Raw genomic sequence first — 55360 nt, forward strand, 5'->3', positions numbered from 1 at the left:
CGAGGACAGCAGGCGGGCAAGTCCCCTCGAAGGCACCCGAAGGGCCAGTCAGGGCAAGGGCCACACCCGCTGTCCTCACGCACCAACCCACCATCACCAGGCCGGTACCGCCAGCCTCACAGTCAGGCCAGGACGTCGGCCACGGCGGTGACCGGCAGCCCGTGGGCGGCCGCGACCGCGCCGCTGGTCAGCACGCCCGCGTAGGTGTTGAGTCCCTCGGCCAGGGCGGCGTCGGCACGCAGCGCACCGAGGGTGCCGAGGTCGGCCAGCCGCAGCACGTGGGGCAGCGTCACGTTGGTCAGCGCGCGGGTGGACGTCTCCGGGACCGCGCCCGGCATGTTGGCCACGCAGTAGTAGACGGTGTCGTGGACGCGGAAGACGGGGTCGGCGTGCGTGGTGGGCCGCGAACCCTCGAAGCAGCCGCCCTGGTCGATGGCGATGTCGACGAGCACGGCCCCGGGCCGCATCCTCGCGACCACGTCGTCGGTGACGAGCTCGGGCGCCTTGGCACCGGGGATGAGCACGGCCCCGACGACGAGGTCGGCCGCCAGCAGCTCGCGCTCCAGGTCGTAGGCGGTGGAATAGGCCGTGCGGACCCGGCCGTGGTACTCGGCGTCGATCGACTTCAGCTTCTCGACGTCCACGTCGGCGACGACGACGTCCGCGTGCAGTCCGACGGCCATCGCGGTGGCGTTGCGACCGGCCACGCCCGCACCGATGACGAGCACGCGCGCGGGCGGCGTTCCGGGCACCCCACCCATCAGGACGCCGCGGCCACCGACCGGGCGCATCAGCTGGTAGGCGCCGACCTGGGTGGCGAGCCGGCCCGCGACCTCGCTCATCGGGGCGAGCAACGGGAGGCGGCCGTCGGCGGTGCGGACGGTCTCGTAGGCGACCGCCGTGGTGCCGGCGTCGAGCAGCGCCCGGGTGCAGGGCTCGGAGGCGGCGAGGTGCAGGTAGGTGAACAGCGTCATGTCGGGCCGCAGGTGGTGGTACTCCGACTCGACCGGTTCCTTGACCTTGAGCAGGAGGTCGGCGGCCGCCCAGACCTCGGCGGCGCCGGTGAGGATCTGCGCGCCGGCGGCCTTGTAGTCGGCGTCGGTGATCGAGGACCCGGCCCCGGCGTCCTGCTCCACGACGACCTCGTGGCCGCGGCCGACGAGCTCGTGGACCCCGGCGGGCGTCAGCGCCACCCGGAACTCGTTGTCCTTGACCTCACGGGGAACGGCAATTCTCACAGTGGCCTCCCGATGGGATGGGTCCGACGCGACGCCGGGACACCAGGATGAACTTCGTTCGATCCTGTGTCATGGTGGTCGAAGAAAATTCTGCAGGAGACGAGATGGATGAGGTAACACCGAAATCGACGGTCGGACGGGTGCCGCCACCGAAGGATGTTCGGCCCCCGCTCGACGAGGTCGACCGCACGCTGCTGCGCGCCCTCGAACGCGACGCGCGCATCCCCAACAACGCGCTCGCCGAACTCGCCGGCATCGCCGCGTCCACATGCCTGACCCGCGTCAGAGCGCTGCGCGACCGCGGCGTCATCCGCGGCTACCACGCCGACGTCGACCCCGCCGCCGTCGGGCACCCGCTGCAGGCGATGATCTCGGTCCGGCTCCAGAGCGACGCCCGCAGCAACCTCGCCGCCTTCGTCGACCGGGTCGGACGGCTCGCCGAGGTGCGCGACGTCTACTTCCTGGCCGGCGACGACGACTACATGCTGCGTGTCGCGACAGCAGACCCGGCGGCGCTGCGCGACTTCGTGATGACCCTCAACACCCACCCCGACATCGCAGGCACCCGCACGAGCCTGATCTTCGAGCACATCCGGCCACCACAGACGCACTGACCGCCCGCACAGCGCGGGGACCGCTCAGCCCGAGACGACCGACCGGTCGAGGTCGGGCTCCAGGTAGATCACCCGCGCCTCCGGGACCGCGGCACGCACGCGCGCCTCGGCCGCGTCGATCGCCGTCGCGACCTGCTCCACCTGCATACCCGGGGTGAGCGCGATCTTCGCCGCGACGAGCATCTCCTCCGGGCCCAGGTACTGGGTGCGGATGTGGATGACCCGCACGACGTCGTCGCCGCTCTCGATGCACTCCGTGATCGTGGACAGCACCGGCGCCACCGCACCCTCACCGATCAGCAGGCTCTTCATCTCGATGATCAGGATGATCGCGATGACGCCCAGCAACGCGCCGATGCAGAGCGTGCCGATCGAGTCCCACACCGGGTCGCCGGTGAGCACCGTCAGCCCGACACCGAACAGCGCCAGCACCAGACCGATCAGGGCGCCGAAGTCCTCCAGCAGCACGACGGGCAGCTCCGGCACCTTCGACTGGCGGATGAAGCCCCACCACGTGCTCGACCCCTTGAGCGGGCGCGACTCGTGGATCGCGGTGCGGAACGAGAAGCCCTCCAGCACGATCGCGACCAGGAGGATGATCACCGCGACCAGCGGCGTGGTCAGCCCCTCGGGGTGCTGCAGCTTGTGGATGCCCTCGTAGAGGGCGAACACCGAGCCCAGCGTGAACAGCAGCAGCGCGACGATGAAGGAGTAGAAGTAGCGGTCCCGCCCGTAGCCGAACGGGTGCTCCGCCGTGGCCGCACGCTTCGCACGGTTGCCGCCGAACAACAGCAGGCCCTGGTTCGACGTGTCCGCGACCGAGTGCACGGCCTCGGCCAGCATCGACGACGACCCCGTGACCACGAACCCGATGAACTTCGCGACCGCGATCCCCGCGTTGGCGAGCAACGCCGCGATGATCGCCCTGGTTCCACCGTTCGCCGACAACGCCGCTCCTCGGGGCTCGTCCGCCGCCGGGGTCCCGGCGCGGTGCGAACCCTAGCGAAACACCTCGACCGGCCTCACGGTCAGGACAGCCCGTCGGTCGTGAGGAAGAGCTGGGTGCCCGGCGTCGCCGAGTCGACGACGACCCCCCGGTCCGACGCCGGCAGGAACACCGCGGTACCCGGGCCGAGCTTCAGCACCGACGCCTCGCACCGCACCAGCGCCGCCCCCGACGTCCCCATCAGGATGCGAGGACCGCCGTCGGGAACCTCGACCGAGGCCTGCGGACCGTCGGCGACGAAACGGCGCAACCGGAACTCCACCGCCGGGGTGTCGTAGGCAACCCAGCCATTGTCGTCGTTCCAGTCGCAGACCGGCGGCGGCGCCGCCTCGAAGTCGAGCACCCGCAGCAGCTCCGGGACGTCGACGTGCTTGGGGGTGAGCCCGCCGCGCAGCACGTTGTCGGAGTTGGCCATGACCTCGATACCCGCACCCGACATGTAGGCGTGCAGGTTGCCGGCGGGCAGGTACAGGGCCTCACCCGGCTGCAGCACGATGTGGTTGAGCAGCATCGCGGCCAGCACCCCGGCGTCGCCGGGATAGCGCTCCGACAGCTCCAGGACCACCCGCGCCTCCGCGCACCACTCGCCGCTCCCCGCCGCGAGCCGCACCGCGCCCTCCTGGGCGGCCGGGACGAGGTCGTCGAGAACCGACTGGGGCAACGTGATCCACGTCGTGAACAGGGCGCGCAGGCCGTCGGGGCCGGGCTGGGCGGCCAGCAGCTCCACGTACGCGGCCAGGGCCTGCACGTCGAGCGCATGCAGGAACCGGACCGACGCCTCGGCCTCCCGGAACCCGACGAGCGCGTCGAACTCGGTGAGCGCGCAGATCAGCTCCGGCTTGTGGTTCGGGTCGCGGTAGTTGCGCTCCGGCGCGTCGGGCGCGACGCCCAGCGCGTTCTCCCGCGCGAACCCGGCGGCGGCCTGCTCCGCGCTCGGATGGGCCTGCAGGCTCAGCGGCTCGTCCGCGGCGAGGACCTTCAGCAGGAACGGGAGCCGCCCACCCCACCGCTCGGCCCGGTCCGCACCCAGGGCGCGGTCGGGATCGGCGTCGATGAGCTCGATGAGGGACTCCGCCGTGACGTCGTCGCGCACGACGTGCGACGGATCGGCCGGGTGCGCACCGAGCCACAGCTCGGCCTGCGGGTGCGGCGAAGGCGACGGACGCCCGAGCAGCTCCGCGATCACCGTGCGGGAACCCCAGGCGTAGGGCCGCACCGGGTTGTCCAGCAACTCCACGGTTGTCGTGCTCCTCGTTCGGGCCGGTCGGCCCGGTCGCGGGGGCCTGTCGTCAGGCCGGTTCGATGGTACGGGTCGCCAGTCCGAGATACACGGCGGCGATGTCCAGCCGGGCGGCGAGCACGCCCGCCCGGAGCAGTACCGCGTCCGGGGTACCGCGCACGATCTCCTCGACGGGATGCAGCACGTCGGCGACCGGCCACGGCCGCCCGGTGCGGCGCAGCAGCACCTGGCCGGGCTCGTCCTCGCCCGTGGCGAGCAGCATCAACCGGGGCGCCGGCGCCGACGGCGCCGGATCGTCGAACGGATCGTGGAACACGTCGCGCTCCGCACCACCCGACTCCAGCGCCCGGCGCAGCCCCGACAGCGTCGCGGCCCGCCCGACGTCGTCGGCGTGGGCGACGATCCCCGCGTGCGTGGCCAGCGACGCGGCACCGTGCGCGGCGACCGCCGCCGCGACGGCGTCGACGCCCCACAGCAGCGGCGTGTGGTCGGCCAGCCGCAGGGCCAGCGACTTCGCCGGGTTCATGAACGGCTCGTGGCCGGGCTGGTTGCGCTCGGCCTCGGCGTCGAGCGCGTCGGCAAGGGTGTCGAGACGGACGTCGAAACCGCCGCCGAGCAGGCCCAGCGCACCGGTGACGGCCAGGCCGACCGCCAACGCCCGCGGCAGGTCCAGTCCCGGCGGCACCGGAATCCGGGGCTCGACGAGCCGCGCCCGCCCCGCCCCCGCCGCGGCGACCGGACCGTCGCCCGGCGCCGACAGCACGACCTCGCTGCCGCGGCGGACCGCGGACCCGACGGAGTCGGCGAGCTCGCCGTCGGTCGCGTCGCCGGTGTGGACGACCACGACGTCGAGCGGGCCCGTCCACAGCGGGACGGTGTCGCTGACGACGACCGGGACCGGGCACGCCGGCCCCAGCATCGCGGCGACCAGCGGCGCCGCGGTGGCCGACGCGCCGGGGCGGCGGACCAGGACCAGCGCCCGCGGCCGTTGCCCCACGAGGTCGGCCACGCCGGCCTCCCCGACGCTCAGCGCGGCCGAACGGACCTGCGCACCCGCGGTGGCGGCGGCACGCAGCACGCCCCCGGTGTCGACGGCCGCGAGCGCCGCCGCGTCGAGCAGCAGGGTGTCGTCGAGCACCGGCTCACCCGTCGCCACGTGAACCGGCCCCGCCGGGCGCCGTGTCGGCCGCCGGGATCGCCTCGTCGAGCAGGAGTACCGGGATCCCGTCGACGACGGGGAACCGGCGGCCGCACGAGGTGCAGGTGAGCACCTCCGCATCGGGGTCGCCCGGGGCACCGACCCGCAGCGGGGCGTGGTCCTCCGACGGGCACGCCAGGATGTCGAGCAGCTGGGGGTCGAGCTCGATGGCCACGGTCCTCCTCTTTCCTGCATCGGGTCGCAGCGGCGGGCGTCCCCACCCGCGATGCTGCCAGCCCGGGCGGGTCCGCGCCGGGTCCGTCCGGGTACCGGACCGACCACCTGCGGATCGGTGTGTGCGGTGTCTGTGTGGTGTCGACGGCCGCAGGGACTCAGGCCCGCACGATCGCCAGGACCTCGTCGCGCAGCGCGGCGACGGCCGCGTCGTCGGCGGCCTCCACGTTGAGCCGCAGCAGGGGCTCGGTGTTGGAGGCGCGCAGGTTGAACCACGACCCGTCGGCGAGGGCGACGGTGAGGCCGTCCAGCTCGTCGAACCGGGTGCCGGCGCGCGCGCCGAACACCTCGCGGACCGCGGCGACCCGCCCGGCCTGGTCGGCCACCGTCGAGTTGATCTCGCCGGAGGCGGCGTAGCGCTCGTAGCCGGCCATCAACGCCGACAACGGGCCGTCCTGCTCCGCGAGCGCCGCCAGGACGTGCAGCCCGGCGAGCATCCCGGAGTCGGCCCGCCAGAAGTCGCGGAAGTAGTAGTGCGCCGAGTGCTCACCGCCGAACACCGCGCCCGTCTCGGCCATCGTCTGCTTGATGAACGAGTGCCCCACCCGGGTGCGGACGGCCGTACCGCCCAGCTCCGCGACGATCTCGGAGACCGCGCGGGAGGTGATGAGGTTGTGGATGACCGTGTCCCCCGGCGACTTCGCCAGCTCACGCGCCGCGACCAGCGCCGTGATGGCGCTGGGACTCACCGGCTCGCCGCGCTCGTCGACCGCGAAGCAGCGGTCGGCGTCGCCGTCGAAGGCCAGCCCGATGTCGGCACCCTCGGCGACCACGGCCTTCTGCAGGTCGACCAGGTTGGCCGGATCGAGCGGGTTCGCCTCGTGGTTGGGGAAGTTCCCGTCGAGCTCGAAGTACAGCGGGACGACCGCGAACGGCAGCGGCGCGAACACGGCCGGCACGGTGAACCCGCCCATGCCGTTGCCCGCGTCGACGACGATCTTCAACGGCCGCGCGCCCGACAGGTCGACCAGCCCGCGCAGGTGCGCCGCGTAACCCTCGAGCAGGTCACGCTGCTCGACGCGGCCCCCGCCGGGACCCGCCGGCACCCCGGCCTCGACGGCCTCGCGCAGAGCGACCAGGCCGGTGTCCTGCCCGATCGGGGTGGCGCCCGCCCGGCACAGCTTGATCCCGTTGTACCTCGCAGGGTTGTGGCTCGCGGTGAACATCGCGCCCGGCACGTCGAGCGTGCCCGCGGCGAAGTACAGCATGTCGGTGCTGGCCAGGCCGATGTCGACGACGTCGAGCCCCTGCCCGGTCACACCCTCGGCGAACGCGGCCGCGAGCGCGGGCGACGAGTCGCGCATGTCGCGCCCCACGACGACCGACCGCGCGCCCTCGGCGCCGACGAGCCGGGCCAGTGCGGCGCCGATCGCGCGCACCGTCTCCGCGTCGAGCTGCTCGCCCACGACACCGCGGATGTCGTAGGCCTTGACGATCGAGGACAGGTCGGACACGCACGGAACCCTATCGGGGGCCACCGACAGCCCTCCGGCGGTGCGGTCCGCTCAGCCCTCGCCGGAGCCCGGCAGGACCCGCAGGTGGCCGCGACGGCCGGTACCACCCTGGGCCGGTACCGGCGGCGACGGGTCGAGCGGGCGGTCGGCACGCCCGGCCTCGCGCACGGCCTCGGCCAGCGCCGTCAGGTCGTCGGCGGTCGGCTGCGGCGGGGCGAACTCGCCCTCGAACCGGACGACCTCCCAGCCCCGTGGGGCCGTGAGCCGGTGCGCGTGCGCCGTGCACAGGTCGTACGAGTGCGGCTCCGCCTGCGTGGCCAACGGGCCCACCACAGCGGTCGAATCCGCATACACATAGGTGAGCGTGGCCACCGCGAGCTCGGTGCACCCGGTCCGCGAACACCTCCGCACACTCAGCACATCCGCGACGATAGCGCCTGCGGCCCGCGACTCCCCACTGCGACGCGCGGCGAGACCGGGTGGGTGGTGCAGCCGTAAGATTCCGTGGGTGACCACCGCGCGCCGCACCCTGCGCCGCTCGCCCCGCCGGCGTGACCGCCGGGGCCGCGGCCTGCGCGGCCTGCTCTACCCGCCGACGTTGCCCGCCTCCCGCACCCGCGCAGAGAAGTTCGACCAGCTGGTCCTGGAGGCGCTCGAGCCCATCGAACTGCGCTGGGGCCCCGAGCTCGCCGAGCTCGACCTGGCCGTCGACGAGGTCCCCGAGGTGGAGGAGACCTCACCCGACGAGGTCGTCTGGGCCACAGGTGTCCTCGCCGACGTGGGGGTGCCGCTCGCGCAGCTCGTTCCCGCGGGTGTCGACCACCGCGGCCTGCCCTCGCGCGCCCGCATCGTCATCTACCGCAGGCCGCTGGAGGCCCGCGCCCGCGGCGGGGCCGACCTGGCCGACCTGCTGCACGAGGTCCTCGTCGAGCAGGTCGCGGAGTACCTCAACATCGAGCCCGACGCCGTCGACGGCGGGGCCGAGTAACCGCGCCTCCCGCCGCGCCGAACGGCGGGCGGTCCCTCGGGCGGGCACCACGCCCCGCCGAGCGTGTCACCGGCGTCCGCCCGACACGCTGACGACACGTCCCCGCCCCACACCGCCGCCGAGCCCTCATCCCGGCGGGGCGACAACCCGGCCTCCGCCGTAGCCGGCGAGCGTGCTGCGAGGGTCACCGCAGCGCGCTGAGAACACGGCCGGCCCCACGATGCCCACCGAGCGCGTCACGAGCGTCGCCCCCACGCGCTGAGGACACGGCCGGCGGCCGGCCCGGCGAGCGCATCACCAGCGCTCCATCCCGCGCACTCACAACACGGCCGACCCCGCCAAGTCCGACGAGCGCATCACCAGCGCTCCGCCCCGCGCACTCACGACACGGCCGACCCTGCCAAACCCGGCGAGCGTGGCACCAGCGCTCCATCCCGCGCGCTGACGACACGGCCGGCCGACCCGACCCGACCCGACCCGACCCGACCCGACCCGACCCGACGAGGGTGTTGTCAGGGTCGGCGTGGCGCACCGACGACACGGCCGCCGCAGCAGCCCGGCGCTCCGAGGGGTCGCCGCGATCTTGACCGATCGGACTCTTGGGCGCCGCCGTCAGGGCGACATGCACACCGACACGCCGTCACGCTCCGTGAGGTCCCTGCACCCACGGGCGACACTCACGCGAACGGACCTTGCGGCTGGGCGTGACGACAGTCCCGGACGCGACACGCCCGGAGCGCGCCGACACGCCGACGCACGTCCGGTCCTCGGCGGTCGTCGGGCTCCGGACGAGACCCTCGCAGCGTCCGGACACGACGGCCGGCCTCGTCGGCCCCGACGGCGACAGGCCGGGCACCACCCCGTGCTCCGGGCACGTCGACGACGTCCACGCAGCCCGACGGGCACCACCTGCGCCGCAGCGCCGCAACCGGCACCGAACGGTCCAGGTGCAGACAGATCTAGCCCGGTGTCCTGTTCGGACGTTGCGCTCCGAGCCCGACCGTCCTGTATGGACGGCCGTCCTCGGCCTCCCGGCTGCTCCGCGCGGACCCCCCGGTCCTTTGCGGCGCAACCAGTTCTCGCCGCGGTCAGACCGCGGCGCGCCGGAGTCGTCGACGTTCCCGCTCGGACAGGCCGCCCCAGATCCCGAACCGCTCGTCCTGCGCGAGTGCGTACTCCAGGCACTCGGCCCGGACCTCGCACCCGGCACAGATCCGTTTGGCCTCCCGGGTCGATCCACCCTTCTCCGGGAAGAACGCCTCGGGATCGGTCTGGGCGCAGAGCGCCTTTTCCTGCCAGTCCGGTTCCGCGTCGGCTTCGGAGAGGACGTCGATGTAGACGACGTCCCCCCCAGGAGCCGCCGTGTCCACGAACTCGACCCCGACCAACTGAAGTGTGTCACTGATCACGTTCACTCGCCCACCTCTCCCCGCGCCCCGGCGAATGACACCGGCGTAAGTACATCGCTGTGGCTCGGTCCTTGGCAAGTTGGGGCGGCCGTCCGGGTGACGCGTTCCACCCCTTCGGTCGCCCGTTCGGCAGACTGGTCAAGTGTCAGGCGTGTCCAACCGATTGAGTCCATGGTTCTTGCTGCTGCTCGGGGTGTCCGTCGTCGGCGGCGTCGTCGCGGCCCTCGCCGGAGCCGTTCCGCTGCAACCGCACTCCTCCGTGGCGCTGACCACGGGAATCGTGCTGCTCGTCCTCGGCGGCTGGACCGTGTCGCTGTGCCTGCACGAGTTCGGGCACGCCCTCGTCGCCTACCGTGCCGGTGACGTCACCGTCCGCGACAAGGGGTACCTGACGCTCGACATCCGTCGCTACACCGACGTCGGGCTCTCGTTCGTGCTGCCGATCCTGTTCCTGCTGATCGGGGGCATCCCGCTGCCGGGCGGCGCCGTGTGGATCAACCACGGCCTCGTCCGTTCCCGGGCCGCGCGCAGCCTGATCTCGCTGGCCGGTCCGGCGACGAACCTGGTGCTGGGCGCGCTGCTCACCCTCGCCGTGGCGAACATCTCGATGCCCTACGGCCTCGTCATCGGGCTGTCGGCACTGGCGCTCATCCAGGTGCTGGCCTTCGTGCTCAACATCCTGCCGATCCCGGGTCTCGACGGGTTCGGCGTGCTCGAGCCGTACCTGCCGCCGGGTGCCCGGCAGGTCGCCGCGAAGGTCCGGCCGTGGGCACCGCTCGTGCTGTTCGTCGTGCTGATCTCGTTCAGCCAGGCACAGCAGGTGTTCTTCGCCATCTCCTCGTGGATCTTCGACGGCATCGGCGGCAGCGACGCCGCGGCCGCCTACGGCTACACCGAGCTGCTGTTCTGGCGCTGACGCACGTCGAGCAGCGCCGCGGCCGCGACCATCTCGGCGACGGTGTCACTGTCCGAGGGCACGGCGTCGACCGGCCACCACCGCAGGTCGAGCGACTCGTCGGAGATGCGCGGCTGGGCACCCTCCGGTGCGCGGACGAGGTAGCGCACGTCGAGATGACGGGTCGGCACCCCGAGCGAGCAGGTCACGGGGTGGACGTCGATGTGCAGCGGGTGCTCGGAGATCGTGAGCCCGTCGATTCCGGACTCCTCGGTGGCCTCCCGCAGGGCCGCGGCACGCAGCGACCCGTCGCCGGGTTCGCAGTGCCCGCCCAGCTGGACCCAGCGGTGGAGCCGGCGATGCAAGGTGAGCAGGGTGTGCGCGCCGCTCGCGTCGAGCACCAGCGCCGACGCCGTGAGGTGCCCGGGAACGCAGGACCGGTCGCACGCGTCGTCGGGGCGGGCGTCGAGGAACGCCAGCAGCGCGTGCCGCAGCGCCTCCTGCCCGCTCTTCCCGGGAGTCCATGCCTGCAGCTCGGTGGCCGCGGCGGCGGGGGCTACCACTCGACCAGCCCCGCCGCCGGGTCGCGCGGTGGGCGGGGTGTGAGCGGCTCGTCGGGCACGCCGACGGCGACGGCACCGAGCGGCTGCCAGTCGTCGGGGAGGTCCAGCACCGCGCGGACGGTGTCGCCCGCGAAGATCGTCGACCCCACCCAGCACGACGCCAGGCCCTCGGCGGCGAGCGCGACCAGCAGCGACTGCACGGCCGCGCCGCCGGCGACGGTGAACATGTCACGCTCGGCCGCGGTGCGGACCGGGTCGGGGTAGGGCTGCGCGCCGTCGCCCGTGCGGAAGGCGAGCACCAGCTCGGGGGCGCGGCGCAGCAGGTCGCCGCGGGCGAGGCGGCGGGCCACCTCGTCGGCGGGGCGGGCGTCGGCCTCCAGGTCGGCCTGCCAGCGGTCGCGCATCGCGTCGAGCAGCGCGGTGCGCCGCCCGGGATCGCGGACCCAGCCGAAGCGGAACGGCGAGGAATGGTGGGGTGCCGGGGCGGTGAGCGCGACGCCGACGGCGCGGCGCAGGGCGTCGGCGTCGACCGGGTCGGGGGCGAAGCTGCGCGAGCTGCGGCGCAGCAGGACAGCCTCGCCGCGGCCCTGCGCGAGCGCCTCCTCGGTGCCGAGGCTGAACAGGTCGTCGTCGAGGCCACGGACGAGGTCGCGGGCGCCGGAGCCGTCGTCGACGGGCCGCATGCCGCGGACCACCGCGACCGGCTGCCCCCCGAGCTTGCCCTTCGCGAGGTCCGCCGCGGCGGCGACCTCGTCGGCGATCGCGACCTCGGTGACGACGAGCTCGTTGCCCTCGGCGTCGGTCGCACCGCCGTAGCTGTGCAGCACGGCGAGCCCGGCCGAGCCGATCGCGACGTCGGTCTGCCCGACCCGCCAGGTGCGGCCCATCGTGTCGGTGACGACGACGGCGACGTCGACACCCAGCGCCGCTGCGAGGCCCGCACGCAGCCGCTGGGCGCTGGCGTCGGGGTCGACCGGGAGCAGGGCCAGCTCGTCGCGACGGACGTTGGACGCGTCGATGCCGGCCGCCGCCTGCACGAGGCCGAGCTTGCTCGCCACGATCAGGGTGCGGCCCCGGCGGGCGACGACACGCTCGGTCTCCTCGTCGACGAGGCGGCGGCGCAGCGCGTCGCGCTCCTCCGGGTCCTGCGGTGCGGTGACGAGCCTGCCCTCGGCCTTGGACACGATCTTGCTGGTGACGACGACGACGTCGCCGTCGGCGAGCCAGGGCGCGGCCCCCGCGATCGCGGCGGCCACGTCGTCGCCGGGGCGGAACTCCGGCAGCCCACGGACCGGGCGGACGGTGATCCCGTCGGGTGCGGCGTGGTCGCCGGGAGCCTCAGCCACCCTGGACCCCGGCCAGCTCGAACGCCGCCCGGACCATCGCCGCGGTGGCCTCGACGTCGGTCATCATCAGCGGGACCTCGCGGACCTGCGCCCCGGGCAGCTCGTGCCCGTCGCCCGGGGCCACCAGCCAGCCGTCGAGCAGGCCGCCCGTGCCGCGCCCGCCGTAGTGCGCGCCGACGCCGGCCGCCGAGGTCTCGACCCCGATCGTGGTCAGGCACGCGTCGGCCATCCCGCGCACCGGCGCGCCCCCGACGATCGGGGAGACACCGACGATCTTCGCCGGCGTCGCGACCAGGGCCTGCGCCATGCCGGGGACGCCGATCACGGTGCCGATGCTCACCACCGGGTTGGACGGTGCGACGAGGACGACGTCGGACGACTCCAGCGCGTCGCGGACCTCGGGCAGTACCCGGGCCTCCTCCGCGCCGACGGATGCGAACCGGTGCGCCGCGGGCTTGGCCTGGTGACGCACCCACCACTCCTGGAAGTGCACCGCGACCTGCGGCGGCGCGTCCGGGGCGGCGGCGTCGGGGTTGTCGATGACGACGTGCGTCTCCACCCGGTCGTCGGAGACCGGCAGCAGCCGCACCCCCGGCCGCCAGCGGTGGCACAGCGCCTCGGTGACCTGGGACAGCGGGTACCCGGCGCGCAACATCCGGGTGCGGACGAGGTGCGTGGCGATGTCGCGGTCGCCGAGGGAGAACCAGTCGGGGTCGGCGCCGTAGGCGGCGAGCTCCTCCCCGACCGTCCACGACTCGCCGGCCCGCCCCCACCCGCGCTCGGTGTCTATCCCGCCGCCGAGGGTGTACATGCACGTGTCGAGATCGGGGCAGACCCGCAGGCCGTGCAGCCAGATGTCGTCGCCCACGTTGACGACGGCGGTGACCTCGTGCGGCGCGTCGTCGGGGCCCGGACCGACGGCGGGCAGGCCCAGCGCAGCCTTCACCCCGAGCAGGAACCGGGCGCCCCCGACCCCTCCGACCAGCACGGTGACCTTCACGCGACGACCTTCACGCGACTCTCCTCGCGACGTTCACCCCGAGACCCTACGTCGAGGCACCGACAGTCACGACGGGAGCGCGGCGGTGACGGCCGCGACCACCTCGTCGGACCCGGGCTCGGTACGCGGCCGGAACCGGGCGACGACCGAGCCGTCGGGGGCGAGCAGGAACTTCTCGAAGTTCCACTGCACGTCGCCCGCCTCCCCCGACGCGTCGGGGTGCTCGGTGAGCCGCTGGTAGAGCGGGTGCCGGCCGGGGCCGTTGACCTCGATCTTCTCCGTCAGCGGGAAGCTCACGCCGTAGGTGGTGGAGCAGAAGGTCGCGATCTCCTCCGCCGAGCCCGGCTCCTGGCCGCCGAACTGGTTGCACGGCACGCCCAGCACGGTGAGGCCGCGGTCGCCGAAGCGTTCCTGCAGCTCCTCCAGGGCGGTGTACTGCGGCGTCAGGCCGCAGCGCGAGGCGACGTTGACGACCAGCACGGTCCGTCCGGTCAGGTCGGGGAGGGCGCCGCCGTCGAGAGCGGCGATGTCGGCGTCGAGAACGGGAGCCATGATCAGCACGCTACGCCGCGGCGGACCCTCACATCGCGCGGTAGTCGCGCGGGGAGAACCGCGGGCCGAACCGGGGCCGGCGGAACCCCGACAGCTCGACGTAGCGGACGGCCCGGTGCCGTTGCGGCGCATAGGGCGCGAGCACCTCGAGCATCCCCGCGTCGTCGAGGGGGCGGCCGACGAGCGCCCAGCCCACGACCGTCGGGATGTGGAAGTCGCCGAAGCTCACGGCGTCCGCGTCGCCCCAGGCGCGCTGCGCGATCTCCGCAGCCGTCCACACCCCGATCCCCGGGACGCGGCGCAGCAGGATGCGGCCCTCCTCGCCGCCCAGCTCGGCCGCGGCCTCCAGCCGGTGCGCGACCGCCGCCGCGGCGAGGATCGCCCGCCGCCGCGCCGAGTCGACCCCTGCGCGGTGCCACTCCCAGTCGGGGATCGCGCGGGTCTGCGCGGGTGTCGGCGGCACCCGCATCCCCTCCGGCACCGGCCCGGGGGCCGGCTCCCCGAACCGTCGGCACAACTCCCGCCACGACCGGCGCGCCTCGGTCCCGGTGACCTTCTGCTCGAGCACGGCCGGGAACAGCTGGTCCCACACGCGGCCCGTCGCGCCCAGCCGCAGTCCCTGCAGCCGGCGCGCGGCGTCGGCGATCAGCGGGTGGTGGGCGACGAACGAGTCCGGGTCGTCGCCCGCGCCGAGCAGCTGCGGGAGCCGGTCGACGCTCCACACCGCCCCGGGGCCCCAGGCCGCCGCGACGACCGTGCCGTCGGCCCGCCGCGACAGCCGCAGCGTGGCCGCGCCGTCCGGGGTCGTGCCGGTGCGCCAGACCGCGGCGCCGTCGGCCGCCGAGTGCCACGTGGGATCACCCCGGCCGCGGCGCAGCGGCGCCAGGACCCCCGTCAGATCGAGACGGAAGTCGGGACGCCACTCGCGCTCGACCGGGCCCGTCACTACACGTCCGGGGAGAACCGCACACCGCGCGGCGGCAGGACCACGCCCGGCCACACCCGCAGGCCGCCGCGCAGCTCGCACAGCTCGCCGACGACCACGTCGTCGCCGAGCACGCCGTCGGCGACGACCGCCCCGGCCGCCACCCGCGCGTTGCGGCCGACCACCGAGTTCTCGACGACCGCGCCCTCGGCGACGACCGCCCCGTCGTAGAGCATGCTGCCCACGACCCGCGCCCCCGCCCCCACGACGGCGCCCCTGCCGACGACGGTGCCGCCCGCGACGTGCGCATCGCCCGCGATCTCGGCCCCCGCGAGGGCCAGCAGGTCACCCGTGGGGCCGGGCAGCGCCGCCGACGGCGCGATGCCGCGGACCAGGTCGGCCGAGCCCTGCACCAGGTCGGCGGGGGTGCCCATGTCGCGCCAGTAGGCATCGTCGACGTGGCCCGACACCCGTGCCCCCGCGGCCAGCAGCCCCGGGAACGTCTCGCGCTCCACCGACACCGGCCGGCCCGCCGGAATGCCTTCCAGCACCTCGCGGCGGAAGACGTAGCAGCCGGCGTTGATCTGGTCGGTCGGCGGCTCGGGCGTCTTCTCCAGGAACTCCAGGACCCGGCTGTCCTCGTCGGTCGGGACACAGCCGTATGCCCGCGGATCAGGCACCCGGACCAGGTGCAGCGTCACGTCGGCCTTCGTCTCGCGGTGGGTGCCGACGACCGCGCGCAGGTCGGTCCCGCACAGCACGTCACCGTTGAACACCAGGATCTCGTCGGCGGTGAGGTGCCCGGCGACGTTGCGGATCCCCCCGCCGGTGCCGAGCGGTTCGGTCTCCACGACGTAGGTGAGGTCGAGGCCCAGCGCGTCGCCGTCGCCGAAGTGCTCCTCGAAGGTCTGCGCGAGGTACGACGTGCCCAGCACCACCCGGCGCACCCCGGCCGCCCGGATCCGCGACAGCAGGTGGGCGAGGAACGGCACCCCGGCCGTCGGCAGCATCGGCTTCGGCGCCGACAGGGTCAGCGGCCGCAGCCGGGTGCCCTGGCCCCCGACCAGCACCACGGCCTCGACGTCGTGCAGCACGGTCTGTCGTCTCCCTCGTCACTCACACAGCTCGCCCGGGGCGGTCACGTCGCCGGAACCCCGGGCGCGCGGCCCGACCACCCGGCGGGCGGCGAGCACCGCGCCGGCGACGGCCCGCGTCGCGCCGCGCGTGCGGGCGCGGACCAGCCGCCGGGCCCCGGCGTGGCGTTCCTGCGCCGACTCCGGGATGTCCCCCACAGCGTCCCGCACCGCCTCCGCGGCCGGCACGGCGACCCGGAGCCAGCCCGCCGCGTCGAGCCGGTCGGCGAGGTCGAGGTCGGCGTACGGCACCGGCAGCCGAGCGTCCCAGCCGCCGGTGGAGTCCAGCGCGGCGCGCCGCATCAGCGCGGCGGGCCCGGGGACGGCGGCGTCGCCGCCGCCCGCCACGAGTCGGGAGAGCAGCCGGTCACCGGGGGCGGCCGGGACGGTCGTGCCACGCAGCCGCGGCACCAGCGCACCGGCACGTGGGGTGGCCCGGGCGGCGGCCAGGAGCACCTCGACGGCCCCCTCGTCCCACACGATCCCGGGTTCGCTGACCAGCACGAACTCGACGTCGCCGGCGACGGCGGCGACCGCGCGGTTCACGGCGGCGGGCCGGCCCAGGCGCTCGCCCAGGTCGAGCGCGGTGACGCCGGGGGTGACGGGCGGCGGCGGATCGCCGGCGACGTGGACGACGGTCTTCGCCGGCCCGATCGAGTCGATGCATCGCTGTACCTGATCGGCAGGCGCGTGACCGGCGATCACGACGGCACAGCCCGGCAACCCCGCGTCCACGCGCCCGACCCTAACCGGCGCTCCCGGCGATCCGCCCACCGTGACGCCCGCGGCGGCGGGACGGTCGGTTCTCGTCGACGCCCGCGGCGGTGGGACGGTCAGTCGTCGTCGGGGTCGTCGCCGTCCAGCTCGGCGAGCGCGGCGGCGGCGGCGCGGTCGCCCGACGACGCCCCGGCGACGAGCTGGTCGCGACCCTCCGCGACGCGGCCGTCCTCGACCAGGAACACCCCCAGCGCTGCGGACGCGCCCGGCTCGCGGTGGCGGACCGCCTCGCGCAGCTCGTGTTCGGCGTGCGACCGGTCGGCGCGGGTGGCGAGCAGGAAGGTCGCGTAGGCGACGTGCGCGCGCAGGGCACCGAGCTCGTCGGCGAGGCGGTAGAGCTGCTCGGCCTCCGCGTCGCGGCGGGCGGCGGCCCGGGCGTCGGCGAGCGCGACGACGGTGTCGGGTCGCGACGTGTCGTAGTAGCGCTCGGCGGCGGCGACGGCGGGGACGAGCTCGTCGGCGTCGAGGAGGAAGGAGACGAGGTTGTCGGCGGCCTGGCCGTCGCCGTGGTCGGCGGCACGGACGAGGACCTGCACGGCCTCGGCGTCGCGGCCCATGTCGCGCAACAGGATTCCGAGGTCGTTGGCGGCTGCCGACTCCCCGTTGGCGATCGCGAGCCGCAGCGCCTCCTCGGCGCCGTCGCGGTCCCCGGTCTCGGCGAGTGCGACGCCGAGCCTGCCGGCGAACCGCACGTACCCGCGGGCGACGAGCAGGCTCAGCCATTCGGCGGCGGCGTGGAAGCTGCCGCTGTCGAGGTAGGCGTCGGCGAGCACGTCGGGTGACGACGGCTCCCCCGCGGCGACGGCCTGGCGCAGCACCTCGACGGCGTCGAGGGCCAGGTCGCGGCGGAGCAGGTCGCGGCCGCGCTCGGTGAGCGGTTCGGCGATGCGCTGCGGCAGCCGGGGCGGGCCGGGCACCGGCCCGGCTGCGGCCGGTGCGCCGCCGGGGGGCCCGACGGTGTCGACGCCGTCGACCGCGTCGGTGGCCCCGGCCATCCCCAGGGCGGGGTCGGGCAGGCCGGCGTCGGTCGGCCCGGCGGCGGGTGTGGTGTCGAGCGGCGGCACGGGGGCGAGCTCGTCGATCGGTGCGGGCGCGTCGGGGACGGGACCGGCACCGGCAGCCGGGTCGGTCGCGTCGGGCACGGGGCCGGGGTCGCGTAGCCCGCGGTCGGGATCACCGTGCGCCCGGTCGAGGTCCGGGGGCTCCCGGTCGGGGGCGAACTCGGCGTCCGGGCCGGGGCGGGGGCGCGTGTGCGGGACGGGCGGCTCCGTGGTCGCGTCGGTCATGGCCACCTCCCGTGGTGGGACGCTCCCGCCCGCGCCGCCGGTGCACGGCGCGGCGTCGGGGTGTGACAGGACTACCCCGTCGGGTGTCGGGATAGTCCCGGGCCGTGCCGGCGGTCCGCGGCCGTCGTCGCGGCGGTCCGCCCGGGCGGACCGCCGCTCAGGACCGGTGCACCGCGACGACCCGGCGGTAGGCCATGCGGCGCACGGCCTCGGGCACGAGGCGGTACCCGCCGCGGACGAGCACGTTGCGGGCGAACTGCGGCCACGTCGTGAAGCCCATCGCCCGGAACCGGCGCTGCAGGCCCAGCTCCGCGCGCAGCTGCCCGAGCCCCCCGCGGCGTGCGTAGGCGCCGGCACCGACGCGGTAGCGCACGAGCGGCTCGGCCACGTTGGCCACCCGCGCGCCGGCCATCAGCATCTTCGCCCAGAGGTGGTAGTCCTCCATGAGCGCGAAGTCGCCGTAGCCGCCGACACGGCGGACCAGCTCGCGGCGCAGCACGACCGTCGGGTGGTTGAAGGGGTCGGCGAAGCGGGCGCGGACGGCGATGTCGCGCGGGTCCGTCGGCGGGGTGCGCCTGCCGACCTCGACGGCGGCGTCGTCGGCGAACTCGATCAGCCCGGACCCGACGAGGTCGGCACCGGCCTCGACGATCGGCAGCTGGACGGCGAAGCGCTGCGGTTCGGAGACGTCGTCGGAGTCCATGCGGGCGACGACGTCGTGGACGCACGCCTCCAGGCCCGCGTCGAGGGCGGGTCCGAGACCGACGTTGCGCTCCAGCGCGAGCACCCGCACCGGGACGGGGGACGACGCGACGAGCTCGTCGAGGCACGCGGTGAGCTCGGCGCCGACGGGGCCGTCCCGGACGATCACCACCTCGTCGGGGCGGCGGTGCTGCGCGTCGACGCTGGACCGGAACGCTGCGGCGAGGAAGTCGGGCCGGTCACCCGCCCACACCGGGAGGAGCAACGAGAACGGCTCGGACACGGTCGGTGAGGTTAGTGCGACGCTGTGAGCACTCCGGGGGTGCCCCGGGGGTGCGGTTGGCGACACGCCGTCTGGATCACCGCCCGGGTCGGCGCCGGATGTTGCACAGTGTGTGACGCCGAGAGCGACCCCGGGCAGCGGCCGCCCCGGCGCACATCGACGGGGGGAGGGGCCACGTGAACCAGCGGACCGCGCTGACTGAGCGTCCCCGCTCACGCCCCGCCCCCGACGACGACACCCCCGCCCAGGCCCCGCCGGACTGGGGCCGCAGGCTGCGGATCGCGACCGTCGTCGCGTCGGTGCTCGTGCTCGCCGTCACCGGCTCGGCGTGGGGGCTCTACCGCGACGTCACCTCGGGTCTCACGACGACCGACGTGATCTTCGGCGGTGACGACGGCGAGGGCCTCAACATCCTGCTGGTCGGCGTCGACAGCCGGACCGACGCGCAGGGCAACCCGCTGCCCAAGGCGGTGACCGACGCGCTGCACAGCGGCGCCGACACCGGGGTGCTCAACTCCGACACGATCATCCTGCTGCACCTGCCCCCCGACGGCGGCGCGGCGGTGGCGTTCTCGATCCCGCGCGACTCCTACGTCGACATCCCCGGCTACCGCATGGACAAGATCAACGCGGCCTACCCGGCGTCGAAGGCGCTCAAGGCCGAGGAGCTGGTCAAGGCGGGCGGCAAGAGCGCCAAGGAGGTCGACCAGGAGTCGTCGGCGGCGGGCCGCAGCAAGCTGATCGAGACCGTGCAGGACCTCACCGGCGTCCACGTCGACCACTACGCCGAGATCAACCTGCTGGGGTTCTACAACCTCACCCAGGCCGTCGGCGGCGTCGACGTGTGCCTCAAGAACCCGGTGAGCGACGAGCTGTCCGGGGCGAACTTCCCCGCCGGTCCGCAGACCATCTCCGGGGCGGCCGCGCTGGCGTTCGTCCGGCAGCGCCACGGCCTGCCCGAGGGCGACCTGTCGCGCATCCGTCGCCAGCAGGTGTTCCTCGCCGCGATGGCCGACAAGATCCTCTCCAGCGGCACCCTCACCAACCCGTCGACACTGAACGCGCTGATCGACGCCGCACAGAAGTCGCTGGTCATCGACTCCGGCTGGGACATCCTCGGGTTCGCCCGGCAGGCCTCCGACATCGCCGCGGGCAACCTCGAGTTCATGACGATCCCCACCCGGGGCGGGACCACCAACAGCCGTGGTGACGTCGTGCTCGTCGACCCCGGCCAGGTGAAGAAGTTCGTCACCGACCGCGCCGAGGCGACCGAGAACGCCCCCGACACCACCCCGCCCGCCGCGGACGACGCACCCGCCGTCGCCCCGAGGACCGTGACCGTCGACGTCGGCAACGCCAGCGGCGCCACCGGCCTCGCGGGGCAGGTCGCCGACACGCTCGGCGCCGCCGGGTACGTCCGCGGCACGGTCGGCAACGTCGCCTCCCGGCCGACCTCGGCCGTCCGCTACTCCACCGACGCCGCCCGGGCCGGCGCCGAGGCGGTCGCCGCGACGCTCGGGCTGCCCGTCGAGAAGGCCGCCGACGCCCCCGCGGGCCGCGTCCAGGTCGTCCTGGGCACCGACAGGGCCACCGGTGCCGGGAGCACCACCACGACCGCGCCCACCGGCACGGGGGCCCCGGCGGCGGGCGGCGGCGCCGTCAACGCCGGCGGCGTACCGTGCATCGACTGATCCACCCTCGACGACGCACCCGTGTGAACGACCCCGTGAGGCCTGATCCGTGACGTTGACCGCCACCCTGCTCGACCCGATCCTCGCCGCGAACCCGGCCCGCCCGCTGATCACCTTCTACGACGACGCGACCGGCGAGCGCATCGAGCTCTCCGGGCTCACGACGGCCAACTGGGCCGCGAAGACGGCGAACATGCTGCGCGACGAGTGCGACGTCGAGACCGGCACACCCGTCGCGGTGCTGCTGCCCGCGCACTGGCAGACCGCCGCCGTGCTGCTGGGCGCGTGGTGGTGCGGGGCGCACGTCGTCGCCGATCCGGCCGACGCCGAATGGGTCCTCTGCGACGCCGACCGCCTCGACCTCGCGCTGGCCGCCTCGCCGTCCGGCGGGGTGGTCGCGCTGTCGCTCGACGCGTTCGGGAAGGGCCTCTCCGGCCTGCCCGACGGGGTCGTCGACTACGCCACCGAGGTCCGCGGGCACGGCGACGACTTCGTTCCCTGGGAGCCCGTTCCCGACACGGCACCCGCCCTGGGTGGCCTGTCCGTCGCCGACACCGCGGCCGCCGCCCGGCGCCGCGCGGGGGAGCTCGACATCACCCCGGCCGACCGCGTCCTGTCGATGGCCGAGTGGTCGAGCCTGGACGGCGTCGTCGACGGGCTGCTGTCCGTGCTGGCGGTCGGGTCGTCGCTCGTGCAGTGCCGCAACCCCGACATGGGGAAGGTGATCGGCCGCGCCGCCGCGGAGAAGTGCACGCGCAGGCTCTGAGCTGGGTCGCCGTCGGTCCCGCGCGGGCAACGTGGCACCGTTGTCGGGTGGACACCGTGACCGCTGCAGACGTCGACCTCGCGGCCGAACGGCTGCGCGCGGTCATCGGGCCGAGCCCGCTGCAGCTCTCGCCCCGCCTGTCCGACGCCGTGGGCGGCGAGGTGTGGCTCAAGCGCGAGGATCTCCAGCCCGTCCGCTCCTACAAGATCCGCGGCGCATACAACCTCATCTCCCAGCTGTCCCCGGACGAGCGCGAGCGCGGTGTCGTCTGCGCGAGCGCCGGTAACCACGCCCAGGGCGTCGCGTTCGCCTGCGCACGGCTCGGGGTGAAGGCGCGGGTCTACCTGCCCCGGACCACGCCCCGGCAGAAGCGCGACCGCGTCGCCAAGCTGGGCGGGAAGGTCGTCGAGGTGATCGTCGTCGGCAACGCGTACGACGACGCCGCCGCGGCCGCCGCGATCGACGCCGAACGCCACGGCGCCACCCTCGTCCCCGCGTTCGACGACGCCCGCACCGTCGCCGGGCAGGGCACCGTCGCCCGCGAGATCGTCGCCCAGCTCGGCGGCGAGCCCGACATCGTCGTCGTGCCCGTCGGCGGTGGCGGGCTGCTCGCCGGGGTGACCACCTACCTGCGGGAACGTCACAGCGGTGTCCGGATCGAGGGCGTCGAGCCCGCCGGGGCGGCCAGCATGACCGCGGCCCTGGCCGCCGGTGGTCCGGTGCCGCTCACCGACCTCGACCCGTTCGTCGACGGCGCTGCCGTCCGCCGCGTCGGCGACACCACGTTCCCGATCGTCCGCGACGCCGCCGTGAACCTCACGCCGGTGGCCGAGGGCCGGGTGTGCACCGAGATGCTCGCGCTCTACCAGACCGACGGGATCATCGCCGAGCCCGCGGGCGCGCTGGCCACCGCCGCGCTCGACTCGCTGCCGATCCCCCGCGGTTCGGTCACCGTGTGCGTGCTGTCGGGCGGGAACAACGACGTCAGCCGCTACGCCGAGGTCGTCGAACGGGCCCTGATCCACGAGGGCCGCAAGCACTACTTCCTCGTCGACTTCCCCCAGGAGCCGGGCGCGCTGCGCGCCTTCCTCGACGACGTCCTCGGCCCCGACGACGACATCACCTTGTTCGAGTACGTCAAGCGCAACAACCGGGAGACCGGCCCCGCGCTCGTCGGGATCGAGATGGGGCGGCCCGAGGACCTCGAGGGCCTGCTCGCCCGCATGCAGGCCGCTCCCCCGCACATCGAGCGCATCCCGCCCGACAGCCCCCAGTTCCGCTTCCTGCTCTGAGCCTCACACTCGGGGGCGCGGGGCTACGGTCGGGTCATGCGCGTCACCAAGATGCTGGTCAACCGGCCTGTGACCGACCCCGAGGCCGCGAAGGCGTTCTGGCAGGGGATGTTCGGTCTCGACGTCGCCTTCGACCTCGGCTGGGTGGTCAGCCTGCACCCGCCGGGCAACGACACGACGGGCGTCCAGCTCGTCACCGGCGACAAGACCGCGCCCGTCGACTCGGACATGTCGATCGGGGTGGACGACGTCGACGAGGCCTACGCCCTCGCCCAGCGCAACGGGTACGAGATCGTGCACCCGATCAGCGACGAGGAGTGGGGGCCGCGGCGGTTCTTCGTGCGGACGCCCGACGGCACGGTCGTCAACGTGGTCGCGCACCCGCACGACGCCGGACAGCGGTGAGGTTGCGGCCCGACGTTCGCCCGCAACCCCACGGTCCCGGTCCGATCCCGCGACGACAGTGAGGTTGCGCCCGGACCTTCGCCCGCAACCTCACGGTCGCAATTCGGGCCGCCGACGACAGTGAGGTTGCGCCGGGGGGGCGTGCGCATCCTGACACGCGGCGAGGTTGCCGGCCGCACTCCACGGCTCGGACCATCGCAGCCGGCTCAGCGCAGCAGGGCGCGTGCCATGACCATGCGCTGCACCTGGTTGGTGCCCTCGTAGATCTGGGTGATCTTGGCGTCGCGCATCATGCGCTCGACGGGGAAGTCCCTGGTGTAGCCGGCGCCACCGAGGATCTGGACGGCGTCGGTGGTCACCGACATCGCGACGTCCGACGCCATGCACTTGGCGGCGCTGGAGATGAAGCCGAGGTCGGGCTCGCCGCGCTCGGCGCGGGCGGCGGCGACGTAGACGAGCTGGCGCGCGCCCTCCACCTTCATCGCCATGTCGGCGATCATGAACTGCAGGCCCTGGAACTCGGCGATGGCCTTGCCGAACTGCCTGCGGTCCTTGGCGTAGGCGATCGCGACGTCGAGCGCGCCCTGCGCGATACCGACGGCCTGCGCGCCGATCGTCGGGCGGGTGTGGTCCAGCGTCGCGAGCGCGGTCTTGAAGCCGGTGCCCTCGGCGCCGATGATCCGGTCGCCCGGGATGCGGCAGCCCTGGAAGTAGATCTCGCGGGTGGGCGAGCCGTTGATGCCGAGCTTGCGCTCCTTGGGGCCGACCTCGAAGCCGGGGTCGTCCTTGTGCACGACGAAGGCGGAGATGCCGTTGGCGCGCTTCTCGGGGTCGGTGACGGCCATGACGGTGTACCAGGTGGACTCGCCGGCGTTGGTGATCCAGCACTTGGTGCCGTCGAGGACCCAGTCGTCGCCGTCGCGGCGGGCGCGGGTGCGCATGGACGCCGCGTCGGAGCCGGCCTCGCGCTCGGACAGGGCGTAGCTGATGCCGGCGCCCTGGGCGATCGAGGGCAGCACCTGCTGCTTGAGCTCCTCCGAGGCCGACAGCAGGATCGGGATGGAGCCCAGGCCGTTGACGGCGGGGATCAGCGACGACGACGCGCAGACCCGCGCGACCTCCTCGATGACGATGCAGGCGGCCAGCTCGTCGGCCCCCTCGCCGCCGTACTGCTCGGGGATGTGGACGGCGTGGAAACCGGCCTTGACCAGCGCGTCGCGGGCCTCGACGGGGTAGCGGGCCTGCTCGTCGACCTCGGCGGCGTGCGGGGCGATCTCGTTCTCGGCGAGGTCGCGGACGGCGTCGCGCAGGGCCTCGTGCTCGTCGCTGAGCCGGTAGCTGTCGAAGTCGGCGTTCATCGTCCCGTTCCCTGGGTGTGGTGGGGGTGGCTCCCCCAATCGTAACGGCACGCAGTGCCACCAATCAATCGTATGACGGACCTCCGTGCTGTTACGCTCCCGACTCATGGCAGCCCCGGTACGACGCGGACGGTCCGCCGAGGGCCGCGCCGAGGTCCGGGGCGACCTGGTCCGCGCGGCGCTCACCCTGTTCACCGAGCACGGCTACGACGACACGACCGTCGACGACATCACCGCCGCCGCCGGGGTCGGGCGCCGCACCTTCTTCCGCTACTTCCGCGGCAAGGAGGACGCCGTCTCCCCCGACCACGAGACGTGCCTCGCCCGCGTCGACGCCGTCTTCGCCGCGGCCCACGAGACGGAGCCGCTCGCACCACTGGTGCTCCGCGCCGCCGACCCCGTGTTCGACCTCTACCTCGGCAGCCCCGCCGAGGCCAGCGCCCGGTTCGCGTTGACCCGCAACGTCGCCGCGCTGCGCGACCGGGAGGCCGCCAGCGTCGACACCTACCGCCGGCTGTTCGGCCGCCGCTTGCGCGAACGCCTCGCCGACCGGCCCGACGGCGAGCTCGCCGCTGCCGTCACCGCGGCGGCGATCGTCGCCGCGCACAACATGGCGCTGCGGTCGTGGCTGGTCGACGGCGCCCGCCCCGAGGCCCGCGACGCCTGCCGGGCAGGCTTCCGCCGCGTGGAGACGATGCTGCCCGTCACCCCGGCCGCCGCCCCCGACGACCTCGCCGTCATCGCGACCCGTCTCGAACTCGCGGCCGCCCGGCTGGAGCGCGTCGCGGCGAGGGACTGAACTGTCGGCCGGTGTCCCTACGCTGCCCGATATGCCGGAAGCGGGAACGCCTCAGGAGTTCATCGACGGTCTCGACGAGCCGCGCCGCGCCGACGTCGCCGCGCTCGACGCCCTGATCCGCGAGGCCGCGCCCGACCTCGAACCGGTGATGGCCGGGACGATGCTGGGCTACGGGCCCTTCCACTACCGCTATGCCAGCGGCCGGGAGGGCGACGCCACGGTCATCGCGCTGGCCTCGCAGAAGCGCCACATCTCGCTGTACGTGCTCTGCTCGGTCGACGGCGGCTACCTCGCGGAGAAGTACGCCGCCCGGCTGCCCAGGGCGTCGATCGGGAAGTCGTGCGTACGGTTCCCGCGCCTCGCGGTGGTCGACACCGAAGTCCTGCGGGAGCTCGTCGCGGAGGCCGGGCGGCTCGGCTCGGGCGACGCCGCGGGAGTGAGCTGACCGGCCCCGGACGTACATGATCCCCGGGCCGCACCGGGACGGTGCGAAATCGGGCTGGACGGGCCCGAACCCGGGGATCACGGGTGACTGCCTGGAATTCGCCGGTACCACATTCCGGCTTCCATCGGCCGTCGGAGATCGTCCCGTGGTACTAGCGGACAGCCACCTCACATGAAGTCCAGTAGCTATTCAACGTTGGACCACCTCCTCTCCTGTGTACCGCCACGCTACGTCCGGATCCGCCGACCCGGCAACGGGAATTTCGCGGCCGGGATCAGGGCCGGACCGACCGCCTCAGCCGCGCCGACTCCCGGGTGAGGTGATCACGTTCGGCGACGCTCGTCGCGACGCGGGCGGCCTCGGCGTACCCGGCCGCGGCCGCGTCCGGATCACCGGCCCGTTCGAGCAGATAGGCCCGGGCCGCGGCGTGCCGGGGCAGCGCCGGGTCGACGTCGGCGAGCGCGGCCAGACCGGCCCGCGCCCCCTCGGCCTCACCGACGGCGACAGCCCGGTTGAGCCGCACCACGGGTGAGCCGGTGAGCACCAGCAGCTCGTCGTACCACTCGACGATCTGCGCCCAGTCCGTCTCCGCTGCGGACCGCGCGTCGGCGTGCAGGGCGGCGATCGCGGCCTGGGCCTGGTAGTCGCCCAGACGGTCGCGCCCGAGAGCGGCCTGCAGGACCGTCACGCCCTCGGCGATCATGGCGGTGTCCCACAGGGAGCGGTCCTGCGCGGCGAGCGGCACCAACCGGCCCGCGGCATCCGTTCTCGACGCCCGCCGCGCGTGGTGCAGCAGCATCAGCGCGAGAAGCCCGGCCGCCTCGGGCTCCCCGCTGAGCGCAGCGAGCTGGCGGGCCAGCCGGACCGCCTCGGCGGCGAGGTCGACATCACCGCCGTAGCCCTCGTTGAACACGAGATAGAGCACGCGCAGCACGGTCGCGAGATCGCCGGGAGCATCGAGGGGCAGCCCCGCGAGCGTGCGCTTGGCCCGGCTGATCCGCTGCGCCATCGTCGCCTCCGGCACCAGGTGGGCCCGCGCGATCTGGCGGGTCGTGAGACCCCCCACGGCCCGCAGCGTCAACGCCACCGCCGCAGGCTGCGACAACGCCGGGTGGGCGCACAGGAAGTACAGCCGCAGCGTGTCGTCGGCGTCGGGCACCGGACCCTCCGGCGGCTCGGCGTCGACGGCGAGCTCACGTCCACGGCGGGCCGACTCCGCCCGCGCCGCGTCGAGGAACTTGCGCCACGCCGCGGAGATCAGCCACGCCTTCGGGTCCCGCGGCGGGTCGAGCGGCCATGTCTCGTAGGCCCGGACGAGCGCCTCCTGCACGGCGTCCTCGGCCGCCGCGAAGTCGGCGCCGCGGCGGACGAGGACACCGATGACCGCCGGGACCAGCTCCCTGACCAACGACGCGTCCACGACCGGGACTACTCGCCGGCCGGCGGGAACCCGGTCAGCAACGGCCGCAGCTCCAGCCACTCGCGGATCGGCTCACCGTCGGGCCCGGGCGCCGCCGACAGCTCACCCGCCAGCTCGAGCGCCCGCTCGTACGACTCCACGTCGATGATCATCCAGCCCGCGACGAGGTCCTTCGTCTCGGCGAACGGACCGTCGGTGACCGGTGGGCGTCCCGCCCCGTCGAACCGGACGAACGTGCCCTCCGGCGACAGCGCCTTCTCGTCGACGAACTCGCCCGTCCCCACGAGCCGGTCGGCGAAGTCGCGCATGTACCGGATGTGCGCGTCGATCCGCTCGGGCTGCCACCGGTCCAGCGGCGCGAAGCCGATGACGGGTTCGGGGCCGCCGCGATAGTGCTTGAGCAGCAGATACTTCACCGTGATCTCCCTCTGCCGGTTCGGCGCCGCGCGCCGATCGTGCACCAGGGACGGAGCCGGCGCCCGGTTCTCGACACGCCGGGCCGGAAAACGTCCGCTACTCGCCGCGGGCCGCGCGCAGCGCGGCGTCCTTCACGAGGACCGAGTCGGCCAGATCCCGCTGGAACCGGACCATGCGGGCGCGCAGCGCATCGTCCGACGCCGCGAGGATGCGCACCGCCAGCAGCCCCGCATTGCGCGCACCACCGACCGCGACCGTCGCCACGGGCACCCCGGCGGGCATCTGGACGATCGAGAGCAGCGAGTCGAGGCCGTCGAGCCGGGCCAACGGCACCGGGACACCGATCACCGGCAGCGGCGTCGCCGACGCGACCATCCCCGGCAGGTGCGCCGCGCCACCCGCGCCCGCGATGATCACCCGCAGCCCCCGCGACTCGGCCTCGACGGCGTAGTCGAGCATCCGCTGCGGGGTGCGGTGCGCCGAGTAGACACCGACCTCGCACGCCACGTCGAACTCCGCGAGCGCCTCGGCGGCAGCCTCCATGACCGGCCAGTCCGAGTCGCTGCCCATGATGACGCCGACCTGCGGCTCGTCGGGACTCGCGGGCATCAGGCACGCTCCGATCCGGTCCGGGCACCCGTCGCGGGGCCGTCGTGGACCGACCAGCCGTCGGCCCAGGTCGCGGTGGACAGCCACTGCGCCGCCAGCGCCGCCCGCTCGCGCACCGCGGCCGGGTCGTCGCCCAGCGCCGTCACGTGCCCGACCTTGCGCAGCGGCCGCTCACCCTTGCCGTACAGGTGGACCTTGACGTCGGGGAAACGGGCCATCAGATGGTGCAACCGCTCGTCGGTGGTCATCTCCGGCGCCTCCGCGGCGCCGAGCACATTGGCCATGACGACGGCCGGCGCCGTCATCGCCACGGCGCCGAGCGGGTAGTCGAGCACCGCGCGCAGATGCTGTTCGAACTGTGAGGTCCGCGCACCCTCGATCGTCCAGTGCCCCGAGTTGTGCGGGCGCATCGCGAGCTCGTTGACGACGAGCCCGTCGGCCGTGTCGAACAGCTCCACCGCCAGCAGGCCGACGACGTCGAGCTCGTGCGCCAGCCGCAGCGCCAGCTCCTGGGCCGCGATTGCGTCGTCCTCCGCGAGACCCGGCGCCGGGGCGAGGACCTGCACGCACTGGCCGCCCTCCTGCACCGTCTCCACGACCGGCCAGCCCGCAGCCTGCCCGAACGGCGACCGGGCGACCTGCACCGCGAGCTCCCGGCGCATCGCGACGGCCTGCTCCACCATCAGCGGCGTCCCCGCCGCGAGCAGGTCCGCCACGAGCTGCGCGTCGGGCTCGGGCAGCATCCAGACGCCACGCCCGTCGTACCCGCCACGCACCGCCTTGAGGACGACCGGCCAGCCGTGCCGGGCGCCGAACGCCTCCACCTGAGCGGGGTCGGTGATCTCGGCGTAGACCGGGACGGGCGCGCCCATCGACTCCAGCCTGCGGCGCATGACGAGCTTGTCCTGCGCGTGCAGCAGCGCGTCCGGGCCGGGGCGCACGGCCGCGCCCGCCGCGACCAGCTCGTGCAGCCGCTCCTGCGGGACCTGCTCGTGGTCGAACGTGACCACGTCGCAGCCCACGGCGAACGACTTCAACGCGGCCGCGTCGTCGGCGGAACCCAGATGCACGTCGGGTGCGACCAACGGGGCCGGCTCGTCGGGCTGCACCGACAGCACCCGCAACGACTGTCCGAGCGCGATCGCCGCCTGGTGGGTCATCCGGGCCAGCTGCCCGCCCCCGACCATTCCGACGACCGGCATCCGCGGTGTCCCGTCGCGCCCCACCAGGCACCTCTCCCTCACCCGGGCGCCCTCCGAACGGACCGCCTCACGCGGTCGCCAGCCTAGTTCGGACAGACGACCCGGTTCCGGACCGGGGCAGGCCCCGACGTTCGCAAAGTCGAGCGCTCTGGCACGATCGGACGAGTGTCGGTGGTCGAATCCGTCCTGCTGAGCATTCCGCAGCCCTATCGCGCTCTCGCGATCAAACACCGCGAACTCGTCAAGTTCGCGGTCGTCGGTGGCACCACCTGGGTGATCGACACCCTCGTGTTCCTGGTGCTCAAGGCCGGTGTGCTCGAGTCCAAGCCGCTGACCGCCAAGGTGATCGCGGTCCTCGTCGCGACGATCGTGTCCTACGTCCTCAACCGCGAATGGTCGTTCCGGACCCGCGGCGGCCGCGAGCGCCACCACGAGGCCGCGCTGTTCTTCATCATCAGCGGGATCGGGGTGGCCGTGTACACCGCCCCGCTCGCCGTCTCGCGCTACCTGCTCGACTTCCAGGTCCCCGCCGTGTCCATGTTCTCCCAGGAGGTCGCCGACTTCGTGTCCGGCCAGATCCTGGGCGTCCTGGCCGGCATGGCGTTCCGCTGGTGGGCGTTCCGCCGCTTCGTCTTCCCCGACACCGACGTCCGCCGCCAGGTCGTCGAGCCGGTCCCGCCGCGCGACTGACGCCGCACCGTCCCCTCAGCGGGGGATCGCCGACGGGCGCGCCTTGCCGACCACGTCCTCCGCCCGCGCCACCGGCAGGAAGATCGTGAACATCGGTGGCCGCGCCCGCGACAGCTCCAGCCTGCCGCCGTCGGCCTCCACCAGCGCCCGGGCGAGCGCGAGCCCGATCCCCGTCGACGAGTTCCCCGAGACCCCCCGGTCGAACACGTGCGGGACCAGCTCCTCCGGGATGCCCTGACCGCTGTCGCTGACGTCGATGACCAGCAGGTCGTCGCGGGCACGCGCGCTGATCGTCACCGAGCCGGCGCCGTGGCGCATCGCGTTCTCCACCAGCGCACCGACCGCCTCCCGCAGCCGCGCCGGCGTCACCCGGGCCATCAGGCCGTCGGGCACCCGGAACTTCAGCTGCCGGTTCGCCGCGCGCAGCGTGGGCCGCCACTCGTCGGCGACATCACCCAGACCCTCACGCAGGTCGACCGGCTCCGCCCCCGCCGCGCGCGCCAGCCGGGCCGCCTCCAACAGCTCGTCGAGCACCGCCGTCAGCTTCTCCGTCTGCTCCAACGCGGCCAAGGCCTCGCGACGGGCACTCGGATCGGGATGGGTGGACAGCTCGTCGAGACGCAGCTGCAGCGCGGTCAACCGGCTGCGCAGCTGGTGGGACACGTCACCGACCAGCGACCGCTCACGCTGGACCAGCTCGGCCAGCGCCGTGGCGGACGCGTCCAGGACGTCGGACACCCGGTCCAGCTCCGGGATGCCGTGCCGGTGCGGCGCCGAACGGAAGTCACCCGCCCCCAACCGCGCCGCCCGGTCGGCGACGTCGGAGAGTGGGTTGGCCAGCCGCCTCGCCGTGACCGTCGCGACGAACGCCCCCACCCCGACCGACAACAGCACCAGCAACAGCACGATCACGGTCACCTGGATCTGCTGGGTACGCATCGTCGACAACGGCTCGGCCAGCGTCAGCGACGCACCTGACCCGAACGGCAACGTCTCCGAGACGGCCGCGCCGTCGATCGCCGCCCCCACCGTGCCCACCGGCCTGCCTGGGATACGGATCGTCAGCTGCCCGCCGGCGGGCACCGCCAGACTCACCGCGGCCTGGTCGGCCTGGTCGAGCATCTGGTCGTCGTCGACGCGGGCCACGATCCGCTCCAGCGCCGACGTCAGCTCCGCACGGGTGATGTCCTCGACCAGCCGCCACGTCGTGAACGCCAGCGGGCCCCCGAGGACCAGCGCCGTGATCATCACGACGAGCAACGTCGACTGGAGGATGCGGCGGCGCACCGGTCAGGGCTCCCGGCTCAGTCGTGGTTGAACCGGAAGCCGACGCCCCGCACCGTCGCGATCCGCTGCTCGCCGCCGATCTTGCGGCGCAGCCACGACATGTGCATGTCCAGGGTCTTCGACGTCTTCAGGTCCGGGTCGTTCCACACCTCACGCAGGATCTCCTCGCGGGTGACGACCTGCCCGGCGCGCAACAGCAACACCCGCAGCAGCTCGAACTCCTTGTTGGCCAGGCCGACCTCGACCCCGTCGACCAGCACCCGCCGGCCCGACAGTTCCATCCGCACCCCCCCGACCTCCACGGTCTCCGGGGTGAGCCGGCGCAACAGCGCACGGACCCGGGCCAACAGCTCCGCGAGCCGGAACGGCTTGCCGACGTAGTCGTCGGCCCCCGCGTCCAGCCCCACGACGAAATCGACCTCGTCGGTGCGCGCGGTGAGCATCAGGACCGGCAGGTCCGGGAAGTCGAGCCGCAACCGCCTGCAGACCTCGAGCCCGTCCATCCCCGGCAGCCCGAGGTCGAGGACGAGCAGGTCGACCCCGCCCTCACGGACATGGTCGAGCGCCGTCGTGCCGTCGCCGGCCACGTCGACCCGATACCCCTCGCGTTGCAAGGCTCGCGACAGCGGCTCGGCGATCGCCGTGTCGTCCTCGGCCAGCAGGACGGTCGTCACCCGCGCAGCTTATGCCCGTCGACCGTTCGGGTGCGCGAACGGACCGCTCCCGTCGCTGCCTGCCCACCCGGCGCGGCCCGGCGGCTGGCAGAGTCACGGTCTGTGGACGACGATCTCCGCCTCGCGCTGCGCCTCGCCGACATCGCCGACGCGATCACGCTCCCCCGGTTCCGTGCCGCCGACCTGCGGGTCGAACGCAAGCCCGACCGCACCCCGGTGACCGACGCCGACACCGCCGCCGAGGACGCCCTGCGCACCGCCCTGGCGGCCGCCGTGCCCAGCGATGCGGTGCTCGGCGAGGAGCGCGGCGGCGAGGTCCCGCCGAGCGGCCGGGGCTGGGTGCTCGACCCCATCGACGGCACGAAGAACTTCTCCCGCGGCATGCCGGTGTGGGCCTCGCTCATCGCGCTGACCCTGCACGGCGTGCCCGTCGTCGGTGTCGTCAGTGCCCCGGCGCTGGGCAGGCGCTGGTGGGCGGCGAGCGGTGCGGGCGCGTGGACCACCGACTCCCCCGGCGCGGCGCCCCGCCGCATCTCGGTGTCCGGCGTCGCCGAGCTCGCCGACTGCTACGTCTCCACCACCAACCTCAACACCTTCCGCGAGCACGACATCCTCGATGCCTGGCTCACCCTGACCGACCGCTGCTGGGAGACCCGCGCCTTCGGCGACTTCTGGCAGCACTGCCTCGTCGCGGAGGGCACGATCGACCTCGCCGTCGAGCCGGAGGCCAACGCCTGGGACCTCGCCGCGGTGCAGGTCCTCGTCGAGGAGGCCGGGGGGACGCTGACCGACCTCGGTGGTGTCGCCACCTTCGCCGGCGGCAACTCGGTGACCTCCAACGGCGCCCTGCACGACGCGGCCCTGGCCTGCTTCCGCACCTGATCCGGCCGCGGTCCCCAGCCGGCCCCGGCCGATCGGCGGCGAGCGGGAACGACCCGGCGGACCCGCGGGCCCTGCCGGTCCCGGCGTGAGGTTCGTCGTTGCGGCCGACGCGGGCCGCTGCGCGACGTAGGGTCCGACCATGCCGGAGATCGCCTTCGAGGACCTCACCCCGGGCCGCGTGTTCGACCTCGGAACCATCACCGTGGACCGCGACGAGATGATCGCCTTCGCGCGCCGGTTCGACCCCCAGCCGTTCCACATCGACGACGAGGCCGGCAAGACATCGATCTTCGGCGACCTCGCGGCGTCCGGCTGGTTCACCGCCTCGCTGTGGATGCGCGCCTACGCCGACGCCGTGCTGCTGCGCGCGACCAGCATCGCCTCCCCGGGCGGCGAGGAGATCCGCTGGCCCGCGCCGGTGTTCGGCGGGGACGTGCTCACCCCGACGCTCGAGATCCTGGACGCTCGTCGCTCCCGCAGCCGCCCCGAGATGGGTCTCGTGAGCCTCGGCGCCCGGATGCACCGCGGCGACACCCTGGTCTACAGCGCCCGGTTCACCGGCATGTTCGGCCTCCGCGAGCCCTGACCGCCACGGCGGCCGGGTGATCAGGTGGGTGGGTCGCCGTCACCGGCTCCCGACCCACCGACATCCCGGACCCGGGCCCACCCACCGGCGCCGATCCGTGGCCCCTACGACTCCTCGCCGGCCGTCAGCCGTCCCACGTCGGGGATCTGCGCCCGGGAGATGACGAGCAGCGCCTCGGCGGTGCCGTTCTCGGCCCGGTACATGTGGGGGCCGTCGGCGGTGAAGCGGATGTAGTCGCCCGTGTGCAGGGTGACGGGGTCGGCGGTGGGCCCGGCGAGGATGGTCCCGGAGAGCACGTAGAGGCTCTCGACGGCGTTGGCCTCGTGCCCGTCGTCGGAGTAGCCGTCCTCGCTGATGATCGCGACGAAGACGTAGACGAGGTCGGCGCCGTACATGGTGCCGAGCGGCCGGATCCGCAAGGTGCCCAGCGGATGCCATTCGGCGTCGGCCTGCCGCCGCACGGTGGTGGCGACGCCGCTGCTGGAGTCGGCGAGCAGGTCGGTGATGGTGACGCCGAGGGCGGTGGCGAGGGCCTGGAGGGTGTCGACCGTGGGGTTGGCCTTGCCCAGTTCGATCGACAGTACGGTGGCTTTGGAGATGCCTGCTCTGCGGGCGAGCTCGGAGGCGGACATCTTGCGGTCGATCCGCAGACCGCCGACGTTGCGGCCGACGACGGCGTTCGCACTGGACATGTCGTCGATCGTTGCAGGTCCACGCCGCGTCCGAGGGGCGGACCCGCTGCGGTGGCCTTGCTTCGCCGACGACATGGTGGCTAGTGTACTGACCGTACGTTCAGTAAATCGACCACGTGGGGGGCTCGACGATGAGCGACGACGGACACGGCCGCGAGACGAGCTGGTTCCCGGTGCCGCCGGTGTCCGACCTGTCCGCGTCGCTGCAGTCGCTGTGCGGCAAGGCCGAGGAGCAGCTCGGTTTCGTACCGAACGTCTTCCGCGGTTACGCGCACCGTCCCGAACGGTTCTCCGCCTGGTTCGCGCACTACTCGCAGCTGCACGTCCCGACCGACAACCTCTCGGCCGCGGACCGCGAGATGATCGCGGTGGTGGTGTCGGCGATCCACAGCTGCACCTACTGCCTGACCTCGCACCTGCACGCGCTGCGCGAGGCGCTGGGCGACGTCGTGAAGGCGGACCTGATCCTGCACAACTGGCGCCATGCCGGCCTCGACGAGCGCGAGCTCGCGATCTGCCGCTACGCCGACAAGCTCACCCGGGAACCGGCGACGATCTCCCGCGAGGACCTGGACACGCTGGCGAAGGTCGGGCTGTCCGAGGACGAGGTGTGGGACGTCGCCGAGCTGACGGCGATGTACTCCTTCACCAACCGGCTCGCGCTGGCGATGGGGTTCGTCCCGAACACCGAGTACCACCACCTGGCGCGCACGGCTGCGGCTGACGCCGCCGTGAGCTGAGAGGCCCGGCATGAAGACACGGTCCGCGGTGCTCTTCTCCGCACCCGGCAAGTTCGAGCTGACGGAGGTCGAGCTCGACACCCCGCGCCAGGACGAGCTCGTCGTGAAGATGGTGGCGTCGGGGATCTGTCATTCCGACGACCACATCGCGGTCGGCGACCTCGAGGTGAACCTGCCCATGGCGGGCGGTCACGAGGGCGCCGGGATCGTGATGGAGGTCGGACCCAACACGCGTGGCTTCGAGGTCGGCGATCACGTCGTGCTGGCGTGGATCCCGTCGTGCGGGCGGTGCCGCTGGTGTGCCCAGGGCAAGCAGAACCTGTGCGACCTCGGTGCCCAGACCCTCGCGGGCGCCCGCGCCGACGACCCCGGCAGCTACCGGTTGCGGCTCGACGGCGAGAACCTGGCGCAGACCGCGGGTGTGTCCACGTTCTCCGAGTACACCCTGGTGTCCACGAGCTCGGCGATCCGCATCCCGAAGCACATCCCGCTGGACGCGGCGTGCCTGGCGGCGTGCAGCGTCGGCACCGGGTGGGGGTCGGCGGTGAAGGTCGGCAAGGTCTCCGCCGGGCAGGTGGCGATCGTGATGGGTGTCGGCGGCGTCGGCATCCACGCCGTCCAGGGTGCGGCGATGGCCGGTGCCGCGCACGTCCTGGCCGTCGACCCGGTCGCACTGCGGCGCGAGGCGGCGACCGTCGCGGGCGCCACCGCCACCTACGCCGACATCGCAGAGGCCACGGCGGCGGCCAAGGAGTTGACCAACGGGCAGGGCGCCGACGTCGCGATCGTCTGCATCGGGGTCACGACCCCCGACCACATCGCGTCCGCGTTCGCCGCGATCCGCAAGGGCGGCACCACGGTCGTGACGGGCCTGGGCAAGGGCTCGACCGTCGGCATCCCGGTGTCGCCGGTGGAGCTGGCACTGTTCGAGAAGAAGCTGCTGGGCTCCCTGTACGGCTCGTGCGTCCCGACGTGGGACATCCCGATGCTGCTGGACCTCTACGACCAGGGCCGGCTCAAGATCGACGAGTTCATCACCCGCCGCTACCCGCTCGACCAGGTCAACGACGGATTCGCGGGCATGCACGCCGGCGAGAGCGTGAAGGCGATCGTCGAGTTCCCCTGAGCCCCACCCCGGGAACCCGACACCTGCCGAGTACGGCGAACCACCCGGAACGACGACAATGGAGTTGATCATGACCGAGACCGCAGTCCGTGCCACCGAGCGCATCTCCCGCCTGGGCATCGCCGACGAGGACAACCTGCCCCCGCGGGTCGAGGCGCTGTACAAGGCCTTCGCCGACGCGCCGGGCGGCGTGCCGAACTGGATCAAGGCCCTCGCCGTGCACCCCGACGTCCTGCGCCGCTTCCTCGGCTACTACGAGGCGCTGTTCACCCCGAGCAACGGCACCATCCCGATGCTCGAGCGCGAGATGATCGCCGCCGTCGTCTCCAACATCAACGGCTGCACCTACTGCACGATGCACCACACCGGTGGCATGGCCGGGCACCTCGGCAGCAGCCAGCGCGCCCAGCGCATCGCGCACAACTACCGCGAGGTCGAGCTGTCCGACCGCGAGCGGGCGATCTGCGACTTCTCGGTCAAGGTCACCGAGGCGCCCGACCGCATGCACGACAGCGACTTCGAGGAGCTGCGCACCGCCGGGCTGACCGACGAGGAGATCTTCGAGGTCCTCGAGGTCGCGGCGTTCTTCTCCTTCTCCAACCGGCTGGCGACGCCGCTGGCGATCCTGCCCGACTCGGCGCTGTACGACTTCCAGCGTTCCTGAGCCACCCCACACGAGCCGGCGAGGAGGACCATGACCACCCACGGAACACCCACCGCCCACGAGCTGGGCGCGACGATCTACGACACGGCAGCCGCGTTCATGCTGGCCCCGCCGACGGCCGCGAAGGCCACCGAGCTGGGCTTCGCCGACCCGCTGCAGCTCTACATCGCGGGCCGCCTCGGCGTCCTCGGCGACACCACCCCCGAGGTCGCGGCGGCCGCGCACGGCTTCCTCTCGCCCGCGGCCGCGGGCCAGGTGTGGCCTGCCGTCGCCAAGGTGTGCAGCCGCGAGACGGCGACCCGCGTGTTCGCCGAGGCGTGCGCCGAGTACGGCGAGGCCAAGCTGGCGTCGCTGTCGGAGGAGGAGGCGTCGCGGCTGGCCGACCTGGCCGAGAAGGTCGTCGACGACGCGCCCGCGACGGCCCTGTTCGCCGCGTGGCGGGCGCACCCGCGTCCGTCGAGCCCCCGCGCCCGTGCCGCGCACCAGCTGAACCTGTTGCGCGAGTGGCGCGGCGGCGTCCACATCGCGGCCGTGACCGCGGCCGGGCTGCGCCCCGTCGAGGCGATCATGTCCGACGGCGGCGAGTTCTACGCCGGGGCGTTCGGCTGGCCCGAGCCGTGGCCGACCGCGGGCGGGTGCGCGGCGGAGATGGCGGCGGTCTCGGCGCAGGTCGACGAGGCGTGTGGCCGGGTCATCGGCGAGGCCCTCACCGCGTCCGAGGCCGACGAGCTGGTCGCGTTGGCGCGCAAGGCCTGCGCCCTGCTGCCCTGACGAGGTCGACGAGCATGGAGATGAACATCGGCGCCTGGCCCGGCGCCCAGGCCCATCGCAACCCCCACCGGACCGCGCTCGTCGACGGCGACAGCGGCGCCCGCACGACCTACCGGGAGCTCGACGAGCGGGTCATGCGGGTCGCCGCCGCGCTGCGGGCGGCCGGGGTGGGCCGGGGCGACCGGGTCGCGCTGCTGTCGACCAACCATCCGGACATGCTCGTCGTGATCTTCGCGGTCGCGGCCGCGGGTGGGGTGTGCGTGCCGGCGAACTTCCGGCTCACCGCCGAGGAGCTCGCGTTCGTGTTCGACGACGCGGGCGCGTCGCTGCTCGTCGTGTCGGCCGACCTGGCCGCCACCGGGCACGACGTCGCCGCGCGGGTCGACGCCCTCGGCCGGACCGTCGTCCTCGGTGGCGACCCGGCCGCACCGGACTCGTTGGACGCGTTCCTCGCCGGCGTCGCACCCCTCGCGGCGACCGAACCGGCCACCGCCGACGACGTCGCGCTGATCATGTACACGTCCGGCACCACGGGCCGGCCCAAGGGCGCCATGCTGACCCACGGCAACATCACGTGGAACGCGGTCAACATGGTCTCGGCGGGCGAGGGGCTGCTGCGCACCGACGTCACGCTGTCGGTGGCACCGCTGTTCCACATCGGCGCGCTGGGCATCTTCACGTTCCCGCTGCTCTACCTCGGCGGGACCGTCGTCACGGTGCCGAGGTTCGACCCCGCGCAGACGGCCGCGCTGATGGCCCGCGAGCGCGTCACCGTGCAGTTCCTCGTCCCCGCCATGTGGACGATGCTCATGCGCTGCGACGACCTCGACCTCGTCGACGACACCCGCATCCGCTGGGTGCTGTCCGGCGGCGCGCCCTGCCCGCTGCCGGTGATCCGGTTCTTCGCCGACCGCGGCTGGGCGTTCCTGGAGGGCTTCGGTCTCACCGAGACCAGCCCGACGTGCACGGTCATGGACGCGGCGGCGTTGCCCGACAAGGCCGGATCGGTCGGGCGAGCACTGCGCCACGTCGACTGCCGGATCGTCGCCGACGACGGCACACCCGTGCCCGACGGCACCCCCGGCGAGCTGACCGTCCGCGGCCCCAACGTCTTCACCGGCTACTGGAAACTGCCCGAGGCCTCGGCGGAGGTGCTCGTCGACGGCTGGTTCCACACCGGCGACGTCGCCGTCCGCGACGCAGAGGGCTACGTGACGATCGTCGACCGCAAGAAGGACATGGTCATCACGGGCGGGGAGAACGTGTACCCGGTCGAGGTCGAACGGGTCCTGACCCAGATGCCCGGGGTCGCCGACGCCGCGGTCATCGGGGTACCCGACGAGAAGTGGGGCGAGCGCGTCACCGCCATCGTCGTCGGCACGGTCGACGCCGAGCAGGTCGTCGCCTTCTGCCGGGAACGGTTGGCCGCCTACAAGTGCCCGCGCGCCGTCGAGATCGTCGAGGAGATCCCCCGCAACGCGACCGGCAAGATCCTCAAGCGGACCCTGCGCGGCACCTACGGGACGGAGGCGGCCGTCAGCCGCTGAGCGCCCGGACCACCCGTGACGGCGACGGCCGGCCCAGGGCGGCCGCCATCCACACACTGGTGTCGACGAGCCTGCGCAGGTCGGCGCCGTGCGCGATGCCCAGACCGTCGAGCATCCAGACCAGGTCCTCGGTGGCGAGGTTGCCCGTCGCGGACTTCGCGTACGGGCAACCACCCAGGCCGCCCGCGCTGGAGTCGACCGTCGTCACGCCCTTGCGCAGCGCCGCGAGCGTGTTGGCCAGCGCCTGACCGTAGGTGTCGTGGAAGTGCACCGCGAGGGTCTCGACGCCGACACCCCCGGCCACGCACGCGTCGATCACGGCGTCGACGTGCCCCGCGGTGCCCGTACCGATGGTGTCGCCCAGCGACAGCTGCCCGCAGCCCATCTCGACCAGCCGGCGCCCGACCCCCGCCACCTGGGCCGGGTCGACCGCGCCCTCCCACGGGTCGCCGAACGCCATGCTGACGTAGCCGCGCACCCGCAGCCCCTCCGCCCGGGCCCGGGTCACGACCGGTTCGAACATGCCGAACTGCTCGTCCAGGGTGCGGTTGAGGTTCTTGCCCGCGAACGTCTCCGTGGCGGAGGCGAAGATCGCGACGTGCTCCACCCCGGCCTGCAACGCCCTGTCGAGGCCGCGCTCGTTGGGGACCAGGACCGGGTAGTCGACGCCCGCTCGCCGTTCGACACGCTCCAGCAGGTCGGCGGCGTCGGCGAGCTGCGGCACCCATTTCGGGTGCACGAAGCTCGTGGTCTCCAGCGTGCTCAGGCCGGCGTCGGCGAGGCGCTCGACGAACTCCGCCTTGACCTCGACGGGCACGATCCCCGACTCGTTCTGCAGCCCGTCGCGCGGCCCGACCTCGTAGATCGTCACCCGCTCCGGGAGCCCCACGGCCGGCACGCGCTGCGGCAGCCCCTCGGTCGTCACCAGCGGTCTCCGTTCCGGTGGTCGTCGTAGCGGTCGGGGTCGGCGCGGTCGTAGGACCGTCGCTCACGGCGCTCGTCGACATCGGCCATCTGTGTGTACAACAGCGAGTGGACCTCCTCGACGCCCGGCACGTCGTCGAACTCCAGCGGCTCGTCGGACGCCGACTCGATCACCAGGGTGCCGCAGCCCAGCATCCGTTCCACGATCGTGTGCCGGAACTGCACACTGTTGATGCGCCCCATCGGGATGTCGATGCCCTGTCGTGACAGGACACCCTCCCGCACCAGGACGCGGCGGTTGGTGACGACGAAGTGGGTCGTGCGCCAACGGATCAGCGGCACCAGGGTGAGCCACACGACGACCACCACCGCGGCGACGGCGATCACGATCCAGGCGATCGACGCCCAGCTCAGGTTGCGGGCCAACGCCGCCAGGTACGCCGCGACACCGACCGTCACCAGGAAGACGAGGACCGGCAGCGCCAGCATCTTCGGGTGCGGATGCTTGTGGACGAGGACCTGCTCGTCCTCGACGAGGAGCTCGTCGGGGTAGGCCATCAGGCCAATCTAACGGCGCGCGTCAGGTCGCGGGGCGCAGGTGCACCACGTCGCCCGCCGCCACCGGGCGGCGCGCCCCGTCGGCCCCCAGGACCAGCAACCGGCCGTGCGGGTCGACGTCCTCGGCCATCCCGACGAACGACTCACCGCCCGGCAGCTCCACCCGCACCCGCGATCCCAGGCTCAAGCAGCCGGCCCGGTAGTCCGTCCGCAGCCCGACCGCCTCGGCGTCGCCCCGCGCGTCGCGCCAACGGGCTTCGCGCTCGGCGAGCCGGCGCAGCAGCGCCACGAGCAGCTCCGCCCGGTCGACCCCCGCGGCGCCCTCCTCGACCAGCGACGTCGCCCCCGCAGGCAGCTGCGGGATCGTCGCGTCGACGTTCAGGCCGACACCGAGGACGACCCCCGGCCCGCCGCCGGCGACCGCCGTCATCTCCGCGAGGATGCCCGCGGCCTTGCGGCCCTCGGGTCCGAGCAGCAGGTCGTTGGGCCACTTCAGGCCGGCCGGCGCGGAGCAGACCTCGCGCACCGTGTCGAGCAGCGCCAGCCCCGCGAGCATCGGCAGCCAGCCGAACCTGTCGGCCGGGACACCTTCGGGCCGCCACAGCACGCTCACCGTCAGCCCCGCGCCCGGCGGGGACTCCCACCTGCGGGCCAGCCGGCCGCGCCCCGACGTCTGCCGCTCCGCGACGAGGACCGACCGGTCGGGCGCGCCCGCGGCCGCCGCGGCGAGCAGGTCGGCGTTCGTCGACCGGGTCTCGGCCACCAGGTCGACCCTGGTCCACGGCCCGACAGGCGCCACGAGCGCAGGGCGCAGCATGTCGATGTCGAGCGGCGCGGCCTGCCTTGTCATGGCCGGACGCTAACCGCTCCTCCCCGGCCTTCCGCCCCGTCGCAGGCGGGCACGCGACGGACGGTGCGCAGGCGTCGCCCGGCGCGCGCACCGCCCGACCCGGCACACGGCGGGCGTGACGGATACCGCTCCCCGACACCGCCCTGACGGGGGAATCGCCGGGTTAGAGTCCGAGCCCATGAGCGCCGCGAGCGAACCGACGGGGGTTGCGCCGCACGCCGAGGTCGGCGACGAGGCCCCCGGACACGACATCGACATCCACACCACGGCCGGCAAGTTGGCCGACCTGCACCGACGCTACGACGAGGCGGTGCACGCGGGTGCCGAGGCGGCCGCCGAGCGGCAGCACGCGAAGGGCCGCCAGACGGCCCGCGAACGCGTCGAGCAGCTGCTCGACCCGGGCTCGTTCGTCGAGCTCGACGCCCTCGTCCGGCACCGCTCCACCAACTTCGGGCTGCAGGACAAGCGACCGTTCGGCGACGGCGTCGTCACCGGCACCGGCACCATCGACGGCCGCCCCGTGGCGGTGTTCAGCCAGGACGCCACCGTGTTCGGCGGCTCCCTCGGCGAGGTCTACGGCGAGAAGATCGTCAAGGTCATGGACGTCGCCGCGAAGGTCGGCTGTCCCGTCGTCGGCATCAACGACGGCGGCGGCGCACGCATCCAGGAAGGTGTCGTCGCGCTGGGCCTGTACGGCGAGATCTTCCTGCGCAACGTCCGCAGCTCCGGCGTCATCCCCCAGATCTCGCTGATCCTCGGCCCCTCGGCCGGCGGCGCCGTGTACTCCCCCGCGCTGACCGACTTCGTCGTCATGGCCGACGAGACCAGCCACATGTTCATCACCGGCCCCGACGTCATCAAGACCGTCACCGGCGAGAACGTCGACATGGAGGAGCTCGGCGGCGGGCGCGCCCACAACACGCGCTCCGGCGTCGCCCACTACCTCGCCGCCGACGAGGCCGACGCCCTGTCCTACGTGCGCGACCTGCTCAGCTACCTGCCGTCGAACAACCTGTCGGAGCCGCCGAGCTTCCCGGCGCCCGAGCCCGTCGCCGGGTCCATCGAGGACTCCGTCACCGACACCGACCGCGAGCTCGACACCCTCGTCCCCGACTCCCCCAACACGCCCTACGACATCCGCGAGGTCGTGTCCCGGGTCGTCGACGACGGCGAGTTCCTGGAGGTCCAGGAGCTGTTCGCGCCCAACATCGTGTGCGGCTTCGCCCGCATCGAGGGCAACAGCGTCGGCATCGTCGCCAACCAGCCCACACAGTTCGCGGGCTGCCTCGACATCCACGCCTCCGAGAAGGCGGCCCGCTTCGTCCGCACCTGCGACGCGTTCAACGTGCCCGTCGTGACCTTCGTCGACGTCCCCGGCTTCCTGCCCGGCACCGAGCAGGAGTGGAACGGCATCATCCGCCGCGGCGCCAAGCTGATCTACGCCTACGCCGAGGCCACCGTCCCGAAGGTCACGGTCATCACGCGCAAGGCCTACGGCGGCGCCTACGACGTCATGGGCTCCAAGCACCTCGGTGCCGACGTCAACATCGCCTGGCCGACGGCCCAGATCGCCGTCACCGGGGCGTCGGGTGCGGTGGGCATCCTGTACCGCAAGCAGCTCAAGGGCCTGGAGGGCGACGAGCTCGCCGCCAAGCGCGCCGAGCTGCAGACCGAGTACGAGGACACCCTCGCCAACCCCTACATCGCCGCCGACCGCGGCTACATCGACGCGGTCGTCCCGCCCTCGCACACCCGCGGCTACGTGGGCCGGGCGCTGCGGATGCTCTCGACCAAGCGCGAAGAGGTGCCGACGCGCAAGCACGGGAACATCCCGCTGTGAGCTCCCCCTCGGAAGAGCAGACGCCGGAGGAGCGGCGGGCCCTGTTCCGGGTCGTGCGCGGCGAGCCGTCCGACGAGGAGGTCGCCGCGCTGACGGCGGTCCTGCTCGCGGCGGCCTCGTCGGCGGGCACGGGCGCCGCCCCGGCGCAGCGCGACCGCTGGTCCGACCCGGTCCGGCGGATGCGCGCCCCCCTGCGCCCGGGCCCCGGCGCCTGGCGCGCCTCCGCCCTGCCCCGCTGAGGCCCGCCTGCCCCTGACCCCGCCCGCCCTTCTGCCGCCGACCCTCTGCCGGGGTCCGGCCGCGGGACCCGGGCGGGGACACTCGCGACATCGACGCGGCGCCGGGTGAGCGGCCGGCGCGGGCACTGCGTGCGGTGGGCGTTGCGACGGAGGTGGCGTCCGTAGGCTCGCCGGGTGCGTCTCGTTCTCGCCTCCGCCTCCCCCGCCCGGCTCTCCGTCCTGCGCGCCGCCGGGCTCGACCCCGTCGTCGAGGTCTCCGACGTCGACGAGGACGCCCTCCTCGCCGCGATCCCGGACGCCTCGCCCGGCGAGAAGGTGACGGCGCTGGCGGGCGCCAAGGCCACGACGGTGGCCCGCCGGGTCGCCGGCCCGCACCCCGGGGCGGTCGTCGTCGGCTGCGACTCGATGCTGTCGATCGACGGTGAGCTCGTCGGGAAGCCCCTCGACGTCGACACCGCCCGCCGGCGCTGGAAGGCGATGGCCGGGCGCACCGGCGATCTCGTCACCGGGCACGCCGTGCTGCGCCTCGTCGACGGCGACATCGACCGTGTCGCGGAGGGGCACGCGACGACGACGGTGCGCTTCGCCGAGCCCACCGACGCCGAGCTGGAGGCCTACCTGGCGACGGGCGAGCCGCTCGCGGTGGCGGGGGCGTTCACCCTCGACGGGCTGGGCGCGTGGTTCGTCGACGGCATCGACGGCGACCCGTCGAACGTCATCGGGATCAGCCTGCCGCTCGTCCGCCGGCTGCTCGGCGCGGTCGGTCTCTCACCGGTCGACCTCTGGGCCGCCTCGACGGGGTGAGCGCCCCCCACACGCGCGCGGGGGGCGACTATCGTCGGCGGCATGGCTCTGCCCGCTGACACCGACCCGAAGCTCGCCGACTACGCGCACCCCGAACGCCTCGTCACCACCGAGTGGCTCGCCGCGAACCTCGGCGCGGACGGCCTCGTCGTCGTCGAGTCCGACGAGGACGTGCTGCTCTACGACACCGGGCACATCCCGGGCGCGGTGAAGGTCGACTGGCACACCGAGCTGAACGACCCGGTGACCCGCGACTACGTCGACGGCGCCCGGTTCGCCGAGATCTGCGGCGAACGCGGCATCGGCCGCGACACCACCGTCGTGTTCTACGGCGACCGCAACAACTGGTGGGCCACGTACGCGCTGTGGGTGTTCGCCCTGTTCGGCCACGCCGACGTGCGCATCCTCGACGGCGGCCGCGCCAAGTGGGTGGCCGAGGGCCGCGAGATGACCACCGAGCAGCCGAAGCCGACGCCCGTGGAGTACCCGGTCGTCGACCGCGACGACGTGACGCTGCGCGCGTTCAAGGACGACGTCCTCACCCACCTCGACAAGGTGCGGGCGGGCACCGGCGCGCTGGTCGACGTGCGCTCGCCCGGTGAGTACTCCGGTGAGCTGCTGCACATGCCCGACTACCCGCAGGAGGGCGCGGTCCGCGGCGGTCACATCCCCGGGGCGGCGAGCGTGCCGTGGGCGCGGGCGGCGGCGGAGGACGCGACGTTCAAGTCCCGCGCCGACCTCGAGGCCATCTACCTGACCGAGCAGGGCCTGTCGGCCGACGACGACGTCGTCGCCTACTGCCGCATCGGCGAGCGCTCCAGCCACACCTGGTTCGTGCTCACCCACCTGCTGGGCTTCGGCACGGTCCGCAACTACGACGGCAGCTGGACCGAGTGGGGCAACGCGGTGCGGGTGCCCGTGGCGCAGGGGTCCGAGCGTGGCTGACCTGCCGCCGCAGCTGGCGGAGCTCGTCGACGACTTCTCCGCCGTCGGGCCGAAGGACCGGTTGCAGCTGCTGCTCGAGCTGTCGCAGGAGCTTCCTGCGCTGCCGGCGCGCTACGCCGATGCCGCGGACTCGATGGAGCAGGTGCACGAGTGCCAGTCGCCGCTGTTCCTCGCCGTCGAGGTCGACGACGCGCGGACGGTGCACCTGTTCTTCTCCGCCCCGCCGGAGGCGCCGACGACGCGGGGCTTCGCGTCGATCATGCACACGGGTCTCGACGGCCAGTCCGCCGACGACGTGCTGGCCGTGCCCGACGACTTCTACATCGCGCTCGGGCTCGGCGAGGCGGTGAGCCCGCTGCGGCTGCGCGGCATGGCGGCCATGCTGTCGCGGATCAAGCGGCAGGTGCGTGGCCTCACCGCGGCCTGACCGGGCGGCCCGCGAACCTCAAGTCTTGGTGAGGAACATTCCGTCCGGTCCATAACGGCGGACACACTGTGCAACGTCCCACGAGGACGAGTCACAGGGGGTGTTCACATGAGGCCACTCGCCGCCGCAGGAGACACCTGGGGCATCGGCAGCCAGACGTTCATCGTGTTCTACCTGCTGCTCGCCGTCGTCGTGTGGATCGCTGCGCTCCGCACGCGCAGGGCTGTCGTCGGGCGCCGCCGGGGGGACCGGCCGTCCGTCGACCTGACCGCCACGCCGTACGACGTCGCCTTCCTCAACGGGGGCGCCGACCTCGCGGTGTTCGCGGCCCTGTCGTCGATGCGCGTCGACGAGACGGTCGCGACGGCCGGGCGCGGCAACGTCGTCGCCGCGGGCTCGCTGCGCGCCGACGCCGACGACCTCGAGAAGGCGATCCACCGGGCCGCGTCGTCGCCGGTCGCGCGGGCCCGGCTGAAGCTGCACAAGCCGGTGCTCGACGCCCTCGGCCGGATCGAGCGCCGCCTCGTCGACGACGGGCTGCTCCTCGACGCGCAGGAGCAGCGCGCCGCCCGTACCGCGGGGGCGTGGATGCTGGCCGTCGCGGCGCTGGGGCTCGTCCGGATCATCGCGGGCGTCGCCAACGGCAGGTCCGTCGGCTTCCTGGTCGCCGCGTTCCTGGTGGTGAGCGTGATCGGCATCGTGCTGACCGCGCGGGTACCGCGGCGCACCCCGCTGGGCGACGACACCGTGTCGATGTTGCGGGGCCTGCACCACCGGCTCTCGCCGTCCAACCGGCCCGACTGGGTCACCTACGGCGCGGCGGGGGCCGCGCTGGGGGTCGGGGTGTTCGGGATGAGTGCCCTGTGGGCGTCCGACCCGGCGTTCGCCTCCGAGCTCGAGGCGCAGCGCGCCGCGGCGGCCGGCGGTTCGAGCAGCTCCGGGGGCGACTCCGGCAGCAGCTGCGGCGGGAGCAGCAGCGGCTGCGGAGGGGGTGGCGGCTGCGGCGGTGGGGGCGGCTGCGGTGGCTGACCTCGCACCCCTGGTGCAGGGGACGGGCATCGGCTGGCGCCCCGAGATCGCCGGGGTGGTCGCCGATCTGCCGGCACTGAGCTTCTGCGAGGTCATCGCAGAGTCGGTCGATCCCGCAGCTCCACCTCGAGGGGTGGTGGAGCTGCGGGATCGCGGTGTCACGGTGGTCCCGCACGGCGTCCGGCTCTCGCTCGGCAGCGCGGACGGGCTCGACCGGCACCGCGCCGAGCACCTCGCGGCCTGCGCCGCCACGCTCGGTGCGCCACTGGTGAGCGAGCACGTCTCCTTCACCCGGGTCGCGGGTCGCGACGCGGGGCACCTGCTCCCGGTGCCGCGCACCCGGGAGGCGCTCGACGTCCTCGTCGCCAACGTGTCGGCGACACAGACCGTGCTCGACGTGCCGCTGGCGCTGGAGCCGATCGCCGCGCTGTTCGACTGGCCGGGCGAGGAGTTCACCGAGGCCGAGTTCCTGACGCGGCTGCTCGACCGCACCGGCGCGCTGCTGCTGCTCGACGTCGCGAACGTCCACGCCAACGCACGCAACCGGGGTGCCGACCCGCGCGCCGTGCTCGATGCGCTGCCGCTCGACCGGGTCGCGTACGTGCACGTCGCGGGCGGGTCGGAGCACGCGGGCGACGCCGCCCACGGTGACCCGGGCGTCTACCACGACACCCACACCGACGCGGTGCCCGACGAGGTCCTCGCCCTGCTGGGCGAGCTGTGCGACCGCGCCCGGCCGCCCGCGGTGATGCTGGAACGCGACGGCCACCATCCACCCGCGGCGGAGCTGACGGCGGAGTTCACGACGATCGCGCGCACCGCCGGCGCCGCCGGGGTCGCGCGATGAGCGAGACCCTCGCGGCCGCGCAGGCCGCGCTCGTCGACTCGCTCGTCGCCGGAGGCGCGGTCCCCGACGGGTTCGCCGCCGTCCGGCTCGCGACGGTGCGCCGGGCGTTGCTGCGCAAGCGGTCCGGGGAGATCGCCCGGGTGTGGCCGCTCCTCGCCGCCGCCCACGGGTGCCGGTGGGCGGGCGTCGTCGCCGAGCACCTCGACGGCGTCGCGCCCGGCGGATCGGTGCGCGACGGCTGGGACGTCGCGCGCGCCCTGCGCGCGGCGGGGGCGCTGCCCGCTGCCGCGGCCGAGGAGCTCGCCCGGCGCGAGTGCGGCTGGCGCTACGACGGTGCGCGCGCGCCGACCCGCCGGCGGCTGCCCGCGGTCCGTCGCGGGGGCGGCGCGCTGTTCGTCCAGGTGGGCGGCCGCATCGTCCGCCTGGGCTGACCGCGCCACGAATTGCGACCTGCACCACACCACTGACACGATCAAGTCGACGTGGAAGGGCGTGACAGGCCCCGCAGAGTCGGAAACGCCACAGAACTCCACTCCCGGACGAGGGCACCGATCCTCATACACTCGGGCGACCACTGCGCCGGCGCACCGGGCCGGCCGACCATGGAGGAGCGGACGTGCCCGAGCTGACCAAGGTCCTCGTCGCCAACCGGGGGGAGATCGCGGTCCGCGTGATCCGCGCCGCGAAGGACGCGGGTCTGGCCTCCGTGGCCGTCTACGCCGACCCCGACCGTGACGCCCCTTTCGTGCGACTCGCCGACGAGGCGTTCGCGCTCGGCGGCAGCACCGCGGGTGAGACCTACCTCGACATCGAGAAGGTCATCGGCGCCGCGAAGCAGGCCGGCGCCGACGGCATCCATCCCGGCTACGGCTTCCTCTCGGAGAACGCCGACTTCGCCCAGGCGGTCATCGACGCCGGCATAACCTGGATCGGGCCGTCGCCGCAGTCGATCCGCGACCTCGGCGACAAGGTCACCGCCCGGCACATCGCGATGCGCGCCGGTGCCCCGCTCGTCCCCGGCACCGCCGACCCGGTCTCGGGCGCCGAGGAGGTCCTCGAGTTCGTCAAGGAGCACGGGCTGCCCGTCGCCATCAAGGCGGCGTTCGGCGGCGGCGGGCGCGGCATGAAGGTCGCCCGCGAGGAGAAGGAGATCGCCGAGCTGTACGAGTCGGCGGTCCGGGAGGCGACCGCGGCGTTCGGGCGCGGCGAGTGCTTCGTCGAGCGCTACCTCGACAAGCCGCGCCACGTCGAGACCCAGGTCGTCGCCGACCAGCACGGCAACGTGATCGTCGTCGGCACCCGCGACTGCTCGCTGCAGCGCCGCTTCCAGAAGCTCGTCGAGGAGGCGCCCGCGCCGTTCCTCACCGACGAGCAGCGCACCACCCTCTACGACGCCTCCAAGGCGATCTGCAAGGAGGCCGGCTACTACGGCGCCGGCACCGTCGAGTTCCTCATCGGCCAGGACGGCCTGATCACGTTCCTCGAGGTGAACACCCGGCTGCAGGTCGAGCACCCGGTCTCCGAGGAGACCTCCGGTCTCGACCTCGTCCGCGAGATGTTCCGCATCGCCGAGGGCAAGGCGCTCAACCTCCACGAGGACCCGACACCCCGCGGGCACTCCATCGAGTTCCGCATCAACGGCGAGGACGCCGGCCGCGGCTTCCTCCCCGCGCCCGGCACCGTGTCGTCGATCAGCTACCCGGCCGGGCCCGGCGTGCGTGTGGACGCGGGTGTCGAGGCCGGGTCGGTCGTCGGCGGGAACTTCGACTCGCTGCTGGCCAAGCTGATCGTCACCGGGTCCGACCGGGCGCAGGCCCTGGAGCGGTCGCGGCGGGCCCTGGCCGAGTTCCAGGTCGACGGGATGGCGACGGTGCTGCCGTTCCACCGGCTCGTCGTCTCCGACCCGGCGTTCACCGCCGACACCGAGGACGGGTTCACCGTGCACACCCGGTGGATCGAGACCGAGTGGGACAACACCGTCGAGCCCTTCACCGGCACCGGTGACGAGGAGGCCGACGAGGCGCCCCGGCAGTCGGTCGTCGTCGAGGTCGGCGGGCGACGCCTCGAGGTGTCGCTGCCCGGCGACCTCGCCATCGGCACCGGCGGCGGGGGCGGCGCGAAGGCAGCGCCCCGCAAGCGCGGCAGGTCCGGTGGCGGCGGCACCAAGGCATCCGGCGACTCCGTCACCGCGCCCATGCAGGGCACCATCATCAAGGTCGCGGTGTCCGACGGCGACACCGTGTCGGCGGGCGACCTCGTCGTCGTCCTCGAAGCGATGAAGATGGAGAACCCGGTCACCGCGCACAAGGACGGCACCGTGACCGGCCTGTCCGCCGAGCCCGGCGCGTCGATCACGCAGGGCTCGGTCATCTGCGAGATCAAGGACTGACGCTGGAGCCCGTCGAGATCAACGCCGGCGCCTGGTACCTGCGGGCGCCGCGTTCGGACGACCGGGTCGACGACCGGCCCGCCTACGCCGACCTCGGCGTCTCCGCGGGGGTCGACGACGCGGTCGCGGGCTGGGCCGGCGACGCGACCTGCACGTGGGCCGTCTGCGAGCCGACGACCGGTGAGATGGTCGGCGAGATCGCGCTCGTCGGGGCGCTCGCCGGACCGTCCGCCGCGCTGCGCGTCCGCGCCCGGCCCGCGTGGCCGGGTGCCGTCGCCGACTCGCTGCCCCCGGTGCTGCGCTTCGCCGCCGGTGCCCTCGGCGTCACCGAGGTCCGCTGGTCGGCCGACAACACCGCGCCCGCCACCGACTTCGGCCTGGTCACGACACCGGAGTCACTCGTCGTCACCGCTTGACCACAAGATCGACAGGCCGCTACCGTGACCCGCAGGTCGACCCCCGTCGCAGGTGGGGGCGGCCGGGCGTCCCGCCGGACGGCAGCGCGCCTGACAACTCCACACCCGTGTGACCATCCACGGGGCCGGTAACCCGCCACGCGGAGTGACCGCGCCGCGGATCCCGTTCACCGCGTCGGCCCAGCCACGCCACGAACGCGTCCATCACCACTCCGGACTTCCAGGATCCGTCATGCCCCACGAGAACGTGTTCGTCAGCAACCACATCCACGTCGAAGGTCCGATCCCGGGCCCGTACTCGCTGCTCACCGTGGCGTCGGCCGCGCACCGCGCGGACGGCACCCTGGTCTCGACGTTCACCGTCAACATGCGAGAACTGCCCGGGGCCACGATCCACCCGATCGCGCTGAGCTCCTGGCGCAGCCGGGCCGACGACTGGCTCACCACCCGGCGGGCACCCCGCCCACCGGCCGCGGCGACCAGCGCCTACGTCCGCTGGGTCGACGCGCTCCCGGCGCCGGCGGTCTTCGTCGCCGGCCCGGAGGCGCAGGACCACGTGTTCCTGTACTGGTACGTGCAGCGCTTCGCCGGCCACTGGCCGTTCGTCGCCACCAGCACCGACCCGCAGATCAGGGCCACGCTGCCCGACGTCGTCGTCTGCCCGTTGCCGGGCTGCCGCGACGGCGTCGCCCGCACCGCCTGACCGACCAGACCCCCGCCCGGTTCGCCGGTGCGGGGGTCTCGTCGTTCCCGGCTCAGTCGGTGACGGTCTCGTTCCTGCGGCCGACGACCGCGCCCGCCACGCCGGCGACCAGCGTCAACGTCGCGAGGATCATGCCCAGCCAGCCGAACCCGCCGACCAGCAGCCCGATGCCGGCGGACACCGCACCGACCGCCAGCCCGGTGCGCGCCACCGACGGCCCGGACAGTTTCCGGGTGGCCAGCCGCGCGCCGACCGCGGTCAGCAGTACGGCGAGGAACGCCGACACCGGCGCGATGATCGCGACGGGCGGCAGGACGACGTAGGCGAGGTCGTCGACGAACTGCGCCGCGACGGCCGCTGCCACGACGGGGACGACCGGCACCCGGGTCGTGGCGTTCTGCAGTGTGGTCATGACGTCGAGCATCGCCGTGCACGCGCCGCCGGGAATCGGGGTTCCCCCGGACCCGGCCCCCGGGATCCGTGGGGCCCGCCGCCGGATACCGCGCGCAACCTGAGCGTCGTCGACGGGCCGGTCCGCAGCAGTGGGGTTGCGGCCGGATTCCGCGGCTCGGCTCAGTCCAGGTCGTCGTGCTGCATGAGCTGGCGGCCCGCCTCGGTGATCGACCCCGAGAGCGAGGGGTACACGGAGAAGGTGTGGGCGAGGTCGTCGACGGTGAGGCCGTTCTGCACCGCGAGCGCGATGGGCAGGATCAGCTCGCTCGCCACCGGGGCCACCACGACCCCGCCGATGACCGCACCCGTCGCGGGCCGGCAGAACAGCTTCACGAAACCGCGGCGCAGGCCCCGCATCTTGGCGCGCGGATTGGTGGCCAGCGGCAGCATGACGGTGCGGGCGGGGACCTCGCCGGCGTCGATGACGCGCTGGCTGATGCCGACCGTCGCGATCTCCGGGCGGGTGAACACGTTGGCGGCCACGGTACGCAGCTTGATCGGGGCGACCCCCTCGCCGAGCGCGTGCCACATCGCGATGCGGCCCTGCATGGCCGCGACCGAGGCGAGCATGAGGACGCCGGTGCAGTCCCCCGCGGCGTAGACGCCGGGGACGGAGGTGCGCGAGACACGGTCGACGGTGACGAACCCGCCGCCGTCGGTGTGGACGCCGATCTTCTCCAGCCCGATGCCCGCGGTGTTGGGGACGGAGCCGACGGTCATCAGGGCGTGCGAGCCGCGGACCAGGGTGCCGTCGGTCAGTGTCACGACCACGCCGTCGCCCTCCCGGGTGACCGACTCGGCGCGGGCGTTGGCGAGGATCTCGACGCCACGCTCGGCGAAGACCTCCTGCAGCACGGCGGCGGCGTCGGCGTCCTCGCCGGGCAGCACGCGGTCGCGGCTGGAGACGAGGGTGACACGGCAGCCGAGCTCGACGTAGGCGGACACGAACTCCGCGCCCGTCACCCCGGAACCGACGACGACGAGGTGCTCGGGCAGGGCGGGCAGGTCGTAGAGCTGGCGCCAGGTGAGGATGCGTTCGCCGTCGGGGCGGGCCGAGTCGAGGATGCGCGGGGTGGCGCCGGTGGCGACGAGCACGATGTCGGCGGGCAGCTCCTGCTCCGCCCCGTCGGTGGTGGTGACGTCGACGACCTGCGGGGCCCGGCCGGGCGCGGGCTCGCCGAAGCAGGCGGTCCCGTCGACGATCCGCACGCCCTCCCCGGCGACGCGGTCACGGATGTCGGCGGACTGCGCGCGGGCCAGGCTGAGCACGCGGCCGTGCACCTTGGGCAGGTCGATACCGGCGGTGTTGCGGTCGAGCAGCACGCCGAGGTCCTCGGCGCGGTGCAGGTCGACGCGGACGGCAGCGCTGGAGATGAACGTCTTGGAGGGGACGCAGTCGTCGAGGACGCAGGCGCCGCCCATACCGTCGCGCTCGACGACGGTGACCTCGCTCCCGTGCTGTGCGGCGACGAGCGCCGCCTCGTAGCCGGCAGGTCCGCCGCCCATGATCACGATCCGGGTCACGCCGGTTCGCCCTCCTCCGCGTCGATCGGGACGACGCAGACAGTACGCCCGTCCTGTGAACGGGGCGCGACCCGCGGGTGAGGTCTCCGCTCGGCCTCGCGCGGCACATGACTAGTCTGTCGGGGTGCCGCTCTACGCCGCGTACGGGTCGAACATGGACCCCGCCCAGATGAAGGAGCGCGCCCCGTACTCCCCCATGGCGGGCACGGGGTGGTTGCAGGGCTGGCGCCTCACCTTCGGCGGCGAGGACTTCGCCTGGGAGGGTGCGCTCGCGACGGTCGTCGAGGATCCGATGTCGCAGGTGTTCGTCGTGCTCTACGACGTGCCCGACCAGGACGCCGCCACGCTCGACCGGTGGGAGGGTGGCGAGCTCGGCCTGCACAAGAAGCTGCGGCTGCGAGTGCACACCCTCGAGGGTGATGTCCTGGCGTGGATCTACGTGCTCGACGCCTACGAGGGCGGCATGCCGTCCGCGCGCTACCTCGGCGTGATCACCGATGCGGCGGAGCTGGCCGGCGCCCCGGACGACTACGTCGCCGCGCTGCGCAGCCGGCCGTCCCGCAAGTCGCTCTGACGGCTCGCCCTCACGTAGCGTCACTTCGGACACACTCAGTTGTCAGACATCTGACTACTCTCTAGGCTGGGCGCGAAATGCGGCCGGCGCGGCCGCAGTACGAGCACGGAGGTGCGGGGGATGGTCCGTCCCGGCGACCGCCCGCTGCTGCAGTCCCTCGCCCGCTCCCTGTTTCCCCCGGGCAGCTTCCCCGAGGACGTCTACGCCCGCGCGGCCGACGAGGTACTGCACCACGGATGGGTCCGTCAGCTCCTGCGCCGTGACGCCTCGCGCTACGGTGGGCCCGAGGCACCGCACCCGGTGGGATGGGCCCCCGATCTCGATCCCGTCGAGGAGGTCGTCGCGCAGTTCGCGGAGTCGGCGCACGGCACCCCGCTGCTCGAGGTCATCTCCGACGCCGCGGTACGCGCCGCGCTCGACGCGGCTCGCACCGAACGCGTCGCCGCCGGCCGTCTCGCCCGGCCGGCCTGACCCACCCTGCCCCGGGGCGGTCAGGTCGTCCGGAACATCTCGAAGATCACGCCGAAGTTGGCGACGGTCGCGGCGATCGCCGCCGCCGGGTCCCCCGCCCGGATCGCGTCGAGCAGCGCCGCGTGCTCGTCGGCGGTGTCGGGCAACGGCTCCTGGTCGACGAGTGCCGCCAGCGCGTGCGTGAGCGACTCCCGGAACCGGTCGAACAGGTCGAGCAGCAGCCCGTTGCCCGACATCGCCACCACCCCGCGGTGGAAGGCGGTGTCGGCCTCCACGAACGCGGTGGTGTCGCCCCCCACCAGCGACTGGCGGCGGGCCAGGACCTGCTCGAGAGCGTCGATGTCGTCGGGCGAGGCCACCTCCGCCGCGATCCGCGCCGCCTCGACCTCCAGGGCGCGGCGCACCTGGTAGACCTCGAGGATCCGCGCCCGGCGCAGCAGCTGCGACGTGCCGGCACCGGAGTCGGCGGTCAGGCCCGCGGTGGCCCGGACCGGGAGCCGGTCCGCGACGAACGTGCCGTTGCCGTGCTGCACGACGAGCAGGCCCTCGCGGGTGAGCAGCTTGATCGCCTCGCGCAGCGAGGACCGCCCGACGCCCAGCTCACGGGCCAGGGCCGGCTCCGCCGGCAGCCTGTCCCCCGGCGCCCACCGGCCGTAGGCGAGGTCGTCGCGCAACGCGTTCTCGACCCGCGCGACGACGCTCGAACTCCCGAGGTGCCGCTGCGGCGGATCACCCGTCTGCATAGGACTCCTCGCATCGGCGGAGCCGAAAGTCTACGGCCGGTGGTCTGCGCGCACCCCCCGGACAGCTCCGACGGTGCCGCGGGCGACCGGCCGCACGCCCGCCGCTGCCGGCGCACCCGCCCGGCGACCCACAGGTGCGGTCGGCCGCCGCGCGCAACCGCACCCGCTGGCGGCGGACCGATCCACAGCACCGAGGTTGCGCACGCCGGTCAGGCCGGGGCGTCCGTCAGCTCCAGGCGACACAGCAGGGCGTCCTGGGCCACGCTGTCACCGACCATGACCGGCAGCTCGACGACGGTTCCGGACACGGTGGCGCGCACCGCGTTCTCCATCTTCATGGCCTCGACGACGGCCACCACGTCGCCCGCCGCGACCTGCGCCCCCTTCTCCACCGCGAGCTGGACGACCGTGCCCTGCATCGGTGAGACGAGCGTGTCGGGTGCGGCCGCCGCGCCGGCACCACGACCGGCGCCCGCGAGCAGCCCGGCCCGCACCGCCTCGGCGGCGGCACCGGTCAGCTCGGCCATCCCCGGCAACGACACCCGCAGGGTACGACGGCCCAGCCGCAGCAGGCCGACGGTCGGGTCGGTCTCCGCGGGCCCGCGCCGCGGCAGGTACTCCTCCTCGATCCAGCGGGTGTGGACGGAGAAACCCTCCGGTGAGGTGAAGGCGGGCTCGGCGAGGAGGTCACGGTGGACGTCGAGGACCGTCGGGACGC

The 55360-nt window shown here is 73.7% G+C and carries 62 protein-coding genes (1 of these 62 cut by a window edge); 30 read left to right on the forward strand and 32 right to left on the reverse strand.

What is annotated here, in order from left to right:
* Positions 1–122: 122 nt before the first annotated feature.
* On the reverse strand, positions 123–1238 hold the full coding sequence (gene ald, locus AB7F12_RS19120) for an alanine dehydrogenase (RefSeq protein WP_428498421.1): 1116 nt from the start codon (positions 1236–1238) through the stop codon (positions 123–125).
* A 140-nt stretch (positions 1239–1378) separates the two neighbouring features.
* On the opposite strand from ald, the gene AB7F12_RS19125 reads away from it, so the two are divergent.
* Positions 1379–1852 (forward strand): Lrp/AsnC family transcriptional regulator, encoded by a 474-nt coding sequence (locus tag AB7F12_RS19125; protein WP_428498420.1) that lies wholly within the window; start codon positions 1379–1381, stop codon positions 1850–1852.
* Positions 1853–1876: 24 nt separating this feature from the next.
* On the opposite strand, the gene AB7F12_RS19130 is transcribed toward AB7F12_RS19125, so the two are convergent.
* From AB7F12_RS19130 to AB7F12_RS19155, 6 genes are all read right to left on the reverse strand, one after another.
* On the reverse strand, positions 1877–2800 hold the full coding sequence (locus tag AB7F12_RS19130; protein WP_428498419.1) for a cation diffusion facilitator family transporter: 924 nt from the start codon (positions 2798–2800) through the stop codon (positions 1877–1879).
* A gap of 80 nt (positions 2801–2880) precedes the next feature.
* Positions 2881–4095, reverse strand: coding sequence for a mannose-6-phosphate isomerase, class I (gene manA / locus AB7F12_RS19135; RefSeq protein WP_428498418.1), 1215 nt, complete (start codon positions 4093–4095; stop codon positions 2881–2883).
* A 52-nt stretch (positions 4096–4147) separates the two neighbouring features.
* Entirely contained in the window at positions 4148–5236 is a 1089-nt protein-coding gene (locus AB7F12_RS19140) for a hypothetical protein (protein WP_428498417.1), read from the reverse strand.
* A 4-nt stretch (positions 5237–5240) separates the two neighbouring features.
* On the reverse strand, positions 5241–5471 hold the full coding sequence (locus AB7F12_RS19145; protein WP_428498416.1) for a Trm112 family protein: 231 nt from the start codon (positions 5469–5471) through the stop codon (positions 5241–5243).
* 157 nt (positions 5472–5628) lie between these two features.
* Positions 5629–6984, reverse strand: a complete 1356-nt coding sequence (locus AB7F12_RS19150; protein WP_428498415.1) for a phosphomannomutase/phosphoglucomutase — start codon at positions 6982–6984, stop codon at positions 5629–5631.
* Positions 6985–7035: 51 nt separating this feature from the next.
* The gene (locus AB7F12_RS19155) at positions 7036–7404 is read right to left on the reverse strand and encodes a DUF3499 domain-containing protein (RefSeq protein ID WP_428498414.1); all 369 of its coding nucleotides are present in this window, start codon (positions 7402–7404) and stop codon (positions 7036–7038) included.
* Between the two features lie 88 nt (positions 7405–7492).
* Here AB7F12_RS19155 and AB7F12_RS19160 point away from each other — a divergent pair, with 88 nt between their 5' ends.
* On the forward strand, positions 7493–7972 hold the full coding sequence (locus AB7F12_RS19160) for a metallopeptidase family protein (protein ID WP_428498413.1): 480 nt from the start codon (positions 7493–7495) through the stop codon (positions 7970–7972).
* Positions 7973–9060: 1088 nt separating this feature from the next.
* On the opposite strand, the gene AB7F12_RS19165 is transcribed toward AB7F12_RS19160, so the two are convergent.
* Entirely contained in the window at positions 9061–9306 is a 246-nt protein-coding gene (locus AB7F12_RS19165) for a WhiB family transcriptional regulator (protein ID WP_428498423.1), read from the reverse strand.
* A gap of 226 nt (positions 9307–9532) precedes the next feature.
* Between AB7F12_RS19165 and AB7F12_RS19170 the strand changes: the two genes are divergently transcribed.
* Positions 9533–10297 carry a site-2 protease family protein gene (locus AB7F12_RS19170; protein ID WP_428498412.1) on the forward strand — a complete coding sequence of 255 codons (765 nt, stop codon included), beginning with the start codon at positions 9533–9535 and terminating at the stop codon, positions 10295–10297.
* Here the strand turns inward: AB7F12_RS19170 and AB7F12_RS19175 are convergent.
* The 9 genes from AB7F12_RS19175 to AB7F12_RS19215 form a co-directional block, all read right to left on the reverse strand.
* Positions 10270–10839: an NUDIX hydrolase gene (locus AB7F12_RS19175; protein ID WP_428498411.1), complete on the reverse strand. Its 570-nt coding sequence runs from the start codon at positions 10837–10839 to the stop codon at positions 10270–10272. The two genes, AB7F12_RS19170 and AB7F12_RS19175, sit on opposite strands and share 28 nt — an antisense overlap.
* Positions 10833–12185: a coenzyme F420-0:L-glutamate ligase gene (locus AB7F12_RS19180; protein ID WP_428498410.1), complete on the reverse strand. Its 1353-nt coding sequence runs from the start codon at positions 12183–12185 to the stop codon at positions 10833–10835. Before AB7F12_RS19180 ends, AB7F12_RS19175 begins: the two co-directional genes overlap by 7 nt.
* Positions 12178–13185, reverse strand: a complete 1008-nt coding sequence (gene cofD, locus AB7F12_RS19185) for a 2-phospho-L-lactate transferase (protein WP_428498409.1) — start codon at positions 13183–13185, stop codon at positions 12178–12180. The genes AB7F12_RS19180 and cofD overlap by 8 nt, the downstream gene beginning before the upstream one ends.
* A 66-nt stretch (positions 13186–13251) precedes the next feature.
* Positions 13252–13737, reverse strand: a complete 486-nt coding sequence (locus AB7F12_RS19190) for a glutathione peroxidase (protein WP_428498408.1) — start codon at positions 13735–13737, stop codon at positions 13252–13254.
* Positions 13738–13765: 28 nt separating this feature from the next.
* Positions 13766–14683, reverse strand: a complete 918-nt coding sequence (locus tag AB7F12_RS19195) for a DNA-3-methyladenine glycosylase family protein (RefSeq protein ID WP_428498407.1) — start codon at positions 14681–14683, stop codon at positions 13766–13768.
* On the reverse strand, positions 14683–15753 hold the full coding sequence (locus AB7F12_RS19200; protein WP_428498422.1) for a sugar phosphate nucleotidyltransferase: 1071 nt from the start codon (positions 15751–15753) through the stop codon (positions 14683–14685). Before AB7F12_RS19200 ends, AB7F12_RS19195 begins: the two co-directional genes overlap by 1 nt.
* A gap of 21 nt (positions 15754–15774) precedes the next feature.
* Complete coding sequence (locus AB7F12_RS19205; RefSeq protein WP_428498406.1) at positions 15775–16530, reverse strand: hypothetical protein; 756 nt, start codon at positions 16528–16530, stop codon at positions 15775–15777.
* Positions 16531–16628: 98 nt separating this feature from the next.
* Positions 16629–17858, reverse strand: coding sequence for a hypothetical protein (locus AB7F12_RS19210; protein WP_428498405.1), 1230 nt, complete (start codon positions 17856–17858; stop codon positions 16629–16631).
* Between the two features lie 157 nt (positions 17859–18015).
* Positions 18016–18843 (reverse strand): glycosyltransferase, encoded by an 828-nt coding sequence (locus tag AB7F12_RS19215; RefSeq protein ID WP_428498404.1) that lies wholly within the window; start codon positions 18841–18843, stop codon positions 18016–18018.
* Positions 18844–19019: 176 nt separating this feature from the next.
* Between AB7F12_RS19215 and AB7F12_RS19220 the strand changes: the two genes are divergently transcribed.
* The 4 genes from AB7F12_RS19220 to AB7F12_RS19235 are packed head-to-tail and all read left to right on the forward strand — an operon-like array spanning position 19020 to position 22997.
* The gene (locus AB7F12_RS19220; protein ID WP_428498403.1) at positions 19020–20534 is read left to right on the forward strand and encodes an LCP family protein; all 1515 of its coding nucleotides are present in this window, start codon (positions 19020–19022) and stop codon (positions 20532–20534) included.
* A 49-nt stretch (positions 20535–20583) separates the two neighbouring features.
* Positions 20584–21300: a TIGR03089 family protein gene (locus AB7F12_RS19225; protein WP_428498402.1), complete on the forward strand. Its 717-nt coding sequence runs from the start codon at positions 20584–20586 to the stop codon at positions 21298–21300.
* Positions 21301–21356: 56 nt separating this feature from the next.
* The gene (ilvA, locus tag AB7F12_RS19230; protein ID WP_428498401.1) at positions 21357–22592 is read left to right on the forward strand and encodes a threonine ammonia-lyase IlvA; all 1236 of its coding nucleotides are present in this window, start codon (positions 21357–21359) and stop codon (positions 22590–22592) included.
* Positions 22593–22628: 36 nt separating this feature from the next.
* Entirely contained in the window at positions 22629–22997 is a 369-nt protein-coding gene (locus AB7F12_RS19235) for a VOC family protein (protein ID WP_428498400.1), read from the forward strand.
* Between the two features lie 206 nt (positions 22998–23203).
* On the opposite strand, the gene AB7F12_RS19240 is transcribed toward AB7F12_RS19235, so the two are convergent.
* Positions 23204–24355 carry an acyl-CoA dehydrogenase family protein gene (locus AB7F12_RS19240; RefSeq protein ID WP_428498399.1) on the reverse strand — a complete coding sequence of 384 codons (1152 nt, stop codon included), beginning with the start codon at positions 24353–24355 and terminating at the stop codon, positions 23204–23206.
* A gap of 106 nt (positions 24356–24461) precedes the next feature.
* Between AB7F12_RS19240 and AB7F12_RS19245 the strand changes: the two genes are divergently transcribed.
* Positions 24462–25154: a TetR family transcriptional regulator gene (locus AB7F12_RS19245; RefSeq protein WP_428498398.1), complete on the forward strand. Its 693-nt coding sequence runs from the start codon at positions 24462–24464 to the stop codon at positions 25152–25154.
* 31 nt (positions 25155–25185) lie between these two features.
* Entirely contained in the window at positions 25186–25599 is a 414-nt protein-coding gene (locus tag AB7F12_RS19250; RefSeq protein ID WP_428498397.1) for a DUF1801 domain-containing protein, read from the forward strand.
* A gap of 274 nt (positions 25600–25873) precedes the next feature.
* Here the strand turns inward: AB7F12_RS19250 and AB7F12_RS19255 are convergent, their stop codons facing one another.
* The 4 genes from AB7F12_RS19255 to AB7F12_RS19270 all read right to left on the reverse strand — a co-directional run bounded on the left by AB7F12_RS19255 (position 25874) and on the right by AB7F12_RS19270 (position 29247).
* On the reverse strand, positions 25874–27019 hold the full coding sequence (locus AB7F12_RS19255; RefSeq protein ID WP_428498396.1) for an RNA polymerase sigma factor: 1146 nt from the start codon (positions 27017–27019) through the stop codon (positions 25874–25876).
* An 8-nt stretch (positions 27020–27027) separates the two neighbouring features.
* Positions 27028–27435 (reverse strand): YciI family protein, encoded by a 408-nt coding sequence (locus AB7F12_RS19260; protein ID WP_428498395.1) that lies wholly within the window; start codon positions 27433–27435, stop codon positions 27028–27030.
* A gap of 97 nt (positions 27436–27532) precedes the next feature.
* The gene (purE, locus tag AB7F12_RS19265; RefSeq protein WP_428498394.1) at positions 27533–28045 is read right to left on the reverse strand and encodes a 5-(carboxyamino)imidazole ribonucleotide mutase; all 513 of its coding nucleotides are present in this window, start codon (positions 28043–28045) and stop codon (positions 27533–27535) included.
* Positions 28045–29247, reverse strand: a complete 1203-nt coding sequence (locus AB7F12_RS19270; RefSeq protein WP_428498393.1) for a 5-(carboxyamino)imidazole ribonucleotide synthase — start codon at positions 29245–29247, stop codon at positions 28045–28047. The genes purE and AB7F12_RS19270 overlap by 1 nt, the downstream gene beginning before the upstream one ends.
* 165 nt (positions 29248–29412) lie before the next feature.
* On the opposite strand from AB7F12_RS19270, the gene AB7F12_RS19275 reads away from it, so the two are divergent.
* Positions 29413–29937 carry a GtrA family protein gene (locus AB7F12_RS19275; RefSeq protein WP_428498392.1) on the forward strand — a complete coding sequence of 175 codons (525 nt, stop codon included), beginning with the start codon at positions 29413–29415 and terminating at the stop codon, positions 29935–29937.
* A gap of 15 nt (positions 29938–29952) precedes the next feature.
* Here the strand turns inward: AB7F12_RS19275 and AB7F12_RS19280 are convergent, their stop codons facing one another.
* Both AB7F12_RS19280 and AB7F12_RS19285 read right to left on the reverse strand, forming a co-directional pair.
* The gene (locus AB7F12_RS19280; RefSeq protein ID WP_428498391.1) at positions 29953–31224 is read right to left on the reverse strand and encodes an ATP-binding protein; all 1272 of its coding nucleotides are present in this window, start codon (positions 31222–31224) and stop codon (positions 29953–29955) included.
* 17 nt (positions 31225–31241) lie between these two features.
* Positions 31242–31898: a response regulator transcription factor gene (locus tag AB7F12_RS19285; protein ID WP_428498390.1), complete on the reverse strand. Its 657-nt coding sequence runs from the start codon at positions 31896–31898 to the stop codon at positions 31242–31244.
* A 102-nt stretch (positions 31899–32000) separates the two neighbouring features.
* Between AB7F12_RS19285 and hisN the strand changes: the two genes are divergently transcribed.
* Positions 32001–32780: a histidinol-phosphatase gene (gene hisN / locus AB7F12_RS19290; RefSeq protein ID WP_428498389.1), complete on the forward strand. Its 780-nt coding sequence runs from the start codon at positions 32001–32003 to the stop codon at positions 32778–32780.
* A gap of 139 nt (positions 32781–32919) precedes the next feature.
* A complete protein-coding gene (locus AB7F12_RS19295; protein WP_428498388.1) occupies positions 32920–33366 on the forward strand; it encodes a MaoC family dehydratase in 447 nt (148 codons plus the stop codon).
* 104 nt (positions 33367–33470) lie between these two features.
* Here the strand turns inward: AB7F12_RS19295 and AB7F12_RS19300 are convergent, their stop codons facing one another.
* A complete protein-coding gene (locus AB7F12_RS19300) occupies positions 33471–34058 on the reverse strand; it encodes a helix-turn-helix domain-containing protein (protein ID WP_428498387.1) in 588 nt (195 codons plus the stop codon).
* Positions 34059–34189: 131 nt separating this feature from the next.
* Between AB7F12_RS19300 and AB7F12_RS19305 the strand changes: the two genes are divergently transcribed.
* The 5 genes from AB7F12_RS19305 to AB7F12_RS19325 all read left to right on the forward strand — a co-directional run bounded on the left by AB7F12_RS19305 (position 34190) and on the right by AB7F12_RS19325 (position 38906).
* On the forward strand, positions 34190–34798 hold the full coding sequence (locus tag AB7F12_RS19305) for a peroxidase-related enzyme (protein ID WP_428498386.1): 609 nt from the start codon (positions 34190–34192) through the stop codon (positions 34796–34798).
* Positions 34799–34808: 10 nt separating this feature from the next.
* On the forward strand, positions 34809–35924 hold the full coding sequence (locus tag AB7F12_RS19310; RefSeq protein WP_428498385.1) for an NDMA-dependent alcohol dehydrogenase: 1116 nt from the start codon (positions 34809–34811) through the stop codon (positions 35922–35924).
* Positions 35925–35994: 70 nt separating this feature from the next.
* The gene (locus AB7F12_RS19315) at positions 35995–36588 is read left to right on the forward strand and encodes a peroxidase-related enzyme (RefSeq protein ID WP_428498384.1); all 594 of its coding nucleotides are present in this window, start codon (positions 35995–35997) and stop codon (positions 36586–36588) included.
* A gap of 30 nt (positions 36589–36618) precedes the next feature.
* Positions 36619–37359, forward strand: coding sequence for an SCO6745 family protein (locus AB7F12_RS19320; RefSeq protein ID WP_428498383.1), 741 nt, complete (start codon positions 36619–36621; stop codon positions 37357–37359).
* A 14-nt stretch (positions 37360–37373) separates the two neighbouring features.
* Positions 37374–38906, forward strand: a complete 1533-nt coding sequence (locus AB7F12_RS19325) for an acyl-CoA synthetase (protein WP_428498382.1) — start codon at positions 37374–37376, stop codon at positions 38904–38906.
* Here AB7F12_RS19325 and AB7F12_RS19330 read toward each other — a convergent pair.
* Genes AB7F12_RS19330 through AB7F12_RS19340 form a run of 3 tightly spaced genes read right to left on the reverse strand, consistent with a single transcriptional unit; the run spans position 38896 to position 41238 of the window.
* Positions 38896–39831 (reverse strand): hydroxymethylglutaryl-CoA lyase, encoded by a 936-nt coding sequence (locus tag AB7F12_RS19330; protein ID WP_428498381.1) that lies wholly within the window; start codon positions 39829–39831, stop codon positions 38896–38898. The genes AB7F12_RS19325 and AB7F12_RS19330 overlap by 11 nt on opposite strands.
* Positions 39828–40388, reverse strand: a complete 561-nt coding sequence (locus AB7F12_RS19335) for a PH domain-containing protein (protein ID WP_428498380.1) — start codon at positions 40386–40388, stop codon at positions 39828–39830. The genes AB7F12_RS19330 and AB7F12_RS19335 overlap by 4 nt, the downstream gene beginning before the upstream one ends.
* 22 nt (positions 40389–40410) lie before the next feature.
* Positions 40411–41238, reverse strand: a complete 828-nt coding sequence (locus AB7F12_RS19340) for a biotin--[acetyl-CoA-carboxylase] ligase (RefSeq protein WP_428498379.1) — start codon at positions 41236–41238, stop codon at positions 40411–40413.
* A gap of 178 nt (positions 41239–41416) precedes the next feature.
* On the opposite strand from AB7F12_RS19340, the gene AB7F12_RS19345 reads away from it, so the two are divergent.
* The 11 genes from AB7F12_RS19345 to AB7F12_RS19395 all read left to right on the forward strand — a co-directional run bounded on the left by AB7F12_RS19345 (position 41417) and on the right by AB7F12_RS19395 (position 50877).
* Positions 41417–43078 carry an acyl-CoA carboxylase subunit beta gene (locus AB7F12_RS19345; RefSeq protein WP_428498378.1) on the forward strand — a complete coding sequence of 554 codons (1662 nt, stop codon included), beginning with the start codon at positions 41417–41419 and terminating at the stop codon, positions 43076–43078.
* Entirely contained in the window at positions 43075–43317 is a 243-nt protein-coding gene (locus AB7F12_RS19350) for an acyl-CoA carboxylase subunit epsilon (RefSeq protein WP_013677302.1), read from the forward strand. Before AB7F12_RS19345 ends, AB7F12_RS19350 begins: the two co-directional genes overlap by 4 nt.
* 174 nt (positions 43318–43491) lie before the next feature.
* Complete coding sequence (locus tag AB7F12_RS19355) at positions 43492–44121, forward strand: Maf family protein (protein WP_428498377.1); 630 nt, start codon at positions 43492–43494, stop codon at positions 44119–44121.
* Between the two features lie 42 nt (positions 44122–44163).
* Positions 44164–45066, forward strand: coding sequence for a sulfurtransferase (locus tag AB7F12_RS19360; RefSeq protein WP_428498376.1), 903 nt, complete (start codon positions 44164–44166; stop codon positions 45064–45066).
* Positions 45059–45493 (forward strand): SufE family protein, encoded by a 435-nt coding sequence (locus AB7F12_RS19365; RefSeq protein ID WP_428498375.1) that lies wholly within the window; start codon positions 45059–45061, stop codon positions 45491–45493. The genes AB7F12_RS19360 and AB7F12_RS19365 overlap by 8 nt, the downstream gene beginning before the upstream one ends.
* A gap of 108 nt (positions 45494–45601) precedes the next feature.
* Complete coding sequence (locus AB7F12_RS19370; protein WP_428498374.1) at positions 45602–46522, forward strand: TIGR04222 domain-containing membrane protein; 921 nt, start codon at positions 45602–45604, stop codon at positions 46520–46522.
* Positions 46515–47369, forward strand: coding sequence for a DUF692 domain-containing protein (locus tag AB7F12_RS19375; RefSeq protein ID WP_428498373.1), 855 nt, complete (start codon positions 46515–46517; stop codon positions 47367–47369). The genes AB7F12_RS19370 and AB7F12_RS19375 overlap by 8 nt, the downstream gene beginning before the upstream one ends.
* Positions 47366–47800 (forward strand): hypothetical protein, encoded by a 435-nt coding sequence (locus tag AB7F12_RS19380; RefSeq protein ID WP_428498372.1) that lies wholly within the window; start codon positions 47366–47368, stop codon positions 47798–47800. The genes AB7F12_RS19375 and AB7F12_RS19380 overlap by 4 nt, the downstream gene beginning before the upstream one ends.
* A 185-nt stretch (positions 47801–47985) precedes the next feature.
* On the forward strand, positions 47986–49758 hold the full coding sequence (locus AB7F12_RS19385; protein ID WP_428498371.1) for an acetyl/propionyl/methylcrotonyl-CoA carboxylase subunit alpha: 1773 nt from the start codon (positions 47986–47988) through the stop codon (positions 49756–49758).
* A 185-nt stretch (positions 49759–49943) separates the two neighbouring features.
* The gene (locus AB7F12_RS19390; protein ID WP_428498370.1) at positions 49944–50174 is read left to right on the forward strand and encodes a hypothetical protein; all 231 of its coding nucleotides are present in this window, start codon (positions 49944–49946) and stop codon (positions 50172–50174) included.
* A gap of 232 nt (positions 50175–50406) precedes the next feature.
* Positions 50407–50877, forward strand: a complete 471-nt coding sequence (locus tag AB7F12_RS19395; protein ID WP_428498369.1) for a hypothetical protein — start codon at positions 50407–50409, stop codon at positions 50875–50877.
* 52 nt (positions 50878–50929) lie between these two features.
* On the opposite strand, the gene AB7F12_RS19400 is transcribed toward AB7F12_RS19395, so the two are convergent.
* Positions 50930–51289: a hypothetical protein gene (locus tag AB7F12_RS19400; RefSeq protein ID WP_428498368.1), complete on the reverse strand. Its 360-nt coding sequence runs from the start codon at positions 51287–51289 to the stop codon at positions 50930–50932.
* 161 nt (positions 51290–51450) lie between these two features.
* The gene (locus AB7F12_RS19405; protein WP_428498367.1) at positions 51451–52854 is read right to left on the reverse strand and encodes an NAD(P)H-quinone dehydrogenase; all 1404 of its coding nucleotides are present in this window, start codon (positions 52852–52854) and stop codon (positions 51451–51453) included.
* 124 nt (positions 52855–52978) lie between these two features.
* Between AB7F12_RS19405 and AB7F12_RS19410 the strand changes: the two genes are divergently transcribed.
* Positions 52979–53428 (forward strand): gamma-glutamylcyclotransferase, encoded by a 450-nt coding sequence (locus AB7F12_RS19410; protein WP_428498366.1) that lies wholly within the window; start codon positions 52979–52981, stop codon positions 53426–53428.
* A 120-nt stretch (positions 53429–53548) separates the two neighbouring features.
* Positions 53549–53899: a hypothetical protein gene (locus AB7F12_RS19415; protein ID WP_428498365.1), complete on the forward strand. Its 351-nt coding sequence runs from the start codon at positions 53549–53551 to the stop codon at positions 53897–53899.
* A gap of 20 nt (positions 53900–53919) precedes the next feature.
* On the opposite strand, the gene AB7F12_RS19420 is transcribed toward AB7F12_RS19415, so the two are convergent.
* Both AB7F12_RS19420 and AB7F12_RS19425 read right to left on the reverse strand, forming a co-directional pair.
* Positions 53920–54642 carry a FadR/GntR family transcriptional regulator gene (locus AB7F12_RS19420; RefSeq protein ID WP_428498364.1) on the reverse strand — a complete coding sequence of 241 codons (723 nt, stop codon included), beginning with the start codon at positions 54640–54642 and terminating at the stop codon, positions 53920–53922.
* 209 nt (positions 54643–54851) lie between these two features.
* Positions 54852–55360, reverse strand: the 3' portion of a protein-coding gene (locus AB7F12_RS19425; RefSeq protein ID WP_428498363.1) for an acetyl/propionyl/methylcrotonyl-CoA carboxylase subunit alpha. 1222 nt of this gene lie beyond the right edge of the window; 509 of the gene's 1731 nt are visible here — the last part of the coding sequence; the start codon falls outside the window, past its right edge; its stop codon occupies positions 54852–54854.

This window comes from Pseudonocardia sp. (assembly GCF_050250275.1).
Lineage (GTDB): Bacteria > Actinomycetota > Actinomycetes > Mycobacteriales > Pseudonocardiaceae > Pseudonocardia.

Excerpts from the sequence above, each read along its gene's own strand:
- AB7F12_RS19325 (WP_428498382.1), top strand. The coding sequence starts at position 37,374 with ATGGAGATGAACATCGGCGCCTGGCCCGGCGCCCAGGCCCATCGCAAC.
- AB7F12_RS19400 (WP_428498368.1), bottom strand. The coding sequence starts at position 51,289 with ATGACCACACTGCAGAACGCCACGACCCGGGTGCCGGTCGTCCCCGTC.
- AB7F12_RS19320 (WP_428498383.1), top strand. The coding sequence starts at position 36,619 with ATGACCACCCACGGAACACCCACCGCCCACGAGCTGGGCGCGACGATC.
- AB7F12_RS19415 (WP_428498365.1), top strand. The coding sequence starts at position 53,549 with ATGGTCCGTCCCGGCGACCGCCCGCTGCTGCAGTCCCTCGCCCGCTCC.
- AB7F12_RS19380 (WP_428498372.1), top strand. The coding sequence starts at position 47,366 with ATGAGCGAGACCCTCGCGGCCGCGCAGGCCGCGCTCGTCGACTCGCTC.
- AB7F12_RS19360 (WP_428498376.1), top strand. The coding sequence starts at position 44,164 with ATGGCTCTGCCCGCTGACACCGACCCGAAGCTCGCCGACTACGCGCAC.
- AB7F12_RS19335 (WP_428498380.1), bottom strand. The coding sequence starts at position 40,388 with ATGGCCTACCCCGACGAGCTCCTCGTCGAGGACGAGCAGGTCCTCGTC.
- AB7F12_RS19250 (WP_428498397.1), top strand. The coding sequence starts at position 25,186 with ATGCCGGAAGCGGGAACGCCTCAGGAGTTCATCGACGGTCTCGACGAG.
- AB7F12_RS19270 (WP_428498393.1), bottom strand. The coding sequence starts at position 29,247 with ATGCCGGTCGTCGGAATGGTCGGGGGCGGGCAGCTGGCCCGGATGACC.
- AB7F12_RS19310 (WP_428498385.1), top strand. The coding sequence starts at position 34,809 with ATGAAGACACGGTCCGCGGTGCTCTTCTCCGCACCCGGCAAGTTCGAG.
- AB7F12_RS19235 (WP_428498400.1), top strand. The coding sequence starts at position 22,629 with ATGCGCGTCACCAAGATGCTGGTCAACCGGCCTGTGACCGACCCCGAG.
- AB7F12_RS19345 (WP_428498378.1), top strand. The coding sequence starts at position 41,417 with ATGAGCGCCGCGAGCGAACCGACGGGGGTTGCGCCGCACGCCGAGGTC.
- purE (WP_428498394.1), bottom strand. The coding sequence starts at position 28,045 with ATGCCCGCGAGTCCCGACGAGCCGCAGGTCGGCGTCATCATGGGCAGC.
- AB7F12_RS19295 (WP_428498388.1), top strand. The coding sequence starts at position 32,920 with ATGCCGGAGATCGCCTTCGAGGACCTCACCCCGGGCCGCGTGTTCGAC.
- AB7F12_RS19300 (WP_428498387.1), bottom strand. The coding sequence starts at position 34,058 with ATGTCCAGTGCGAACGCCGTCGTCGGCCGCAACGTCGGCGGTCTGCGG.
- AB7F12_RS19370 (WP_428498374.1), top strand. The coding sequence starts at position 45,602 with ATGAGGCCACTCGCCGCCGCAGGAGACACCTGGGGCATCGGCAGCCAG.
- AB7F12_RS19420 (WP_428498364.1), bottom strand. The coding sequence starts at position 54,642 with ATGCAGACGGGTGATCCGCCGCAGCGGCACCTCGGGAGTTCGAGCGTC.
- AB7F12_RS19305 (WP_428498386.1), top strand. The coding sequence starts at position 34,190 with ATGAGCGACGACGGACACGGCCGCGAGACGAGCTGGTTCCCGGTGCCG.
- AB7F12_RS19315 (WP_428498384.1), top strand. The coding sequence starts at position 35,995 with ATGACCGAGACCGCAGTCCGTGCCACCGAGCGCATCTCCCGCCTGGGC.
- AB7F12_RS19245 (WP_428498398.1), top strand. The coding sequence starts at position 24,462 with ATGGCAGCCCCGGTACGACGCGGACGGTCCGCCGAGGGCCGCGCCGAG.
- AB7F12_RS19395 (WP_428498369.1), top strand. The coding sequence starts at position 50,407 with ATGCCCCACGAGAACGTGTTCGTCAGCAACCACATCCACGTCGAAGGT.
- AB7F12_RS19340 (WP_428498379.1), bottom strand. The coding sequence starts at position 41,238 with ATGACAAGGCAGGCCGCGCCGCTCGACATCGACATGCTGCGCCCTGCG.
- AB7F12_RS19190 (WP_428498408.1), bottom strand. The coding sequence starts at position 13,737 with ATGGCTCCCGTTCTCGACGCCGACATCGCCGCTCTCGACGGCGGCGCC.
- AB7F12_RS19210 (WP_428498405.1), bottom strand. The coding sequence starts at position 17,858 with ATGACCGACGCGACCACGGAGCCGCCCGTCCCGCACACGCGCCCCCGC.
- AB7F12_RS19390 (WP_428498370.1), top strand. The coding sequence starts at position 49,944 with ATGGTCGGCGAGATCGCGCTCGTCGGGGCGCTCGCCGGACCGTCCGCC.
- AB7F12_RS19240 (WP_428498399.1), bottom strand. The coding sequence starts at position 24,355 with ATGAACGCCGACTTCGACAGCTACCGGCTCAGCGACGAGCACGAGGCC.